General features: G+C 60.2%; 45 protein-coding genes, 1 tRNA gene, 2 rRNA genes and 2 pseudogenes (1 of these 50 running past the window's edge). 14 read left to right on the top strand and 36 right to left on the bottom strand.

All coding sequences use genetic code 11. The features are described from left to right. Both BGLCM_RS03135 and BGLCM_RS03130 read left to right on the top strand, forming a co-directional pair. On the top strand, positions 1-1,404 hold the 3' portion of the coding sequence (locus tag BGLCM_RS03135; RefSeq protein WP_006295861.1) for an acetyl/propionyl/methylcrotonyl-CoA carboxylase subunit alpha. The gene continues 366 nt to the left of window position 1, outside the view; 1,404 of the gene's 1,770 nt are visible here — the last part of the coding sequence; the start codon falls outside the window, past its left edge; the stop codon is at positions 1,402-1,404. An 81-nt stretch (positions 1,405-1,485) separates the two neighbouring features. Then, a complete protein-coding gene (locus BGLCM_RS03130; RefSeq protein WP_148401483.1) occupies positions 1,486-2,508 on the top strand; it encodes a DUF4392 domain-containing protein in 1,023 nt (340 codons plus the stop codon). A 238-nt stretch (positions 2,509-2,746) separates the two neighbouring features. Here BGLCM_RS03130 and BGLCM_RS03125 read toward each other — a convergent pair whose 3' ends face one another. From BGLCM_RS03125 to BGLCM_RS03065, 13 genes are all read right to left on the bottom strand, one after another. Then, positions 2,747-4,057: an ABC transporter substrate-binding protein gene (locus tag BGLCM_RS03125; protein WP_052295148.1), complete on the bottom strand. Its 1,311-nt coding sequence runs from the start codon at positions 4,055-4,057 to the stop codon at positions 2,747-2,749. Between the two features lie 331 nt (positions 4,058-4,388). After that, positions 4,389-6,545 (bottom strand): transcription termination factor Rho, encoded by a 2,157-nt coding sequence (gene rho / locus BGLCM_RS03120; protein ID WP_044084735.1) that lies wholly within the window; start codon positions 6,543-6,545, stop codon positions 4,389-4,391. A 341-nt stretch (positions 6,546-6,886) separates the two neighbouring features. Further along, the gene (locus tag BGLCM_RS03115; RefSeq protein ID WP_006295870.1) at positions 6,887-8,578 is read right to left on the bottom strand and encodes an NAD(P)/FAD-dependent oxidoreductase; all 1,692 of its coding nucleotides are present in this window, start codon (positions 8,576-8,578) and stop codon (positions 6,887-6,889) included. Positions 8,579-8,834: 256 nt separating this feature from the next. Then, entirely contained in the window at positions 8,835-9,146 is a 312-nt protein-coding gene (locus BGLCM_RS03110; protein WP_006295871.1) for a DUF2469 domain-containing protein, read from the bottom strand. 119 nt (positions 9,147-9,265) lie between these two features. Beyond that, entirely contained in the window at positions 9,266-10,237 is a 972-nt protein-coding gene (locus BGLCM_RS03105; RefSeq protein ID WP_044084733.1) for a GNAT family N-acetyltransferase, read from the bottom strand. Positions 10,238-10,446: 209 nt separating this feature from the next. Beyond that, positions 10,447-11,946, bottom strand: coding sequence for an Asp-tRNA(Asn)/Glu-tRNA(Gln) amidotransferase subunit GatB (gene gatB / locus BGLCM_RS03100; RefSeq protein WP_006295873.1), 1,500 nt, complete (start codon positions 11,944-11,946; stop codon positions 10,447-10,449). A gap of 19 nt (positions 11,947-11,965) precedes the next feature. After that, on the bottom strand, positions 11,966-13,498 hold the full coding sequence (gene gatA, locus BGLCM_RS03095; protein ID WP_006295874.1) for an Asp-tRNA(Asn)/Glu-tRNA(Gln) amidotransferase subunit GatA: 1,533 nt from the start codon (positions 13,496-13,498) through the stop codon (positions 11,966-11,968). 1 nt (position 13,499) lies between these two features. Next, positions 13,500-13,796 (bottom strand): Asp-tRNA(Asn)/Glu-tRNA(Gln) amidotransferase subunit GatC, encoded by a 297-nt coding sequence (gatC, locus tag BGLCM_RS03090; protein WP_006295875.1) that lies wholly within the window; start codon positions 13,794-13,796, stop codon positions 13,500-13,502. A gap of 129 nt (positions 13,797-13,925) precedes the next feature. Further along, positions 13,926-14,882, bottom strand: a complete 957-nt coding sequence (locus BGLCM_RS03085; RefSeq protein WP_044084732.1) for an ABC-2 transporter permease — start codon at positions 14,880-14,882, stop codon at positions 13,926-13,928. Then, positions 14,879-15,871 (bottom strand): ABC transporter ATP-binding protein, encoded by a 993-nt coding sequence (locus tag BGLCM_RS03080; protein ID WP_006295877.1) that lies wholly within the window; start codon positions 15,869-15,871, stop codon positions 14,879-14,881. The genes BGLCM_RS03085 and BGLCM_RS03080 overlap by 4 nt, the downstream gene beginning before the upstream one ends. A 244-nt stretch (positions 15,872-16,115) precedes the next feature. Then, entirely contained in the window at positions 16,116-16,937 is an 822-nt protein-coding gene (locus BGLCM_RS03075; RefSeq protein ID WP_006295879.1) for a TrmH family RNA methyltransferase, read from the bottom strand. Positions 16,938-16,944: 7 nt separating this feature from the next. Continuing rightward, on the bottom strand, positions 16,945-17,634 hold the full coding sequence (locus BGLCM_RS03070; RefSeq protein ID WP_044084731.1) for an orotate phosphoribosyltransferase: 690 nt from the start codon (positions 17,632-17,634) through the stop codon (positions 16,945-16,947). A 46-nt stretch (positions 17,635-17,680) separates the two neighbouring features. Beyond that, positions 17,681-19,060 (bottom strand): DNA recombination protein RmuC, encoded by a 1,380-nt coding sequence (locus tag BGLCM_RS03065; protein WP_006295881.1) that lies wholly within the window; start codon positions 19,058-19,060, stop codon positions 17,681-17,683. Positions 19,061-19,194: 134 nt separating this feature from the next. On the opposite strand from BGLCM_RS03065, the gene BGLCM_RS08695 reads away from it, so the two are divergent. Then, positions 19,195-20,256, top strand: coding sequence for a P-type ATPase actuator domain-containing protein (locus BGLCM_RS08695; protein WP_006295882.1), 1,062 nt, complete (start codon positions 19,195-19,197; stop codon positions 20,254-20,256). A 240-nt stretch (positions 20,257-20,496) separates the two neighbouring features. Here the strand turns inward: BGLCM_RS08695 and clpB are convergent, their stop codons facing one another. From clpB to BGLCM_RS03025, 7 genes are all read right to left on the bottom strand, one after another. After that, entirely contained in the window at positions 20,497-23,220 is a 2,724-nt protein-coding gene (clpB, locus tag BGLCM_RS03055; protein WP_006295884.1) for an ATP-dependent chaperone ClpB, read from the bottom strand. 343 nt (positions 23,221-23,563) lie between these two features. After that, positions 23,564-24,385, bottom strand: coding sequence for a fumarylacetoacetate hydrolase family protein (locus BGLCM_RS03050; protein ID WP_006295885.1), 822 nt, complete (start codon positions 24,383-24,385; stop codon positions 23,564-23,566). An 87-nt stretch (positions 24,386-24,472) separates the two neighbouring features. Next, positions 24,473-25,288, bottom strand: coding sequence for a FadR/GntR family transcriptional regulator (locus BGLCM_RS03045; RefSeq protein WP_148401482.1), 816 nt, complete (start codon positions 25,286-25,288; stop codon positions 24,473-24,475). A gap of 116 nt (positions 25,289-25,404) precedes the next feature. Then, positions 25,405-26,241: an alpha/beta hydrolase gene (locus BGLCM_RS03040; protein ID WP_044084730.1), complete on the bottom strand. Its 837-nt coding sequence runs from the start codon at positions 26,239-26,241 to the stop codon at positions 25,405-25,407. A gap of 15 nt (positions 26,242-26,256) precedes the next feature. After that, the gene (locus BGLCM_RS03035; RefSeq protein WP_006295889.1) at positions 26,257-26,934 is read right to left on the bottom strand and encodes an N-acetylmannosamine-6-phosphate 2-epimerase; all 678 of its coding nucleotides are present in this window, start codon (positions 26,932-26,934) and stop codon (positions 26,257-26,259) included. A 20-nt stretch (positions 26,935-26,954) separates the two neighbouring features. Next, a complete protein-coding gene (locus BGLCM_RS03030) occupies positions 26,955-27,926 on the bottom strand; it encodes an ROK family protein (protein WP_044084725.1) in 972 nt (323 codons plus the stop codon). Then, positions 27,926-28,846 carry a DUF4862 family protein gene (locus BGLCM_RS03025; protein ID WP_006295946.1) on the bottom strand — a complete coding sequence of 307 codons (921 nt, stop codon included), beginning with the start codon at positions 28,844-28,846 and terminating at the stop codon, positions 27,926-27,928. The genes BGLCM_RS03030 and BGLCM_RS03025 overlap by 1 nt, the downstream gene beginning before the upstream one ends. 292 nt (positions 28,847-29,138) lie before the next feature. Between BGLCM_RS03025 and BGLCM_RS03020 the strand changes: the two genes are divergently transcribed. From BGLCM_RS03020 to nagA, 7 genes are all read left to right on the top strand, one after another. Beyond that, positions 29,139-30,695, top strand: a complete 1,557-nt coding sequence (locus BGLCM_RS03020; protein WP_044084723.1) for an ABC transporter substrate-binding protein — start codon at positions 29,139-29,141, stop codon at positions 30,693-30,695. A gap of 83 nt (positions 30,696-30,778) precedes the next feature. After that, positions 30,779-31,735, top strand: a complete 957-nt coding sequence (locus BGLCM_RS03015; RefSeq protein ID WP_006295943.1) for an ABC transporter permease — start codon at positions 30,779-30,781, stop codon at positions 31,733-31,735. A 4-nt stretch (positions 31,736-31,739) separates the two neighbouring features. Beyond that, positions 31,740-33,842, top strand: a complete 2,103-nt coding sequence (locus BGLCM_RS03010) for a dipeptide/oligopeptide/nickel ABC transporter permease/ATP-binding protein (RefSeq protein ID WP_044084722.1) — start codon at positions 31,740-31,742, stop codon at positions 33,840-33,842. 25 nt (positions 33,843-33,867) lie between these two features. Then, positions 33,868-34,701: an ABC transporter ATP-binding protein gene (locus BGLCM_RS03005; RefSeq protein ID WP_006295941.1), complete on the top strand. Its 834-nt coding sequence runs from the start codon at positions 33,868-33,870 to the stop codon at positions 34,699-34,701. A 96-nt stretch (positions 34,702-34,797) separates the two neighbouring features. After that, positions 34,798-35,754 carry a dihydrodipicolinate synthase family protein gene (locus tag BGLCM_RS03000; protein WP_006295940.1) on the top strand — a complete coding sequence of 319 codons (957 nt, stop codon included), beginning with the start codon at positions 34,798-34,800 and terminating at the stop codon, positions 35,752-35,754. A 95-nt stretch (positions 35,755-35,849) separates the two neighbouring features. After that, on the top strand, positions 35,850-36,638 hold the full coding sequence (gene nagB, locus BGLCM_RS02995) for a glucosamine-6-phosphate deaminase (RefSeq protein ID WP_006295939.1): 789 nt from the start codon (positions 35,850-35,852) through the stop codon (positions 36,636-36,638). A 118-nt stretch (positions 36,639-36,756) separates the two neighbouring features. Then, complete coding sequence (gene nagA, locus BGLCM_RS02990) at positions 36,757-37,992, top strand: N-acetylglucosamine-6-phosphate deacetylase (protein ID WP_044084720.1); 1,236 nt, start codon at positions 36,757-36,759, stop codon at positions 37,990-37,992. Positions 37,993-38,387: 395 nt separating this feature from the next. On the opposite strand, the gene BGLCM_RS02985 is transcribed toward nagA, so the two are convergent. The 4 genes from BGLCM_RS02985 to BGLCM_RS02970 form a co-directional block, all read right to left on the bottom strand. Then, the gene (locus tag BGLCM_RS02985) at positions 38,388-39,197 is read right to left on the bottom strand and encodes a YggS family pyridoxal phosphate-dependent enzyme (RefSeq protein ID WP_006295728.1); all 810 of its coding nucleotides are present in this window, start codon (positions 39,195-39,197) and stop codon (positions 38,388-38,390) included. 69 nt (positions 39,198-39,266) lie between these two features. Continuing rightward, complete coding sequence (locus BGLCM_RS02980; protein WP_044084719.1) at positions 39,267-40,418, bottom strand: glutamate--tRNA ligase family protein; 1,152 nt, start codon at positions 40,416-40,418, stop codon at positions 39,267-39,269. A 99-nt stretch (positions 40,419-40,517) separates the two neighbouring features. Next, the gene (locus BGLCM_RS02975) at positions 40,518-41,450 is read right to left on the bottom strand and encodes a DUF3152 domain-containing protein (protein WP_044084717.1); all 933 of its coding nucleotides are present in this window, start codon (positions 41,448-41,450) and stop codon (positions 40,518-40,520) included. Positions 41,451-41,642: 192 nt separating this feature from the next. After that, positions 41,643-42,377, bottom strand: coding sequence for an MIP/aquaporin family protein (locus BGLCM_RS02970; RefSeq protein ID WP_044084716.1), 735 nt, complete (start codon positions 42,375-42,377; stop codon positions 41,643-41,645). 192 nt (positions 42,378-42,569) lie between these two features. Here BGLCM_RS02970 and BGLCM_RS07995 point away from each other — a divergent pair. Continuing rightward, positions 42,570-42,890 (top strand): annotated as a pseudogene (locus tag BGLCM_RS07995) (FAD-dependent oxidoreductase); the annotation flags it as partial. 653 nt (positions 42,891-43,543) lie between these two features. On the opposite strand, the gene BGLCM_RS02965 reads toward BGLCM_RS07995, so the two are convergent. The 3 genes and pseudogenes from BGLCM_RS02965 to BGLCM_RS08750 all read right to left on the bottom strand — a co-directional run. After that, positions 43,544-43,620 (bottom strand) — tRNA-Lys (locus BGLCM_RS02965). Between the two features lie 174 nt (positions 43,621-43,794). Beyond that, a complete protein-coding gene (locus tag BGLCM_RS08240) occupies positions 43,795-45,114 on the bottom strand; it encodes a hypothetical protein (protein ID WP_238548635.1) in 1,320 nt (439 codons plus the stop codon). Between the two features lie 204 nt (positions 45,115-45,318). Beyond that, positions 45,319-45,465: pseudogene (locus tag BGLCM_RS08750) on the bottom strand (zinc-ribbon domain-containing protein); the annotation flags it as partial. Between the two features lie 248 nt (positions 45,466-45,713). Between BGLCM_RS08750 and BGLCM_RS02950 the strand changes: the two are divergent. Beyond that, positions 45,714-47,114 carry a hypothetical protein gene (locus BGLCM_RS02950; RefSeq protein ID WP_420796148.1) on the top strand — a complete coding sequence of 467 codons (1,401 nt, stop codon included), beginning with the start codon at positions 45,714-45,716 and terminating at the stop codon, positions 47,112-47,114. Between the two features lie 208 nt (positions 47,115-47,322). Here the strand turns inward: BGLCM_RS02950 and rplI are convergent, their stop codons facing one another. From rplI to rpsF, 4 genes are all read right to left on the bottom strand, one after another. Further along, a complete protein-coding gene (rplI, locus tag BGLCM_RS02945) occupies positions 47,323-47,769 on the bottom strand; it encodes a 50S ribosomal protein L9 (protein WP_006295711.1) in 447 nt (148 codons plus the stop codon). Between the two features lie 15 nt (positions 47,770-47,784). After that, a complete protein-coding gene (rpsR, locus tag BGLCM_RS02940; protein WP_006295709.1) occupies positions 47,785-48,033 on the bottom strand; it encodes a 30S ribosomal protein S18 in 249 nt (82 codons plus the stop codon). 149 nt (positions 48,034-48,182) lie between these two features. Then, a complete protein-coding gene (locus tag BGLCM_RS02935) occupies positions 48,183-48,791 on the bottom strand; it encodes a single-stranded DNA-binding protein (RefSeq protein ID WP_006295708.1) in 609 nt (202 codons plus the stop codon). Between the two features lie 261 nt (positions 48,792-49,052). Beyond that, the gene (gene rpsF, locus BGLCM_RS02930) at positions 49,053-49,340 is read right to left on the bottom strand and encodes a 30S ribosomal protein S6 (RefSeq protein WP_006295706.1); all 288 of its coding nucleotides are present in this window, start codon (positions 49,338-49,340) and stop codon (positions 49,053-49,055) included. 522 nt (positions 49,341-49,862) lie between these two features. On the opposite strand from rpsF, the gene BGLCM_RS02925 reads away from it, so the two are divergent. Further along, on the top strand, positions 49,863-50,876 hold the full coding sequence (locus tag BGLCM_RS02925; protein ID WP_006295705.1) for a ribose-phosphate diphosphokinase: 1,014 nt from the start codon (positions 49,863-49,865) through the stop codon (positions 50,874-50,876). A 193-nt stretch (positions 50,877-51,069) separates the two neighbouring features. On the opposite strand, the gene BGLCM_RS02920 is transcribed toward BGLCM_RS02925, so the two are convergent. From BGLCM_RS02920 to BGLCM_RS02910, 3 genes are all read right to left on the bottom strand, one after another. Next, entirely contained in the window at positions 51,070-52,050 is a 981-nt protein-coding gene (locus BGLCM_RS02920; RefSeq protein WP_044084711.1) for a ribokinase, read from the bottom strand. A 63-nt stretch (positions 52,051-52,113) separates the two neighbouring features. Beyond that, positions 52,114-53,094 (bottom strand): nucleoside hydrolase, encoded by a 981-nt coding sequence (locus BGLCM_RS02915; RefSeq protein ID WP_006295702.1) that lies wholly within the window; start codon positions 53,092-53,094, stop codon positions 52,114-52,116. Between the two features lie 253 nt (positions 53,095-53,347). Then, on the bottom strand, positions 53,348-54,583 hold the full coding sequence (locus BGLCM_RS02910) for a LacI family DNA-binding transcriptional regulator (RefSeq protein WP_006295701.1): 1,236 nt from the start codon (positions 54,581-54,583) through the stop codon (positions 53,348-53,350). Between the two features lie 252 nt (positions 54,584-54,835). Between BGLCM_RS02910 and BGLCM_RS02905 the strand changes: the two genes are divergently transcribed. Then, the gene (locus tag BGLCM_RS02905) at positions 54,836-55,375 is read left to right on the top strand and encodes a hypothetical protein (RefSeq protein ID WP_006295699.1); all 540 of its coding nucleotides are present in this window, start codon (positions 54,836-54,838) and stop codon (positions 55,373-55,375) included. A gap of 994 nt (positions 55,376-56,369) precedes the next feature. Here the strand turns inward: BGLCM_RS02905 and rrf are convergent. Together rrf and BGLCM_RS02895 are read right to left on the bottom strand one after the other, a co-directional pair. After that, positions 56,370-56,486: ribosomal RNA gene (rrf, locus tag BGLCM_RS02900) — 5S ribosomal RNA — on the bottom strand. Positions 56,487-56,669: 183 nt separating this feature from the next. Continuing rightward, positions 56,670-57,671, bottom strand: a 23S ribosomal RNA gene (locus BGLCM_RS02895); the annotation flags it as partial.

Here is a 57,671-nt window from a genome sequence, read left to right as displayed (position 1 = left end):
GCACTAGTCGGCGCACCGATGGCGCCCGGCACGACCGAGCCCGTGCATGACGTGTACGAAGTCGTCGATTTTGCCCAACGCCATGGCATGCCAATCGCGATCAAAGCCGTATATGGTGGTGGCGGACGTGGACTCAAAGTCGTGCACACTATTGACGACATACCCGAAGCGTTCCAACAAGCCACTGATGAAGCGCTAAGCGCCTTCGGCAACGGCGACTGTTTTGTGGAGCGGTTCCTTGCGCGGCCACGCCATGTGGAAGTGCAAATCCTGGCCGACCATGCGGGCGCAGTACGTGCGATTGGCACGCGTGACTGTTCACTGCAACGGCGCAATCAGAAACTCATTGAAGAAGCGCCAGCGCCGTATCTTGATGCGGCAATTGAACAGCAGCTCATGCAAGCGGCTGTCAACATTTGCAAAGCCGCCGACTATACGGGAGTCGGCACCGTCGAGTTCCTCGTGGATCCCGACGGCACGATGAGCTTCATGGAAGTCAATACGCGCATCCAAGTGGAACATCCGGTCACCGAACAAACCACGGGCATCGACCTTGGTATCGCGCAACTTGACCTGGCTGAAGGCGCGGCTGTGGAGCGCGTATGCGCGGTCATGCGCGAAGGCGCCACACGCGGCACAGCGATGGAGTTTCGCATCAACGCCGAAGACCCGTCACGGGGATTCGTGCCGTTCCCAGGCGTCGTGGAATCAATGCGCATTCCGATGGGTCCGGGCATCCGCTTCGACTCGGGTGTGACGGACGGATCAGGCATTAGTGAACAATTCGATTCGATGCTCGCCAAGCTCATTGTCTGGGCGCCCACACGAACCCAATGCATCAACCGTGCACGATTCGCGTTGGAACAACTGCATATTGAAGGCGTGCCCACGGTCAAAGCGTTTGACGAACTCGTGCTGCACTCCCCCGCATTCACGGGAATCGACGATGACGGCAACACTGTGCCATTCAACGTGTACACGCGTTGGATCGAGGAAGAACTGTTGCCGAGCGTGTCCGATCCGAACGACTTGGCTTCCGGTGCGCCGGGTGCGCGCAGCGCAGCCGACACGATGGTCGAAGCGTGGATTGAACTCGATGGCAAACGCATGAAACTTGGCATGCCAGTGCAATTCACAGGATTTGGCGCTACCACCGCCACGTCTGCTACCCCGCCAGAAACGCCAACGGAACCAGCCGGCGCCATCCATGCGCCAATCACAGGCACGCTCGTGCGATGGCTTGTTGCAGACGGCGAAAGCGTGCATGAAGGCGATGCGCTCGCTGTGATGGAAGCCATGAAGATGGAGACGACGGTCACCGCTCCAACCGACGGTATGTTGCATTGCCAGGCACAACCTGGTCAGAGCCTCGCGTTTGATGCAGTCATCGGAACTGTGCAATAAGGCCGTATGCACGGTGGCGGCGTGGGGCATGAATCCTATGGACCAATAGCGGAAATAACAAAAAATAACGAAAGGCAACCCATGGGTACGAACACGTCGAGCCTTGCTTATTTGACGAGCTTTCGATTCCTGCCGCGCGTGAACGCGTTGAGCCGGCTTGCCGCACGCGACGTGGGACGAGGGTCGGAAACACTGATGACGTTCGCGAGCGGTGACCTGTTCCGCGCGGCGCGGCACCTGGCCGTCGGCAAGCCGGCGCGGGCGCTCGTGGTGACAGGATTTTACATTCCCCAAGCCGAACATCCGGCAGCTGAAACGGACGGACCGCTCGGCGCGCTGGAAGTGTGCGCGGCGCTCAACGCGATGGGCGGCGAATCATGGCTCGTGACCGACGAATATTGCGATGCCGTGATCCGGCCAAGCGCGCGCGGCGTGGTGCCCGACGACCATGTGTTGACCGCTCCAATCGGCGACAAATTCGACGGGTGGATGAACCACGTAATCGACCTGGCCAACGCTGAACGGATCGACACGCTGATCTACATCGAACGCGTCGGACCGGCACGCGATGGAGACCCGCGTAACATGCGCGGCATGAACATCGCGCAGTGGACGGCGCCGTTAAGCAAGCTCACAGCCATGCAATTGCATACGATCGGCGTAGGTGACGGCGGCAACGAAATCGGCATGGGCCGCGTGGCCGAATTCGCGATTGCAGGCGTGGTCGACCACGGACCCGACATCGCCTGCACGGTGGCGACGGACGAACTCGTGGTGGCCGGCACGTCGAACTGGGGTGCGCACGCGCTCGTCTGCGCGATGCACGCGATGCGGCATCCCGAACTCGCGCCGCTGCTCGAACGCGGCTGGCATGAACGCGCGTTGCACAGAATCGTGCAGCACGGCGGTCTGGACGGCGTGACGATGCGCAATGAAGCGAGCGTGGACGGGCTGGAGCCGGAAATCTACTATGCGGGGCTTGAACGGATGTCGCGGCTCGTGCGCAAACATCACGGCCACGGCGCGCATGGTCTGCATCGACGCGAAAGCACGATGCAGCAACCGGACGTGTCACAACTGGCCGTGCCGATGCCGGCGCAATGAGCTGAACAATCCCTGCTGAACAATCCCTGCTAACAATCGAGCGTGCAGCAGCAGTGCCGTGAGCGGTACTGCTGCTGTGTTGCTGTGAGGCTGACGGGCAAAGCAACTGAACGACACAACTGAGCCACGCAAGAGCCTGACAATACGAACAAGTCCCCGTTGCAAATAACTGCAACGGGGACTTGGTGTTTGTGCGTCAGGGACGAATGCAATTACCTGGATTACTCAGTGGGCGCGGTTACTCAGTGGGCACAGCGCCTTCCTGAGCGTGATCGAAGCTGGCCTTGTTCGACGAGTCGTACTTGTAAATGCCGATCACAGCAGTGGACGGGTCGTTGTTGTCGTTGAACGCGCCGACGCCGGACTGGCCAACGTACGTGATGTCTTTGCCGTCCTTGAGCAGCGCAACGCAAGCAGCGAACGTCGTGCACTCCTCACCGCCATCAGCGCCAGACACTGACGGCAGGTTCGCGGCCACGGTCTTGCCATCGGCACTGCCACCCTTTTGTGCGGCGAGCGCGGCCAGCATCACGGCGTCATAGGTTTCGGCAGCATACGTGAAATCAACAAGGCTGCTATCGATTTCCTTGAGTTTGGCACGGAACTCGTCACTCGGGTTGGCACCTGGGATGGTGCCTTGCGAGCCTTCAATCAGGCCGGCTTCAAAATCGTCGGAGTGGTCGACCGTGTTGCCGTCGGTCATGTATAGCTTGGTCGTGTCAACGCCGGCTGTCTTCAACGCTTTGACGAGCGGCGTGGTCTGGTCGAATGCGATGACGAGCACAGCGTCGGGATCGCTGGCCTTGATGGCTGTGGCGATTGACGCGAAGTTCGTTTCGGTCGGGTCGAATGCTTCCGTTTCACCGTAGACCACGTTGACACCTGCATCCTTGACCGTATCAACCACAACCTTGCGTAACGACGTGCCATACTCTTCGTTAAACACGGCGATAGCGAGGTTCTTCACGCCATCCTGGGCGATGAGCTGGCCGACGACGGCACCTTGCACAGTATCCGGGGCGATTGTGCGGAAGAACATCGGGTCAAGGCCGCTGAACGCCGTGGACGTGGCACCGTTGGAAATCATTGGTACGCCGGAAGCCACAACGGACTTGTAAGAGTTCTTGACAACGGCGCTTGAAGGAGGACCGACAACTACTGACGGGTTTTGTGCGAGCACCGATTGTGCGGCGGCCGCATTCTGGTCGGCGTGGTCGGAGTCGGACGTATCAGCCGTGACGGTCTTGATATTGTTGCCGAGCACACCGCCGGCAGCGTTGATTTCTTGTTCGGCGAGTTTCATGACGGCCACGTTGGATGGGCCGATATAAGCCATCGAGCCGGTGGATGGGAACATGCCGGCTGCCACAAATTCATTGACCTGCTTGTCGCTGGCGTCCGATCCGGAGATGGCTGAACTCGTGGCGTCGGACGATCCCGATCCCGAGCCGCAGCCCGACAATGCCAGAGTGAGCGCCGCAACAGCTGCCCCCACAGCCATGATGCGGGAATGACGCAATGTTCCAAAGTGTGTGTTGTTCGGTGTCATGGGTGCACCACATCCTCTCTCATGCCATATCAGACATATGGCCAATGGTGATCCGCGTATCGAATCGTGATATCGACCCTATGGGTTGCGTAAATCGAACGCATTGTGTGCAAGTAACACGCGCATGAACCAAGAAAACTCGTGGAAACAAACGTTGCTCAGCATGTGGGCAGCGAGCAATCGGCAGCAACGGCCAAGGATTGTGGGCGCATGCGGGCCTGGGGATGCGGGCAGTTCATGCGCATGATGCTCTGCAAAGGCCCGGCTGCGGCAATATGGTGGTTGCGCAGCCGGGCCTGGCTGTAAGTTGCTAGATGGGTGGGAACGCGGATTAGTTGTTGTTCGCGCTGTTTTGCACCATCGAGGCGTAGAAGTCACGGTTCGTGGCCGTCTTGCGCAAGCGCGGCACGAGCGTCTGGTATGCCTGCTCAGGTTCAAGACCGCCAAGCAGACGGCGCAAACCGTAGTTGAGCGGCAGCTCCTTGGGAGCCGTGATCAGCTCTTCGCGACGCGTGCCCGAAGCGTTGATGTCGATGGCTGGGAACAGACGCTTGTCGGCCAGTTCACGGCTCAGACGCAACTCCATGTTGCCCGTGCCCTTGAACTCTTCGAAGATGACTTCATCCATCTTCGAACCGGTTTCCACGAGCGCCGACGAGATGATCGTCAACGAACCGCCGTTTTCAATGTTGCGTGCCGCACCAAAGAACTTCTTCGGCGGATACAGCGCCTGCGCATCCACACCACCCGACAGGATACGGCCCGAGGCCGGGGCCGCGATGTTGTAGGCGCGTGCCAGACGCGTCATCGAATCGAGCAGCACGACCACATCCTGGCCGAGCTCCACAAGACGCTTGGCGCGTTCAATCGCCAACTCGGCCACAATCGTATGGTCGGACGCCGGACGGTCGAACGTTGACGAAATGACTTCGCCTTGCACGGTGCGTTCCATATCGGTGACTTCTTCAGGGCGTTCGTCCACGAGCACGACCATCAAATGCACTTCAGGATTGTTTTGCGCAATCGAATTGGCGATGTTTTGCAACGTGATCGTCTTGCCGGCCTTGGGTGGCGACACGATTAGGCCACGCTGGCCCTTGCCGATTGGTGCGATGATGTCGATCAGACGACCCGTCAAATGCTTGGCGTCGGTCTCTTGCACGAGGCGCTCATTGGGATACAACGGTGTGAGCTTTGAGAACTCGGGACGGCGGCCCGCTTCCTCCACGCTCATGCCATTGATCGACACAATGGCCTGCAACGGCACGAACTTCTGGCGCGCATTGCGGTGTTCACCCTCATGCGGAGCCTTGATCGTGCCCTGCACGGCATCGCCCTTGCGCAGACCGTACTTTTTGATTTGTCCCATCGACACGTAGACGTCATTGGGGCCAGGCAGATATCCCGACGTGCGGATGAACGCATAGGAGTCAAGCACATCCACAATGCCAGCCACGGGCACCACTTCATCGACGCGCTCGTCACGTTCGGCACGCTCAGGGCGGTTGTTGCGACGGTTGTTGCGGTCGTTGGCGTCATCACGCTGGCCACGACGGTTCATGCGGTCGTTGCGATCAGCGCGATCGTTGCGCTCGTTGCGCTCGTCACGATCACAATCATCATTGCGATTGCGGCCACGACGGCGGTCCTTGCGCTCGTCGCGATCATTGCGATTGTTGCGCTCATTACGGTCGTCGCCACGCCCGCGCTCATCATTGTGGTAGGCGTTGCGGCCACGACGATTCGTGGATTCACTATTGGAGCGTTCGGCTTCGCCCTCGCGTGCAGGCAGCGCCGCCAAAATGTCGTCCAATTCCTCTTCAGTGTTCGATTCCTGATCTTGGGATCGACGTTCGGCACGATCACGGTCACGATCATGGCCACGCTGCACTGCCATCGCGCGGCGACGGCGCTGCACACCCAGACGATTGTCACTGCGGCCTTCAGCATGGGCGTCACGTTCGCCACTCAACGCATCCAGCACACCCAACGCGTCTTGTGCGGCTTCGCTGGCCACTTCCTCAATCATGGCTTCACGCTCGGCGGCGCGGCGCTTGCCGCGTACACGGCGCGACAGCACCGTATGTTCGTTGTGGTCGACCAGACCGGCCAACTCCAACGGCTCACCATTCTCATCAGTGGTCGCTCGGCGAGCGCGGCGCGGCACACGCGGCTCGGCTGGTTCACTCGCCTCAGCGGCTTGAGCGTCCGGCTCGGATGGAGCGGATTGTGCAGTCTGGGCAGCTTGGGTGTTGGCGCCCTCAGTCGTGTTGGTCGTGGCCTCAGTCTTGCGGGAACCAGCTGAAACTGCATGGTTGCCTACGGAAATGGACACACCCTCCGGCACAGCCGCTCCGGAGCGGGCCGCCTGAAGTACTTCAATGAGCTTGTCCTTGCGCAGCGTCGATGTGCCTTTCAGGCCCATTTGCTTAGCGAGCTCCTTGAGCTCAGGCAGTTTCATGTCATTCAGATTTTGGCTGGTTGCCACTGGTGTGCCTTTCTTTGGCCATGCAAGGTTGCCCTTGATTTTGGCTGAAAAAAGATAGTTCTGAGGAAAATCCCCGACTTTGGAAAGTTCTGCTCTACATAACTGCTGTATAGCGAACTTCACACACCATACAACACCTCAACGACCATGCGCGCCAACGTTTCACGCATTGAACGATATCTATGCAATCTGCTGCATACATCACGCATAGCCCAACCGTGCCATCACGTCACAATCAGAAAAACCCGCGCATGCGTCATGAAAATACGCACGCACGGGTTCACACTGGGCAACTCGTCAATTGAGCAACCGGTTCACTGGTCAACCGGCCACTGGCGCACTCACTTGGTTTCGTGGTATGCCTTGTCGGTGTTGACCGACCAGACGTTGTCTTTGCTGTCTTTGTGCTCGCGGATGTTGTCCACGGCTTCAATGGCCGTGGCCATCGAATGGTCCATGTTGTTGTAGCGGTGCTGGCCGTTACGGCCCACACAATACAGGTTGCCGAACGAATCAAGGTATTCGACGAGTTCGGGCATGCAATCATACGTGTCGAAGTAGGCGGGATACGCTTTCTTGACACGTTCACGATGCGCGTCAAGCACATCATCCGGTCCGGAAATCACACCCATGCGCGTCATTTCCTGGATTGCGAACTTGCGTGCCTCATCATCGCTGAGGTTCCAGAACGCGTCGCCTTCGGTGCAGAAATACTCCAAACCGATCCAGACGGTGTCGTCCACATCCTCAACGAGATAGGGGCTCCAGTTGTTGAAAATCTGGATACGACCCACCTTGTAACCCGGATCTTGCACGTAAATCCAGCAATCGGGCACAATTGGTGGATTGCCAAGCGTGGGAATGTCGGTCGTGTTCTTCAAGCCCATTTTCTTGACGAGCAGTCCCACCGTCACAAAGTCACGATAAGGCAAACCTTGCGCGACTTCCTTCATGTCGGCCGGAGCCGGCGCGCTGGTCGTATCCAGCGCTTCCACCAGGTCCTTGACAGGCATTGAAGACACGAACTGGTCGGCCTTCAATTCGGTGCGCGTGCCATCGGAGCTCTCGTAGACGACCGAGCTGATGGCGCCATCCTGTTGGCGCACTTCGACCACTTTGGCGCCCGTAATCACTTTCGCGCCAGCCTCACGCGCGTTGCGTTCCACGGTTTCCCACAGCTGGCCCGGGCCGAGCTTGGGATACCAGAACTCTTCAATCAGCGAGGTTTCCACTTCGTCATTGTCGCGTTGTTTCGGCATCAGTTTCTGTACGGCGTTCTTAAGCACGCCCATGATTGACAGGCCTTTGACGCGCTGGGAGCCCCAGTCGGCGGAAATCACCGACGGATGGCGGCCCCAGAGCTTCTCGGTATAGCCTTCAAAGAACATCGAATAGAGCTTGCGGCCGAAACGGTTGATATAGAAGTTCTCGAGGTTGTCTTCGGGCAGCTTGTGCACAACCGATTTGAGATAGGAGAATCCTGCCGACATCGTGATGCGCGGGCCCATGGCCTTGAGCGTGTCGACACTCAACGAAATCGGATAATCCAGGAAATGCTTGTTCCAGTAAATACGTGACACACGGTGACGTTTGAGCATCACTTCATCGGTGGTTTCCGGATCGGGTCCGCCCGGTTCGAGCTCATGTTCACGTCCAAGCTTCTTGTCGTCGTAAGATGGGGCGCCCTGCAGCGGCAGCGTCTGCTTCCACCAGTCCATAATGCGCTCGTCTTTTGAGAAGAAACGGTGGCCACCAATATCCATGCGGTTGCCGTGATATTTGACCGTGCGGGCGATGCCGCCAAATTCTTCGGTTTCTTCAAGTACAGTCACGTCGTAGCGGTCAGATCCGCCATCCTTGACCAATTCCCAGGCCGCTGTGAGTCCGGCAGGACCACCGCCAATGATGACGACGGTTTCCTTCTGCTTGCCGTCCGCTGGTCGCGCATCCACCTGTGTGGCCGTGTCCGTGGACTGCTTGGCTTTGCTTTGCGACACTTGAGGATCTCCTTCACGCTGACGCATCAACAACATTCTCTTCTTTGGGCATGCATCATGCAGCAGATTCCTTGCGTGATTCATGCATTGTGCTCGGCGATGACTGCCGTAAGGCTCGGCGCCGCTTCATATCCGAAAACAATCCGGTATGGTTCCGTGTAGCCATCCTAGGCCGTACCTTGCACCACAGACGCGCCCGAACCCGTGTCCCCTCAGCGAAACCACGCACAAATACGGCATCTGACGGGTTGTGCGCAATGTTTCGGGGGTGCCGTCTTTTTGCGCGCTCGGCTTACATCGCGTCGGGGATATCGATGTCCGTTTTCTGCATTTCCTCCACATTGACATCTTTGAATGTCACGATGCGCACGTTCTTGACAAAACGGCTCGAACGGTACACGTCCCAGACCCACGCGTCCTGCAGTTGCACGTCGAAATACACGTCCTGGCCTGCCGAACGCACGTTGAAATCGACTTTGTTCGCCAAATAGAACCGGCGTTCCGTTTCGACCACATATTTGAACAGTTTGATGACGTCGCGATACTCCTTGTACAACGCGAGTTCGGCATCGGTTTCGTAGTTATCGAGGTCTTCTGCGCTCATATCACACCCTTCATATCACACTTCATATCACACTGACGGCGCGCATCATCACCAGATGCGCGCCGTGTCAAGTTGCTTTGGTTTGCTTGGACATCTCCAGTCCGTGCGGGTATTGACGTTCAGGAATTGTGTCGCGTATTGCGGCGCCGTTCGTCACGCTGGTTGCCCAGCGAACGCCACCACGCCTTGTGCGACGACTTACGTTCCACAGTATTGTACGGCCACCCTGTCTCATCAGCCACGGCTTCTGCGGCCGCGTCATCCGGCTCTGACGTGGCCTGTTGGCGCGTTTCCTCACTTTGGGCATGGCGTTTCAACGCCTGTTCTATTCCTGGATTACCCAAAATGTAATGCATACCAAACACATCGAGCGATCGCACGGGATCGTATTCGTCTTCGAGCGCGTCCATCACAATCAGGTTCTGGTATTTGCCATTGCGTTCATCCCACAACGCGTCACGCGCTTCACCGGAGCGTTCGAAGCCCAATGACTGGTATACGGAAATAGCCCTTTGATTTTTTTCGGGCACCGAAACCCACACGCGATGCAGTCCCAAGCCTTCCCCACGGCTTGCGAAACCATAGGTCATCACGCGAGGCATGGCGTCACGCGAGTATCCGCGCCCACGGAACTCGCGGCCCAACACGACTTGGATGCGTGCCGAACGTGCCCACGCGTCAATGTCGATCAGAAACACCATGCCAATGACTTCCGTAGCGTTCTGGGGCGTTACGGCGTCATCTTCACGGTCTTCAGGAACCTTGCACAGCGTCCAGGCGATCGTGCGGCGCGCTTCCGGATCCTCATCAGCGGAATCATCCACAGCGCCTTGCACCCAACGCACGGAACGGCGCACCCAGGCATGCACGGCGGCACGCTCAGCCACACGGTCCTTGCCTGTGACGGCGGAAGCATGGTAGTACGCGTCCAAATCATCCATGATCGGCAGGTCAGCGGTCGTTGAGGGCCGCATGATGACCATTTCGCCGCGAATGATTGGAATCGTGATGGAAGGTGGCAGATGTCGCGTGGATTCATGTGAATCGCGGGTCGGTTGTGCAGCGTGTGTGGTCTGTGCCATTGCAGTCATTGCATCGATCCTTTGTGCATGGGCCTGTTGCAAAATCCCCCTGGCCCTATCTGTTCCTTCACTTGTTCAGCATAAGTGGTTTGCGCTGATCAGACACTACTATGCCCATTTTTTTCGTTTATTTTCGGAAAGCCGGGCGGATGGCCAGCCATTGGCCGCCATCCGCCCGGCGTGGCTGGTGTGGTTGGGGCCACACCAGCCTTGGGGCATCAGCCCTTGATCTTGTCCATGACGATCTTCGTCACGGCCTTGGCGTCAGCCTGGCCCTTCGTGGCACGCATGACGGCACCGATGATCGCGCCCATCGGCTTCATGTTGCCGGCCTTGAGCTTGGCCACCACGTCCGGGTCGGCGTCCATGGCGGCCTGCACGGCCGCTTCAAGAGCACCATCATCCGAGACGACCTTGAAACCATGGGCTTCGACCACTTGCGCTGGCGTGCCTTCGCCAGCCAGCACGGCGACCATCGTCTGCTTGGCGAGCTTGTCGTTGAGCTTGCCGTCAGCGATGAGCTGCTCGACTTCGGCCACATCGGCCGGCGTGACCGTAAGCTCCTCAAGGCTCTTGCCAGCCTTGTTGGCTTCACGCGAGATTTCGCCGAGCCACCACTTCTTGGCGCCCGAAGCCGTGGCACCTGCGGCCACGGTCTGCTCGATCAGGTCGAGTGCGTCAGCGTTGATCACATCACGCATTTCCACATCGTTGAAGCCCCACTCGCCCTTCAGGCGATTGCGACGTTCACGCGGCATCTCCGGCATTTGCGCCTTGATGCGCTCAATGTGCTCATCGGTGATGTGCAGCATGACCAGATCGGGATCGGGGAAATAACGGTAATCGTCGGCATCGGACTTGACACGGCCACCAGCCGTGGTTTGCGAAGCCTCATCCCAGTGGCGCGTTTCCTGCAAGACTTCCTTGCCGGCATCCAAGCGAGCCGCCTGGCGGCGGATCTCATACTGGATTGTCTTTTCAATACCGCGGAACGAGTTGACATTCTTTGTTTCCGAACGCGTGCCATACTCGTCGTCGGGGCTCTTGCGCAACGACACGTTCACGTCGGCACGCATGTTGCCCTGCTCCATGCGGGCTTCGGAAATGCCGAGCGCACGCACAATATCGCGGATCGCGCGCATGTAGGCGCCAGCGATTTCCGGAGCGCGCTCGCCCGCGCCTTCAATCGGCTTCGTCACAATCTCAATCAGCGGCACACCGGCACGGTTGTAGTCCACGAGCGAATGGTTCGCACCTTCAATACGGCCGTCAGCGCCACCGACATGCGTGTTCTTGCCGGCGTCATCCTCAATGTGCGCGCGTTCGATCGGCACACGGAACACGGTGCCGTCCTCAAGTTCCACATCGAGATAACCTTCACCATTCGTGGGCTTGTCGTACTGCGAGATCTGGTAGTCACGCGGCATGTCCGGGTAGAAGTAGTTCTTACGTGCGAACTGGCTCCACTCGTTGATTTGGCAATGCAAGGCCAGACCCAGCTTGATCGCGTGATCCACAGCCGTTTCGTTCAGCACGGGCAGCGAGCCTGGAAGACCGAGGCTCACCGGCGTCAGCTGCGTGTTCGGTTCGCCACCGAACTCGATGTGGGCCGGGCAGAACAGCTTCGTGTTCGTGCACAGTTCCACGTGCGTTTCCAAACCGAACACCACATCGTATTGCTTCGTGGCTTCGGCATACTTCATGAGTTTCTCTGCCATGATTGTTCTTTCCGCCCTCTCACTTGTTCATGCCATCGAGCCACGGGGTCTTCAGGCTCTGCCAGATCGGGCCGTTCCATGCTTCTTCAAGCGCCGCTTCAAGAGCTGCGGCCGGCTTGTACATGACCTCATCGCGCTGCTGCGGGGCGATGAACTGGAAGCCCACAGGCAGTCCGTCGTCGCTCAGGCCCGCAGGAATGCTCATGGCCGGCACGCCAGCCAGGTTGGCCGGAATCGTCGCGACGTCGTTGAGATACATGGCCATCGGGTCCTCGGTCTTTTCACCGAACTTGAACGCAGTGGTCGGGCTCGTCGGAGAGACAAGCACATCAGCCTGCTTGAACGCGTTGTTGAAGTCTTCGATGATCAGCGTGCGCACCTTCTGTGCCGAGCCGTACCACGCATCGTAGTAGCCGGCCGACAGCGCGTAGGTGCCGAGGATGATGCGGCGCTTGACTTCGTCACCGAAGCCGGCTTCACGCGTGTAGCTCATCATGTTGGCGGCCGTTTGTGGCACGTCGACAGGCGGCATGACGCGCAAGCCGTAACGCATGCCGTCGTAGCGCGCCAGGTTCGACGAGACTTCGGACGGCATGATGATGTAGTAGGCGCCCAATGCATACTCAAGATGCGGGCACGAGACCTCAACGACTTCAGCGCCCATGGCTTCGAGCAGTTTCACAGCTTCATCGAAACGCGCCTGCACGCCAGGCTGGAATCCTTCGCCTTGCAGCTGTTTGATCAGACCAACCTTGAGACCCTTCAAGTCGCGCTTCATGCCTTCACGGGCGGCTGCGACCATTGGACGCGGCGGCTCAGGAATAGAAGTCGAATCACGGCGGTCGTTGCCACCAATGATTTCTTGCAGCAATGCCGAATCAAGCACCGTGCGCGACACGGGACCGATCTGGTCCAGCGACGAGGCCATGGCGATTGCGCCATAGCGCGAGACGCCACCATACGTGGGCTTGACGCCAACGGTGCCCGTCAATGCGCCAGGCTGACGAATCGAGCCACCCGTGTCGGTGCCCAATGCGAGCGGAGCTTCGAATGCGGCCACCGCGGCGGCCGAACCGCCGCCCGAACCGCCGGGCACGCGTTCCAGATCCCACGGGTTGTTCGTGTTGTGGTAGGCCGAGTGCTCGGTGGAGGAACCCTGGGCGAACTCGTCAAGGTTCGTCTTGCCGAGCAACGGCATATGGGCGGCCTTGAGGCGCTCGATGACCGTCGCGTCATACGGAGGCACCCAACCTTCGAGAATGCGCGAAGCGGCCGTCGTTTCAATGCCTTTGGTCACAATCATGTCTTTGATCGCGATCGGCACGCCAGCCAAAGCGGGCAGCTCGGCCTTTTCCTCATCGCGCAGCGCATCATAGGCGTCAGCCTGCTCACGCGCTTCCTTGGCTGCAACCTTCAGGAAGGCTTGCACGCTGGGTTCAGCGGCTTCAATGACGTCGAGATGGGCGTCAACCAGCTCACGGCTCGAGACTTCCTTATTGCGCACCATGTCACCCATCTGGGCGGCGGTCAGCTTGACGATAGGCTCGCTCATATCACTCCTCCCCCAGGATCTGCGGTGCCACAAACATGCCATGCTCCTTGACGGGAGCGCCAGACAGCGCTTGTTCCTGAGTCAATGGCTTAGCGGCGACGTCGGGACGCAGATAGGCCTCGAGCGGCACAGGATTGGCCGTAGGCTGCACATCTTCGGTGGCAACCTCCTGGACCATGTTGATGGAATCGGCGATGACATTGAGTTCACCGCGCATGCGATCAATCTCACCTTCGGTGAGCGCGATCCGGGCGAGATTGCCCAGATGCATGATTTCTTCACGTGTGAAAGTTGGCATGATGCTCACTATACGTTCGGTTTGTGACGAACCCTATGCATATGAAACGTGTGCGTTTGGGGGTGTGAACGGCACGCGTTGCGGCTACGGAAATCATCAAAAATCTCCATAGCCGCACCGGCCGGGATGTCACTTGATGTCGCTGCGCAACATACGCCACACGCCAAGCGCCGTGAACACGGCAGCCCAAGCGAGCAGGATGACGCCAGCCCAACCCCAGGACGGCGTGAACACGGTCACGTTGGCCAGGAACAGGTCGTTCATTGACGTGGCTACGTTCGTACCACCCGCAGCGAGGAACTGGTCAGAGCACCAGCTCGGCAGCAGATGCATGAGCGTGCCGCCAAACGCGGATGTCTTCGGATAAATCATCAGCAGCTGCACAATCGACGGCAGAATTTCAAACAAGCCGATCACGGCGATAATCGCGCCCACCGTGGCACGGATCAACGCACCCATGCCTTGGCTCAGCACAGCCACGACGGCCAAAATCAGCGCGCCGCCAAGAATCGACACGAGCGGACGCGGGCCCGTGAACACGTTATGGTCAAAACCGTTACGCGCGAGCAATGCGAGCGTGATGCCGGTGGCCAACACGAGACCGGCCAGCGAGCACACGAACATGATGACGAACGTGGCCACAGCTTTGGACGCATAGAACAAGCCACGGCGAGGCACTGCGGTCAGCGACGTCAGGATGCTGCCGGTGGAGAACTCGCTCGAAATCGACATGACGCCGTAAATGGCCGCAACAATAATGCAGTTGCTGACGCCGGCAGCCACGGAAGTCCAGAACGTCTCACTTTCTACCTGCGCGCCGTCGAGTGCAAACGTCATGGCAAACGCCATGAACGCCGCCGCACCCGCAAGAATGACCACGTTGATGATGCACAGCACCCAAGTGGACGTGAGGCTCTTGGCTTTGATGAACTCGGATTTGAGTGCGCCGCCGAACGTGAGGCCCCGCCAGCGGTCGGGATGCGGATGCGCTGTAGCATGCATGGTGCGAGGCGACGCGGCGGATGCGGTGGCTGCGGTGGAAGCGGAAGCGGAAGATGTGGAAGGTGTGGGGTTGACAGTGCTCATCGGGCTGCTCCTTGCACGGGGCTGGACGGGGTGAATGACGGCTGACCGGCGGCTGCATACGGCTGTGCGACATATTCGGCGGACGCATGCGTGAGTTGCATGTACGCGTCTTCGAGCGAACCTCGCTGCTCAGTGAACGTGTACGTCACAAGCTGCGACTGAGCGAACAAGCGGGCTACAGCAACCAAATCGGCACCTGTGATCGTCAATGCCGCGGCATCGGCCGGAGCCGGCGATTGCAGAGCCACACGTTCCACAACGACGTCGGGTGACGTGGCGAACATCGCGAACACGGCGTCCGGAGTCGGCGTAACAACGTACAGACGGTTGTAGGAGTGGCGATTGATGAACTGCGAAACGGTGGACGTTTCGAGGATGCGGCCCTGACCGATGATGACAAGGTCATCCGCCGTTTGCGCGACCTCGCTCATCAGATGCGAACTGAGCAGCACGGCTTTGCCTTGCGCCGCGCACATGCGGCACAAGTCACGCACCCATTTGACGCCTTCGGGATCAAGACCGTTGACGGGTTCGTCAAGAATCAGGTTGCGCGGGTCGCCCAACAATGCGGCCGCGATCGACAGACGTTGGTTCATACCGAGCGAGAACGTACCGGCTTTGCGCTGCGCCACCGATTGCAAGCCTGTCAATTCAATGACTTCATTGACGCGCGCATCGGGAATGCCGTTCGAAGCAGCCATCGCACGCAAATGCGCAATCGCTTTGCGGCCGCGATGCGCCGACTTGGCATCGAGCACGGCGCCCACGCATTCCATCGGATGCGCATGATGGGCATACAGTTCACCATCGATCAATGCTGTGCCCGAATCGGGGCGCAACTGGCCGAGCGCCGTTTTCATCGTCGTTGACTTGCCTGAACCGTTGGGTCCAAGGAATCCGGTGACACGTCCATCGGCAGCCGTGAAGGTGACATCATTGAGCGCCTGCTTCGTGCCGAACCGTTTACTGATGTGGTTGATTTCGATCATGGGTTAAGCCTAGACAGAAGCCCCATGGTGACGTAACGTCATCGTCCACGAGCTGGAATGAATGGGACATAAATCATCCCGCAGGATGATGAGCTTTGTCATGCGCATACGTCGCAGTGATGAATGTCATTGGAGGTCTGCGCAGCGAATGCCAAGGAGATGCCGAAGAGATGTCAGGAGGAGGGCAATGATGACAATATGGCGGTCAGGTCAGAGGGCATGACCGCCATGTGCGGAGTTCAGATCACTGTGCGCACGCGGCGATCTGTGCATGCTGCGCGATCCAGGCATGCATTGACACGGCGGCCGCGGCACCAGCGTTGATGGAACGCACCGAGCCGAATTGCGAGATGTAGACGACGTCATCAGCCAAGTCGAGCGCTTTACTCGACAATCCCGGTCCTTCGGCACCGAACAGCATCAGGCAGCGTTCAGGGAACTCGTAGCGTTCCAGCGGCACGGCACCGGGCACAATGTCCATGGCGATGATGCGCGCCTGTTGTGCAGCTTCGAGGTCGTGCGTGGCTTGCGCCAGGTCTTGTTGCGCCTGCATTGTGGGCACCGTGCCTTGGTCGAGCGCCTGGGTGGCTGCGGCCACACGCTGTGTGGCGTCGCAGGTTTCCTGTTCGATGCGCCGATGCCAGTCATCCACGAGGTCCTGGATGGAGGGATGATGCTCGATGTGCTGGTAGAGCTCGGTCATCAGCGCGCCTTTGCGGTTCCACTTGTGCGGGCCCACAATGTGCACGGTGTTGGCCGTGAACGCATTGGCCGTGCGCACCATTGAGCCGATATTGAAGTCGTGCGTCCAGTTTTCTATCGCGACTTCAAAACCGTGGCGGCCTTGCGCATCGAGGTCGGCCTTAATCGCTTCAACCGTCCAATAACGATAGCGGTCGAGCACATTGCGACGGTCGCCTTCATCAAGCAACACCGGGTCATACGTCGGGTCAGACGGGCGTGGCACACCAGGATGCTGCTGCTCCCACGGGCCGACCCCTACCTCGCGGAACACGGGTTCCCCGGATTGGCGTGCGGCCACATCAATCGGATTGGGTTCATGCATGAGTCAATCAGTCCTCAGTCACGCCATCGCGCAGTTCAGATTCATGGAACACTTCAATGAATGGCAGCTCATGACGTTCGTCGTTGACAGGATTGATGACGGCGATTGTTGGCGAGGTCATGTCCACGCCGCCGACGAGCGCGGCCACGGCGACGACTTGTGCGCCTTGCGCTTCGATGATGCCGAAATCAAGGCTCAGCTCATTGCCGTTACGCAATGTGACAAGCGAGGACGTTTGAATATACGACTTTTCCGACAACCATGCATCGAGCATCAGCACGCGCTTGCCTGCGATGCTTGGGCCTTTGACCGAGGGGAACACGAAGTCCATGATGAATCCGTCAAGATCCTCGCCACGCGACGCCGCAGCTTGCATCATCGCGCATACGAGCGGCATAGCCGCCGGCGTCAACGCACCTACGGCATCAAAGTCGTCGACACCAAAGCCTTGCTCTTCAAGCGTGTCGATCAGCAAATGACCGATTACGGCTGTGGCACGATGGTCGAGCGTGACCGGATACAACTCGGAAAACGCCTTGCCTTGCAACAGTGTCACGAGCAACGTTTTGAGCTGGTCGCGAGGATCCATCATTGCAAAGCCTTCCGGCGTCGGCAATGTTGCGGCAGCGGGAGCGTCGGCGGAAGCGTCGCTGACAGGTTCGACCTGGGTCTTGCGGAATTGCTTGTCTTCAGTCATATGCACCACCCTACCTACGGCGCCCGTCATCAATCGCTGTCATCAATCAGTCACGCGCTTGAGGATCCTCCGAGGTGACCTCAGGTGCCGTGAGCTCGTTGATATGCGATTTGTCGGGGTCGATCATGTCCACCGTGCCAATGACTTTGGACTGGTCGATGCGCTGCAACCGGCGAGCGCTGACGAGCACACGCGATTCAAGCGACGACGCGAACTTGTTATAAGCCGTGACCGTACGCGTGATCGCATTGCCCAATGCTGTGGCGTGATCGCCGAGTACGGCGAAGCGTTCATAGAGTTCGCGCGACAGGTCGAACAGCATTTTGGCGTCATCAGTCAACGTCTGCTGTTGCCAGGCGAACGCCACAGATTTGAGCACGGCCCACAACGTCACGGGAGACGTGAGTGCGACTTTGCGCGCGAACGCATCGTCGAGCAGTGTTGGATCGGCTTGCAATGCCGCTTGCAGCAATGATTCGTTCGGGATGAATGCGATTACAAAATCGGGTGACGATGGCAACGCGTTCCAATATTCCTTGGCGGACAATGCGCGCACATGCTCACGCAGTGCCTTCGCATGGGCTTGCAGCAGACTGTCACGCCGTTGCAGTTCGGCTTCACTCGCCGAATCGGGAATCTGGCAGGCACGCTGGTAATCGGAATATGGCACTTTGGCATCGATTGGAATCGTCTTGCCTCCGGGCAAATGGATGACCATATCGGGACGCAACGTTTGGCCATCGGCGTCTTGCACCACGACCTGCGTGTCAAAATCAACGTGTTCGGTAAGACCGGCCGACTCGACAATGTTGCGCAGCTGCGCTTCACCCCACGCACCACGTGTCTTGTTGTTACGCAATGCGGCGGCAAGCGTGCTCGTTTCATGGTCGAGTCGCGTCTGCTGTTCGCTCAGGCCTTTGAGCTGCTGGCCCAGCGCACCCATCTCTTGGCGGCGTCCTTCTTCCATTTTGGCCACAGTGGTTTGCAAGGCATCGAGGTTCTTCTGCACGGGTGCGAGCGCTTCGAGCACTTTGCTTTGCTGCTCAAGTTGCATGCGCTGCTCGTCTTGGCGTTGTTGCGCTTGCTGCGCCGCACGCGCACGCTCCTGTTCCATGCGCGCCTGGTCTTCCTGCTGGCGCAGTGCGAGCTGGTTCTTCACATACGCCAATTGTTCGCGTAGCCCCTCGGCTTGCGCGCGGTATTCGGCGCACTGGGCTGTGACTTGGGCTGTCTGCATGCGCTCCTGTGCCACTTCACGGCGTAACGCTTCCACATCTTGCGCCGTAATGTCTGCTCCCGGCTCCCCCAACGGAACCTGAGGCGTCGCTGGACGCGCGGTGGCGCGACCAATCAGGTAGCCGACCACGAGCGCCAACGCCGCCACGACGAAGAACACGACCATACCCACACCAGCATTTTCGAACATGTGTTCTATTCAATACGATGTAAATGATTATTGCAACCGCGTGCCAACGCGCGTTGAACCGTGTAGCGTGGGCAGCAAGAACGTGTCTATCACCGCCTACGCCAATGCCGCAAACGCCGATGGGAGAATGATTCATGACGCTGAACCTGTTTGCCTCAGCAGTGCTGATGCTGCTTGCCGTTATCACGTCGATCGGCACTGTGCGTTCCATGGCGTCCCACACTGCCGGCGCCCTTACGGACCAGCATATGGGCACTTCGAGTTCACCTACCGACACACTGATTCGTCGCACAATTGTCGCCGCCGCGTTGACCTTGGTCACGCTCGCCGTCTCGGGATTACATCTGTTCATAACCCATCTGCCAGGTTGGCTGGCCGACGAATGGTTGCGCGCATTGCTGATCACACCCGTGATGTTTTACAGCGCCTACGCGATTCATATCAATGGATGGCAAGCGCTGATCCAGCGCCGCCCGAATCTGCAATCGCTCGTATCGCTGTGCACGATTGCTGCCTACGCTTATAGCCTGATTGTCTGCTGCGTAGGCGACCAACTGCCCGAACCATTGCAATCCACGTATTTTGAATTCGTCGGCGTCACAATCACACTCGTGTTGAGCGCCGTGCTGATGGAGCGCGCATGGCTACCTGCCAAGGGCACGCCCCAACTACAGCGCACAGTAAACCGTATTTCGCGCGTGCTCGTGCCGATTGTGCTGCTCATTGCAATGTGGACGTTCGTGGTCTGGGAAGTGTTCGGCCCACAGCCCGCGTTGGTGCGCGCGCTCGTCACAGCCATCAGCGTGCTCGCCGTATCATGCCCGTGCGCGCTCGCATGGGCGTGCCCGCTGCCCGTCAGCATTGCGCTGGGCATGATGCAACGTCATGGCATGCAGCCTGAGCTTCCCAGCCACCCTGATTCCAGCCAGCCCACTTCCAGCCAGCCCGCTTCTGCCCAGCCCACTTGTGACCTCGAACGCCTGACCCATCGCGTGCGCATCACTGTGCGCGTCAACATCGCGCTCGTGCTCATGTTCAACATTGTGGCGATTCCGATAGCCGCCGGCGTGTTGTATCCGTGGCTTGGCTGGATGTTCAACCCTATGCTGGCCAGCATCGCGATGATCGCCCCGTGCGTGGCCGTTGCGCTGTGCTCGCTGACCGTGCGGCTGTTCCGCTTCACGCCGCAGCAATAGAACGGCAGCAGGTATGCGGGTGTAGTCACCTATGTGCGCGCAACTGCAGCAATAAAAAAGAAATACCAAACAGCAATACCAAACAACACAGAACCAGCAAGCAAGCGCAACAACACAAAAAGCCGGCTCCACGTTCCTGAAAACCAGAACGTGGAGCCGGCTTTGCTATTCAGCTCAACAGCTGTCCAGTCCAACAGCCGCTCAACTCAACGGCCACACGACCACTCAACCGCGCTACGGTCAGATGGCCGGACGGTCCGAATCGCGAAAGTCGTCGTCGTGAGGGCTCGTCGGGTCGTTGTGCGGCCCGTTGTTGATCTCGATCGACGTGTCCTCGGGGTTCGTGTCGCCCGCGAGCGGGTCGGAATCATGCACGCTGAGCTCAAGCTGGTCGCCACCCGTGTGATCGACGAGCACGGTGCTGCCGTCCTTGATCTTGCCAGCCAGCAACATGCGCGCCAGCTGGTCGCCAACCTGCGTCTGCACAAGGCGACGCAGCGGACGCGCGCCGTACGCCGGATCGTAACCAGTCTCGGCCAGCCAATCGCGTGCGGCTTCCGTCACGTCGAGCGTGATGCGACGGTCCGTCAGACGCGAAGCCACCTGCTGCACCTGCAGATCAACGATGCGGCCCAGTTCCTTCTGTGTCAACGGCTGGAAGATGACTTGCTCATCGAGACGGTTCAGGAACTCAGGACGGAACTGCGAGTGCACGGCGGCCATGACGGCCTTGCGCTTGTCTTCCTCGTTCATGTTCGGATCGACAAGGAACTGCGAACCCAGGTTCGACGTCATGATCAGAATCGTGTTCTTGAAGTCGACAGTACGGCCCTGACCGTCCGTCAAACGGCCATCATCGAGCACCTGCAGCAGGATGTCGAAGACTTCCGGATTGGCCTTCTCCACCTCGTCGAACAGCACGACCGAATACGGACGGCGACGCACAGCTTCAGTGAGCTGACCACCCTCCTCATAGCCGACGTAGCCCGGGGCGGCGCCAATCAGACGCGACACGGAAGCCTTCTCCATGTACTCGGACATGTCAAGACGCACCATCGCACGCTCGTCGTCGAACAGGAACTCGGCCAGCGCCTTGGCCAGCTCAGTCTTGCCCACGCCCGTAGGTCCAAGGAACAGGAATGAGCCGGTCGGACGGTTCGGATCGGAAATGCCAGCGCGAGAACGGCGCACAGCGTCCGAAACGGCGCGCACGGCTTCCTGCTGACCAATCACACGGTCACCAAGGAACTCCTCCATGCGCAGCAGCTTCTCGTTCTCGCCTTCCATCAGACGGCCGACCGGAATGCCCGTCCATTCAGCCACAACGCCCGCGATCGAGTCGGCATCCACCTGGTCGGGCACCATCGGCTCGGTCTCGTGCGCATAGACGGCTTCCTGCTCGGCCGTATGCTCAGCGTCAGCCAGTTCCTTCTGGATGGCCGGAATCTCGCCGTAGAGAATGCGGCTGGCCTTGGCCAAATCGCCTTCACGCGTGGCCTTGTCGGCCTCAACGCGCTTCTCGTCGAGCTTGGCGCGCAGGTCGCCGACCTTGTTGTGGCCGGCCTTTTCAGCGTCCCAGCGGGCCTTGAGGCCGGAGAGACGCTCGCGAGTGTCTGCCAAGTCGTTCTGCAGCTTGCCCAAGCGGTCCTTGGACGCGGCGTCCTCGGCCTTCTTGAGCTGCATTTCTTCCATCTCAAGGCGCGTGACCTTGCGCTGCAGCTCGTCGATTTCCTCGGGCTGCGAGTCAAGTTCCATACGCAAGTGGGCAGCGGCCTCGTCCACAAGGTCGATGGCCTTGTCAGGCAGCTGACGGCCGTTGATGTAACGGTTCGACAGCGTTGCCGCGGCCACGAGCGCGTCGTCACCGATCGTGACCTTGTGATGGGCTTCATAACGTTGCTTCAAGCCGCGCAGGATCGCGATCGTGTCTTCCACGCTCGGCTCGCCCACGAACACCTGCTGGAAACGGCGTTCGAGAGCCGGGTCCTTTTCAATGTTCTCGCGGTATTCGTCGAGCGTCGTGGCGCCAATCAGACGAAGCTCACCACGCGCAAGCATCGGCTTGAGCATGTTGCCGGCGTCCATCGAGCCCTCGGCCGCGCCAGCGCCCACAATCGTGTGCAACTCGTCAATGAACGTGATGATCTGGCCGTCGGACTGCTTGATTTCGTCGAGTACGCTCTTCAACCGTTCCTCGAACTCGCCGCGGTACTTCGATCCGGCCACCATCGAGCCCAGATCCAGCGAAATCAGCGTCTTGTTTTGCAGCGTGCTCGGCACATCGCCGGCCACAATGCGCTGCGCGAGACCTTCAACAACGGCCGTCTTACCGACGCCCGGCTCACCAATCAGCACAGGGTTGTTCTTCGTGCGACGGCTCAGGATCTGAATCACGCGGCGGATTTCCTGGTCACGGCCGATCACGGGGTCGAGCTTGCCTTCACGCGCGCGCTCGGTCAGGTTCGTCGAGAACTTCTCGAGCGACTTGTACGAGCCTTCCGCATCGGGGCTCGTCACCTTGGCGCCACCACGCACTTCAGGAATCGCCTTCTTGACAGCCGCTTCAGTCACGCCGTTCGACGTCAAAATATCGGCCGCAGTGTTCGGCGCGGCTTGCAGGATGCCGAGCAGCAGCATTTCGGTCGACACGTATTCGTCGCCGAACTCTTTCATGTCTTTGTCGGCATTGCTGATCGTCATCGACAGCTGGCGCGAAGCCTGCGGTTGCGCCGTGCTCGATCCGCTCGCAGCCGGCAGCGCGACGAGCGCGTTACGTACTTGCGCACCGATTTTCTGCGGATCGGCCCCAACAGCCTGGATCAGGCCGCGCACCACGCCGTTTTCCTGACGCAGCAGCGCGTCAAGCAAGTGCAGCGGGTCAACTTGCGGGTTTCCTGCAGCGGCTGCACTCTGTAGAGCGTCACCCAAGGCTTCTTGGGCCATTCGTGTGAGATTTTGTTCCATGTATTCCTCCCATGTCACCAACTGCCTGACCTTGCGGCAGTTCGGTTCGTTGTTCTACAACAACCAACACGTTCAGCCCCCGCTTTATTCCAAACTTGAGTCACTTACGCTCAACTTTGTTTCGTCAGTACAGCGCGCATACCTACTACGTACACAGCCATTGTGCTCCGCAACAAACAAAAGGCTGCCCACTTTTAGCGGACAGCCTTTTGCATGAAATTCATAGCAAACTCATAGCAAGTTCAGGGATTGCCAACGCCCCCGTCAGCGGTGCTCGGCTTGGGAGTTTTTCATGAGTATTTCCGCACTTGCTCCATTGACAGTTTCACCGTCGCCAACGCTCTCAGGCGCGTACGACGATGTTGCGCAGGTCGCCAATGCCATCAACATGCACGACGCACTCGTCACCCGATTCCAACTTGCCCGAAGCATCCGGAGTACCCGTCAAAATCACATCGCCAGGCAGCAACGTCGTGAAGCTCGAGATAAATGCGATTTGCTCAGGAATCGAATGAATCAGATTGGCCGTCGTACCACTGGCCTTCTCTACTGGTTCACCATTGAGCGTGAACGAGATACGCGCATCCTGCCAATTGAACTCGTCACGCGTCACAATCCACGGACCCAGCGGGCACGACGTGTCAAAACCCTTGGCACGCGTCCACATCGGATCGCCTTGCTGCAAATCACGCAACGTCACATCATTCGTGCACGTAAAGCCCAGCACATAATCCATCGCATCGGCCACCGACACGTTCTTCGCGATGCGACCCATGACCACAGCGACTTCGGGCTCAAAGTTCATGTCGTTCGAGAACGTCGGATAGACAATAGGATCATCAGGGCCAATCACGCTCGTCGACGGCTTCATGAAAATCATCATCTCTTCGGGCGCATGCTTGATCGGTGACTGGCCATGCTCATACATGTAATTGGCATGGGCCTCATAGTTCTTCGCCAAGCCATAGACCTTCGACGGAATGATTGGAGACAGCAAGCGGATGCCATCGCCATCCAACGGGAAGCGCTCGCCGGTCGGGTTCATGGCGCCTCCCGCAAGCGGGAATCCATCGAGCGCAATCAAATAATCCTTGCCATCAGCCGGATCTTCCTGGACGAAAGCGTACTGAGGCATGTCGTTATGCAAAAACCGTGCAATTCTCATAGCTCTAGTCTACGCATGCGCCATTACGGAGCGCTTCTCGCCGGATTCCATGCTTTGCGCACGTTCTTTGAGCCGCGCAGACAGTCCCTACTCCACGGCCTCATGCCCCCTCATATACGTCTCCACGATCCCCTCGATCGGACGATAGTGGTCGATGACGGCTTGTCGGTAGGCCTCCAAATCGCCGGAGACGGCGGTCTCGACCATCACACGGTGGGACTCGGCGCTCTGCACGATGTCCTCGCTCACGGACAGGCCGATCTGCGGCAGGATGGCCATATGCACCAGCCACAGGCTGTCGGCCAGCTGGGAGAGGACCACGTTGCCGGAAGCCCGGTGCACGATGGCATGAAACTCGATGTCCGCCTCGAGGAAGGTCTTGTTCATGGCGGCGTTCACGGCCATCTGCTCAGCCAGCTCCAGCAGGCGCGGCTGCTCGGTGCCGCGCATGGCGTCCACGACCTGTTCGGAGACGCCCAGGTCGAGGATGCGACGCACCTGAATCACGTCGCGCAACTCGCCTATCTCGGCCATGCCCCCGGTCATGGCGCGGAAGCTCAGGGTCTCCACCAAGGGTTCGAGGGAGAGGTCTCCCACGAACATGCCCTTGCCGTGCACCACGGACACGATGTGCAGTGCCTCGAGCTTGCGTACGGCCTCGCGTACCGAGGAGCGCGAGACGCCCAGCTCGTCGCACAGCGTGGCCTCATTGGGCAGGGGGTCGCCGGGGCGCAGCCCCTTGCGGATGATGTAGGACTTGATGGCGTCCATGGCCGCCTCGCAGCGGCTGGGAGTCTGCAGGGCCGTGGGGCGCACCGCCGCACCGGACGATGCGGACGGCGGCACCACGGCGGCAAAGGACGCGATGCGCGTGCGGATGTCGTCGAAGGTACCGGCTTGCATGATTGCTCCTCGTTGAGTGCCCTCCATACATGGCGTATGGAGGGATGCGGAATGGTCTGCAGGTGTCGGCGGCGGTCACCGCCGGGCATCCCCTTGGTCCTATGTTATCAGATATCTTATCTGTGAGCGGAACGGGTGCCCGACAACCGACCCATCCAGTCACGGAACAGGTCGGGCCACACCTGCACGCACTCCTCCACGCCTGTGCCGTCGGCATACATGGATTCACGCGTCCCGAGGGACACACCGTGGCGCCCAGTGGGAAACAGGTGCGCCTCCACGCTCACGCCAACACGCCGCAACGCGTCTACCAGCAGCAGCGAGTTGGCCACCGGCACGGTCGCGTCGGTCATGGTGTGGAAGAGGAAGGTGGGCGGGAAGGCAGCGGTCACCCGCAGCTCGATCGACACGGCGTCGCGCACCGCCTGCTCGCCGGCGCGGTCGCCGAGCAGTCGCTCGAAGCTAGGCCGGTGCGCATACTCGCCAGCACTGATCACCGGGTAGCCGAGCATGAGGCCGTCGGGGCGGATGCACTCGGCGTCGAAGCCGAAGCTGGCGAGCAGCGCGCCGTTCCACTCCGCGCCGAGGTCGGCGGCCAGATGGCCACCGGCGGAGAAGCCGGCCACCATGACGGCATGCGGGTCGACGTGCCAGTCGTCGGCGTGCGCGCGCACCATCGCCACTGCAGCCGCCAGTTCGTGTAGGGCCGTCGGGAAGCGCGAGGGCGCAGTCGAGTAGTGCAGCACACAGGCCTGGAAACCGTAGCCGAGCATACGCACGGCAATCGGCTCCATCTCGCGCGGTGAACACTCCAGGTAGCCGCCGCCGGGCACGACGACGATGCAGGGGCGCCGGCGGTCGGCGTCGATCTCGGGGAAGTTGTCGAGCAGATAGCACTCGAGCTCGGCTTCGGTGCCGTCGAGCGACGTGAGCGGTTCGTGCAGGATGCGCATGGCGGACTCTCCCACTCAGCGCGCGGGGAGCGCGTCGCGGAACCAACTGGTAATCGAGGTGGGGTGCGTGATGGCGGTGCCGACCACGGCGGCCCATGCGCCGGCTTCCATCACCTCGGCCAGCTGGGCAGGCGTGTGGATGCGCCCCTCGCAGATGACGGGCACGCCGGGGAAGGCGTCGACCATCTGCCCCAGCAGCTCGAGGTCAGGGCCGTCGGTCTTCTCGCGTTCGCCGGTGTAGCCGGCGAGGGTGGTGGAGATGATGTCGGTGCCCGCCTCGACGGCCTGTTCGGCGTCGGCGAAGCTGCCGCAGTCGGCCATGACGAGCGTGCCGTCGTCGTGCAGCGCGCGCACGGTCTCTGCGTAGGTCAGTCCGTCGGCGCGCGGACGACGGGTGGCGTCGATGGCGACGATGTCCGCGCCAGCGTTCGCACAGCAACGCGCGTGGCGCAGGGTAGGCGTGATGTAGATACCTTCGTCGCCCTCCTTCCAGATGCCGATGACAGGCACCTTGACCTGGCCCTTGATGGCGGCAATGTCCGCCAGCCCCTGACAGCGGATGCCGACGGCACCCCCGAGCTCAGCGGCCATGGCCATCTGCGCCATGGTCTCGGGATGGCGCATGGGCTCGCCGGGGTAGGCCTGGCAACTGACGACGAGACCGTCCTTGAGACCTTCGATGAGGGGATGCATGGGGACTCCTTACTTATTATTCATATGGATGCGATGGAGGGATGCTGGGGGCATGCGTGCTCCCCGATGACCTGTGCGGCCGCGACCGCCGCCCCGATGAGGGGTGCGGCGCCCCCGAGCTCGCCGGGCAGCAGCGGGATGGCACGGGTGAGGGCCATGGCGGAGTCGGCAAAACCGGCGCGCAGGGCGTCCCACCACAAGGCGCCCGACTCAGCGACGGACCCGGAGACGACGACGACGTCGGGGTCGAGCAGGTTGACGGCGCCGCCGAGTGCCTCGCCGAGCGCGCGGGCGGAGCGGGCGATGACCTCGGCGGCGAAGGCGTCGCCACCGGCCGCCAGCTCGGAGACGTCCTTGCCACCGGCGACGGCCGGCGTAGCGTCGTCCTTCATGAGGTTGTAGAGGGCGGCCAGGCCGGTGCCGCTGGCGACGGGTTCGATGTGTCCGCAGTCGGTGCCGCAGGAGCAGCGCACGCCGCGGCCGAGACCGTGGGCGATGTGGCCGATGTGGCCGGCGACGGCGTGCGCGCCGGTGACGGGATGGCCGTCCTCGATGAGGGCGCCCCCGATACCAGTGCCGACACCGATGGAGAGGATGCATGCATGGCCGCGGCCAGCTCCGTGGTGCGCTTCGCCTAGGCCGTGGGCGACGACGTCGTTGACCATGCCGACGCCCAGCCCGGTGGCCTCGGCGAGCGCGTCGGCGACGCGCTGGCCGGTCCAGCGGGGGATGAGGTCGGTGGCGGCGATGATGGTGCCGTCGGCGACGACGCCGGCGGAGCCGATGCCCACGCCGGCGAGTCCGTCGCGTTCGCGCACGCGGTCGGCGGCAAGGGCGGCGAGGCGGCGCAGGATGTCATCGCCGCCGCGGGCGGCTTCGGTGGGGATGGTGCGCAGGTCCTCGACGACGGGCGTGCCACCGACGTCGTCGAGGGTAACGAAGCCGGTGGCAATCTTGGTGCCGCCGAGGTCGATGGTGAGGTAGGTGGGCATCACACGGCCTCCTTAAGCAGGCCCGCGTCGTGGATGTGGGCGAGGTGGGCGACACGTGTGTCGAGGTCGGCGTCGGGCGGCACGCAGACCTTGGCGCCGAGGTAGGCGAGGGTGGGCACGTCGGCGGCGGCCGTACAGTCGGCGATGCGCGCGGCGTCCATCCAGGAGACGGGTTCGTCGGAGGCCATGGGCAGATGGCCGTCGATCCAGGGGTACCCGTAGCGACTGGCGGCGGGGCCGGCGCCGGAGAACATGAGGCCAGTCAGGACACCGGCATCGGCGGCAGCACGCACGTGGGTCTCGGGCAGGGCGGCGTCGCGGCCTTCGACGCAACTGCGCCCCCAGTTGACGGTGATGCCGATGCCGGCGTCCTGGGCGATGGCGATTTCCTCCTCGATCGGCAGGAAGCCCTTTTCGGGCGTCTGGCCGTCGATGTGGCGGTCGCAGTGTTCAATGACGAGGCGTGTGCCGAGCCAGTCCCAGCCGAGCAGTCCCGCGAGGGAGCGGCGCATAGCGTCGACGTCGGCGAGCGCGGTGGGGGCGGTATGGATCTCGAGGTAGGCGATGTCGTTGGCACCGCGGGCGTCGGCGAGCGCGGCGATGGCGTCGCGCGCATCCTTGGCGAAGCGCACGGCGGCGAGTCGTCCTTCTTCCTGGGGGCTGGCCAGTCCGAAGCCGGGCGTGCGGCCGACGTGCTGCATGGTGCCCGGGATGAGGGTCATGGTGTTGTGGTGCCAATGGGCGGGCAACCGGCGGGCGAGCCAGGCACGGGCGCCGGGGGCGGCAAGGTCGCCGGGGAAGGGCAGTTCGGCGCCGTCGATCCAGGGCTGCGTACCGAGGAGCGCGTAGTACTCCCCTTGGGCGCCGCGGTCGTCGGGAAGCGAGGCGTATGCCCCGACGACGTAGTGAGGGGTGGTCATGGTTCCTCCTTGAACGTGAATGACTGCCTCTACTGTATCAATTCATCAGACAACAGACAACAGAACTCATGCACCTATGCCCATTTTTCACTGTGAGAGAAAATATGCACGCCTGCATTACGGCACCTGAACCGTTTAACATCAATCATTCAGCACATTCCCATGAAGCATCCCGACGAAACGCTGAGCCCGATTTGCAATCAGACATCTGATGTCTTACGATTATCTCAGCTTCGAAACAACGACGTTTCTCCAAGCATTGCCCCATCCCTCCAATGAAGCAAGGAAAGCAATGAAGCGTACACAGATACTGCTCAAGGCAGCGGCCGTCACGCTGATCAGCGTCTTCGGCGCCCTGGCCTTCGGCGCGTGCGGCAGCCAGCAGGCGACCAGCGGCACCTCGGTGACGGATACCATCACCGCCGAAGCCGCCTACGCCAGCCGCGATTTCAACCCCAACTCCACTTCCAGCGCCCTCGCCATGTCCGCCAACTGGTACGTGGTGGAGCCGCTCTACGCCTTCAACTACTCCGACTACTCCATGTACAACGCACTCGCCAAAGACGAGCCAGAGCAGGTCTCCGACACCGAGTACGTGGTCACCCTGCGTGACAACGCTAAGTATTCGGACGGCACCGACGTCACCCCCGAGGACGTCGTCGCCTCCTGGAAGCGCTCCACCACCAAAGGTGGCCTGTACGTGCCGATGCTCGACTTCATCCAATCGGTCGAACCCAAGGGCGACCACCAGGTCACCTTCAGGCTCAAGTACGCCTTCCCCGCCTTCAAGGAGCGCCTCGCCCTGATCAAGGTGGCCCCGGCGACCATGGACAAGGACCAGCTGACTGCGATGCCCATCGGATCCGGCCCCTGGAAGTACGTGGAGATCACCGACCAGAAGGTCACCTTCGTGAGGAACGACCTGTACAACGGCGAGTACCCCGCCCAATGCAAGAACATGGTGTGGAACGTGGCCGTGGATGACACCGCCCGCGTCACCGCCATGCAGACCGGCAAGGTCGACGTCATGGAGCTCGTGCCCACCCTCGCCTTCGACGTGCTCTCCAAACGCGCCGACCTCAAGACCGTCCAGGCCTTCAACGCCCCCTACATCATGTTCAACACTAAGAAAGCCCCCTTCGACAACCCGAAGGTGCGCCAGGCGGTGTTCTACGCAATCGACGCCCAGCAGCTCATCGACAACCAGATGGCCGGCCAGGCGACCCCCACCACCAGCTACCTCATCGAGGAATACCCCGCCTACCACCAGGCCTCCACGGTCTATACCCACGACGTGGAGAAGGCCAAGGAGCTGCTCAAGGAAGCCGGCGTCACCGGCAAGGTCAAGTTCACCCTCTACTCCACCGACCAGTCCTGGATCACCCAGCTGGCCCCGCAGATCAAGAACAACCTCGCCGAGATCGGCATGGAAGCCGACCTGCAGTCCATGGCATCCTCCGCCCTCTACCCCAACATCACCGACAAGGACGACGCGGACTTCTCCATGGCCCTCGTAGCCGGTGACCCCTCCGTCTTCGGCGACGATGCCGACCTGCTCATGAACTGGTTCTACGGCGACAACACCTGGACCCGCCAGCGCACCTTCTGGTACGGCACCGACGGCTACAAGAAGCTCCACGGACTCATGGACAAAGCCTTGGCCGCCAAGAGCGACGCGGAACGCCAAGAGTACTGGAACCAGTGCTACGACGTAATCGCCGAGGAAGTGCCCATCTACCCGCTCTTCCACCGCAAGACCACCACCGCCTTCAAGAAAGGGGTCTTCTCCGAGAGCGAGGCCATCGGCACCACCGGCCTCGACCTCCTGCAAGCCAAGCTGAACCACTGACCGGGCCCCGGCATCCGCCGGCACCCCGAACGGGCTGCAACGATGCAGTCCGCCCAATCCACCATCCACAACAGGAGCATCCAGTGAGTAACCTATTGCGAATCCTGGGCAAGCGCCTCATCGCCCTGCCGTTCATGGCCTTCGGCGTCACGCTGCTCGTCTTCTTCCTCATGTCGTTCTCCAAGTACGACCCGGCCGTCGCCGCACTCGGCGAAAGCGCCACCCCCGAGGCACTCGCCGCCTACCGCCACGAGATGGGCTTCGACCTGCCCTGGTGGAAGCAGTTCTGGAACTACATCGGAGGCATGCTGCAGGGCAACCTCGGCGTCTACGGCGTCAACAAGGACTCCGTTGCCGCCCGCATCGCCACCTCCTTCCCGCTGACCCTCCAGCTGACCTTCATCGGCCTGGCCATCGCCCTCGTCATCGCAGTCGTCTTCGGCGTCCTCGCCGCCCTCTACCGCGACACCTGGGTCGACCAGACGATCCGCGTCATCTCCATCATCGAAATCGCCACCCCCGCCTTCTGGCTAGGCGTCCTGCTCATCTACTTCCTGCAGATCCGCATGGACTGGCTCCCCGGCGCCGGCGACCTCGTCCCCTTCAGCCAGGACCCACTCGAGTACATGCGCCGCATGGCCATGCCCTGCTTCGCGCTGGCCATGCCCGTGGCCGGCTCCATGACCCGCATCATCCGCACCTCCATGGTCGAGGAACTCGACAAGGACTACGTGCGCACCGCCCTGGGTGCCGGCATCCCCAAGTCGATCGTCATCGCCCGCAACGTGCTGCGCAACGCCCTGATTACTCCGGTCACCGTACTCGGCATGAAGATCGGCTACCTCATGGGCGGCGCGATCGTCATCGAGGTCATCTTCGCACTGCCCGGCATGGGCACCGCAATGTTCGACGGCATCAACAACAACCAGCCGATGCTGGTACAGGGCGTGGTGCTGGTGGTCGCACTCGCGTTCATCATCATCAACATCGTCGTCGACCTGCTCTATGTCCTTATCAACCCGCGAATCAGGAATGTGTGACGCCATGCTTTTCTCCAAGACACTGTCAGTCAAGAACATCGACAAGGCCGGCGGCAAGCTCACCTTCAAGCGTTGGAAGGCGATGTCGCTGGGCACCAGGATTTCCGTCGTCTTCATCTCGCTGCTCGTCATCTGCGCCGTCTTCGCGCCGCTGATCGCGCCGCACGACCCGCAGGAAATCACCCTCACCTACCGCTCCCCCTCGATGGGCCACCTCTTCGGCACCGACAACCTCGGCCGCGACGTGCTCTCGCGCGTCCTGTACGGCGCACGGTACTCGCTGGTCATCGGTCTGTCCTCCATCGCCTTCGCCCTCGTCGTCGGCGCCCTCATCGGCGCAGTCGCCGCGGTCAGCCGCACCTGGATCTCCGAGGTGATCATGCGCTGCATCGACATCGTCATGTCGATCCCGGGCATCGCCTTGGCGGCCGTGTTCGTCTCCATCCTCGGCCAGTCGATGATCGGCATCGTCATCTCCATCGGCATCCTCTACGTACCGCAGATCGCCCGCATCGTCCGCGCGAACATCATCAGCGAGTATGGCAAGGACTACGTGAGGGCCGGCATCGTCTCCGGCGCCCGCGCCCCCTGGCTGCTCCTCAAGCACGTCACCCGCAACATCGCCGCCCCCGTCATGGTCTTTACCACGCTCTCCGTGGCCGACGCCATCGTCTTCGAGGCCTCGCTGTCCTTCATCAACGCCGGCATCCCCGAGCCGACCCCGACCTGGGGCAACATCCTCTCCAGCGCCAAGGCCGGCGTGATCTACGGCTTCTGGTGGCAGGCACTGTTCCCGGGCCTGGCGATCATGCTCACCGTGCTGTGCCTCAACATCCTCTCCGAGGGCCTCACCGACGCCATGGTGGCCGCGCCTTCCGCCCCGATCAAGCGCACCGAGGAGGAGAAGGAGCACCTGCGTGAGGAGGACCGTCTCCTGATCGACCCGGTCGCCGCCTACGCCGCCCAGGCCGAGACCCTGGAGGCCTCCCTCATGGCCCTCAGGGACGCGGAATTCCGCCGCACCGACCGCCTCGAGCCGAGCAGCAAGGCCGCACCCGTCATCGAGGTCAAGGATCTGTGCATCAAGTTCCCACGCCACGGCGACGTGGATGTGGTCGACCACCTCAACTTCTCCGTGCGCCCCGGCGAGACCATGGGCCTCGTAGGTGAGTCCGGATGCGGCAAGTCCATCACCTCCCTGGCCATCATGGGCCTGTTGGACCCGAAGGCCGAGATCAGCGGCGAGATCCTCTTCGAGGGCGAGAACCTGGTCGGCATGAGCCAGAAGCGCTACAACTCCATCCGCGGCCACGAGATCGCCATGATCTACCAGGACGCGCTCTCCTCGCTCAATCCGTCCATGCTCATCAAGGCGCAGATGAAGCAGCTCACCTCCCGCGGAGGCACCCGCACCGCGGAGGAACTGCTCGAACTGGTGGGTCTCGACCCCCAGCGTGTGCTGGAATCCTACCCGCACGAGCTCTCCGGCGGCCAGCGCCAGCGCGTGCTCATCGCCATGGCCCTCACCCGCGACCCCAAGCTCGTCATTGCCGACGAGCCCACCACCGCACTCGACGTGACCGTGCAGAAGCAGGTCATCGACCTGCTCAACGAACTGCGCGAAAAGCTCGGCTTCGCGATGATCTTCGTCAGCCACGACCTAGCGCTCGTCGCCAAGGTGGCGCACTCGATCACCGTCATGTACGCCGGCCAGGTGGTCGAACAGGGCGCCGCACGCGAGATCCTCACCGACCCCCGCCACGAGTACACCCGCGGCCTGCTCGGATCCGTCACCTCCATCGAGGCCGGCTCCGGACGGCTGCACCAGGTGCCCGGCTCGGTGCCCAGCCCCGCGGACTTCCCCAAGGGCGACCGCTTCGCACCGCGCTCCTCGCACCCGACGCGCGGCCTGGACGTCAAGCCCGTCATGAAGCGCGTACCCGGCACCTGGCACTTCTACGCGGTGCACCCGGACGACCTGGACAAGTCCGACACCCCTGCCGACAACCCCGACGTGGACCGAGCCATCGAGCGGGCCCTCAGCACCAAGGTCACCGTCCAGCCGCCCGACACTGACCCCGAACCGAAGATTCCCGTGCTGCAATGACGCGGCGAGAACCAGGAGATTCCAGATGAACACGCAAGGCACCACCCCGATCATCGAACTCAAGGACATCGAAGTCGAGTTCAAGACCCGTGCCGGGTCCATCCTGCGACCCAAGAAGATCAAGGCCGTCAACGGCGTGAGCCTCAGGCTCATGCCCGGCAGGACAATCGGCATCGTCGGCGAATCCGGCTGCGGCAAGTCCACCACGGCGAATGTCATGTGCGGCCTGCAGCAGGTCACCTCCGGCCAGGTCATGTTCAAGGGCAAGGACGTCACGCACCGCAACGCCAAGGACCGCATGCGCATCGGCCGCGTGGTCTCCGTGGTCTTCCAGGACCCGGCCACCGCGCTCAACGCCCGCATGAGTGTCCAGGACCAGCTCATGGACCCGCTCATCGTGCACCAGACCGGCAGCCCCGAGGAACGCGCCCGCCGTGCCTACGAGCTCATCGACATGGTTGGCCTGCCCAAGTCGGCACTCAACGCGCTGCCCGGGCAGCTCTCGGGCGGCCAGCGACAGCGCGTGGCCATCGCCCGCGCACTGTCGCTCAAGCCGGACGCCATCATCGCCGACGAACCGACGTCCGCGCTCGACGTGTCAGTACGTGCGCAGATCCTCAACCTGCTCTCCGACCTCAAGAAGGAGCTCGGCCTGTCGATGGTCTTCATCAGCCACGACATCCAGACGGTCCGCTACGTCTCCGACGAGATCATCGTCATGAACCACGGGCAGATCGTGGAGCACGGCGACGCCAGGCAGGTCCTCACCCATCCGCAGGATCCGTACACGCAGCTGCTGCTGGGCGCCGCGCCCTCGCTGCTGCACCCCACCGCCGCGGAATGCGCGCCGGCGGTCTGAACACCCATCCACTGTCCGCCATCGCGGGGCCGCAGCCACGCGGCCCCGCCCAACCCCTCCAACCGACTTCCCGACAGCAAAAGGACACTGATTCCCATGACCAAGCAATTCCGTGGCGTCATCCCGCCGGTCGTCACCCCCCTGACCGCCGACCGTCAACTCGACCGAACCAGCTTCGCGCGGTCCATCAACCGCATGATCGAAGCCGGCGTCGACGGCCTGTTCATCCTCGGCTCCTCCGGCGAGGTCGTCTTCAGCACCGATGAACGCCGCCGCGAGATCATCGAAACCGCCATTGAGACTGTCGACGGCCGCGTACCCGTCCTCGTCGGCTGCATCGACACCGAAACGCGCCGCGTGATCGAACACGCCAAGGTCGCCAAAGAGCTCGGCGCCGACGCCATCGTCGCCACCGCCCCCTTCTACGCGCTGGGCGGCATGCCCGAGGTCGAACGCCACTTCCGCCTCATCCACGATGCCGTCGACCTGCCGCTGTTCGCCTACGACATCCCCGTATGCGTGCACACCAAGCTGCCGGGCGACATGCTCATCCGCCTCGGCCTCGACGGCGTGCTCGCCGGGGTCAAGGACTCCTCCGGCGATGACGTCTCCTTCCGCTTCCTCGTGGACGACAACAGGAAGGCCGGTCATCCGCTCACCCTGCTCACCGGTCAGGAAGTCGTGGTCGACGGCGCCTACATGGCCGGCGCCGACGGCTCCGTCCCCGGCCTGGGCAACGTGGAATGTACCGGCTACGTGCGCATGTGGAAGGCCGCCGAAGCCGGCGACTGGGAGACCGTGCGCAAGGAGCAGGACAGGCTCGCCGCGCTCATGCGCATCGTGACCGTCACCAGCGGCGTCGCCGGCTTCGGCGCCGGCGTCGGCGCCTTCAAGACCGCCCTGGCGCTCCTGGGCGTCTTCGACACCAACCAGATGCCCGATCCCGTCCTGCCCCTGCAGGGCGCCAACGTGGAAGCAGTGGCTGAGGTGCTGCGCGCCTGCGGCCTCGAGCCAGCCCGCACCCCCGAGGAGGTGACCCTGGCCACGCAGTGAGTTTCCTCCCCCCTAGAAATTGTTCATTTTTCTGAACAATTTCTACACCGCCACCACCTACCGCACCTTTCCCACTCCCCCAAGGAACTACCACCATGACCGAACTCATCATCGTAGACAACGAAGCCAAGGCCGGCGAGATCTACGCACGCTGCGTGGCCGACCTCATCGCACGCAAGCCGGACGCCGTCCTCGGCCTGGCCACCGGCTCCAGCCCGCTCGCGGCCTACCAGGCACTCGCGGCCATCGTCAAGGCCGAGCACATCGATGTCAGCCGCGTGCGCGGCTTCGCCCTCGACGAGTACGCAGGACTCGACCCCGCGCACCCCGAGTCCTACCGCAGCACCATCACGCGCACCGTCGTCGAGCCGCTGGGGCTCACGCCGGAACTGGTGCACGTACCCAACGGCAACCTCGACACCATCATGGACGCCGGACGTGAGTACGACGCCGCCATCGAGGCGGCCGGCGGCGTGGACGTGCAGATCCTGGGCATCGGCACCGACGGCCACATCGGGTTCAACGAGCCCGGCTCCTCGCTGGCCAGCGGCACGCGCATCAAGACGCTCACCCGACAGACCCGCGAGGACAACGCGCGCTTCTTCGACGGCGACATCAACCAGGTGCCCACCCACTGCATCACGCAGGGCATCGGCACCATCATGAAGGCACGCCACCTCATCCTGCTCGCCTTCGGCGAGCACAAGGCGGAGGCCATCGCGCAAACCGTCGAGGGCGGCATCAGCGCGCTGTGGCCGGCGTCCGCGCTCCAGCTGCACCCACACGCCACCGTCATCGTCGACGCCGCGGCTGCCTCCAGGCTGCGCGACGCCGACTACTACCGCTGGGCCTACGACAACAAGCCCGCCTGGCAGAGCATCTGACAGGTGTGTGCGCCGCTGCGGCGTCCGGCCCACACACCCGACCGACATCCCGTACCTTCCCGCACCTGCCCGCGCCGCGGCAGTGCGGGAAGTCGTCACCGTCCCAAGGAGCTTCACCATGACCACCGACCATCCCGCCATCACCGCAGCGGTCACGCAGGCGCTGGCCGCACCGCCGCGCGACGCCGCCATCCGCGGCGCGCGCCTTGTGGACGCGCGCGGCGTGCGCGACCATGCCTGGGTCGTGGTGCGCGACGGCACCATCGACGCCGTCGGCACCACCGACGAGGGCTTCGATGCGGCGGCCGTCGGCGTCGAAGACGTCGTCGAAGCCGCCGGCCGCACACTCACCCCCGGCTACGTGGACATCCACGCACATGGCGGCTGGGGCGCCTCCTTCGACGACGGCCCCGAGGGCATCGCCACCGCGCGCGCCTGCCACATGGTGCACGGCACCACCCGGCAGGTGCTCAGCCTGATCACCAATCCACTCGACGTGATGGAACGCAACCTGCGGGTCGTGCGCGAGCAGATGGACATGCGGCCGGACATCCTCGGCGCGCATCTCGAAGGGCCGTTCCTGGCCTTGGCACGCAAGGGCGCACACGACCCGAACTGCCTGGTCGACCCCGTACCCGCCGTGGTGGAGCGGCTGCTGGCGGCCGCCGACGGCGCACTGCGGCAGATCACCATCGCGCCGGAGCTGCCGCACGGCATGGAGGCGATCCGCGCCTTCGCCGCCGCGGGCGTGGCCCCCGCCATCGGCCACTGCGATGCCGACTACGAGACGGCCTGTGAGGCAATCGACGCGGGCGCCACCATCATGACGCACATGTTCAACGCGATGAACGGCATCCACCACCGCGAGCCGGGTCCCATCCCCGCCGTGACGGCCGACCCGCGCGTCACGCCGGAACTCATCAACGACGGCTTCCACGTGCAGAACCCTGTGGTGCAGATGGCTTGGGGCTTCGCACCCCACCGTCTCGCCTTCGTGACCGACGCCATGGCGGCCACCGACTGCCCCGACGGGCACTACCTCCTGGGCGCCCTGGACGTCACCGTGGTGGATGGCCATGCACGCTTGGCCTCCAACGGCGCAATCGCCGGATCCACGCTCCTGCTGGAAGATGCCGTCGCGCGTGCCGTGCTCGAGCTGGGATTCGCCGCCGCCGAAGCCGTGGAGGCCGCTACCCTCACCCCCTCGCGCGCCTTGGGGCTGAATCGGCCCAATGCCATCACCGGTGCACCCCTGGGCCTGATTGCGCCTGGGTATGCCGGCGATATGCTGCTCACGGATCCCGAGACGTGGAAGGTGGAGCGTGTGTGGTGCGCAGGGAGGCCCGTGGCATAGCCGAGGCGTCCCTCTGTGCAAGCATCCCCCTGAGAAGCAACCCCATCCGGACCACAGCTTCCATCCGAAACATAACTGGAGCGCTTCACCCGTTCCAACACCTCTGTTTCTGGCACGACGAAAGAACGCTAGATTGTCAGCGTCCGTTTCCCGCACACAAAGGAGTGCCATGCGCCAGATCGCTCCCCTCGATCCCGCGATCCACCACGAGGGCCGCATCACCATCCAGGGCGGCCATCCGCTCTGGGTCTTCCCCCATCTGTTGGTGAATCCGATGGGTTGGAACACTAGCAGCACAAAACTATCAATTCATCCCCTCGAAAATCCTCAATCTCAGGCATCTTGGCAAATCAGGAACCGTTATTGCACATCAGTTCAGCGCATGCCCAGTGTGGTTACACAAACAATCGTTCGCCAAAAATCGCGCGGCCCAACCGCACTTGTGTTGACCCTTCATCAATAGCCCAGGCGGCGTCGCCGCTCATACCCATCGACAGCTGCAAACATTCATCGGTACCTTGCTCGCCAGACGCAACGAGTTCGTCCCTCAACTCACGCAGATGGGCGAATCCTTGACGCACAATGGCTTCATCGTCCACATGCGCGCCGACTGTCATCAGCCCTACAAGCCGCACGCCGTCAAGAGCGCCGATGGCTCCTGCAATGTCTCGCGCCTGTTCAGGAGCGCATCCCGATTTGCTGGTCTCGCCTGATTCGTTGACTTCGAGCAGCACATCCACAGTCATAGTGTGCGCTACAGCCCGGCGAGCGATTTTCTGCGCGAGGTCCAAGGAGTCCACGGATTCAATCACATTCGTAAACGGCAGGATTTTGCCGATTTTGTTGCTTTGCAGCTGGCCGATCAGATGCAATGGCACATCAGGCGCCGCATCATCGTCCTGACGACCCACCTGCAGTCCATCCGCGGCACACAGTTCACGCAGTCCGTCAATTTTGGCCAGAATCTCTTGCGGGCGGTTTTCGCCAATCAGCCGGATGCCGGCTTGAATGGCCGCATGCACTTCACCAACGTCACGCGTTTTTGTGGCGGCCAGCAATTGCACACAACCTTCGGGACGCCCAGCGTCTGCCACAGCCTGCGCCAGCTGATCCAATGCGCGATGCACGTTATCAGTGATTTCGCGTGCACGCTCGTCACTGATCGCTGTTGCCGCCAGATCCTTGTGTTCCATGTAGGCCACCATCGCTGCCGCCCTCCCTTATGTTCCGCTCTATGCTACACCCTACTCATGGTTGCAACAGCACAGACGCGTTCAGATGGCTTTGAGCCGTTCAGCGAGATTGTGCGGCACGGCTTTGTCGTACCGCGCGTCACGCACCGCTTGCCATGAGAACAGGTCCAACGCTTCATGCGCACTGATTGGTGCAGGACGGAAATCGTCACGCTGCGGATCAATGTGACCTTCGTTGTCATAGGTCACACCTGGCACGTCAAGGCCCAACAACGCCGCACACCAGCCGATCACTTGCTCAGGTCGTACGCCAACGCTGCGCAAATATCCCAAATCAAGCGACCGTGTGCGCTTGGCCAGACGCACACCGGCGGCGTTATCGACGAGCGGCAAATGCGCGAACTGCGGTTGCGTCACAGTCGCATTATCGCCACGTAGTTGTTGCACAAACCCGCGTTCCACCAAATTGGCACGCAAGTTCAGTTGCAATGCCGTGGAACGCAACAAGTCGCGACCGCGCACAATCTGGTTCACGTCTTCGAGCAAATCATCGACGGTGACGGCCAGTTGGTACGCGAACAGGCCATCGGAACGTCGCACCACCGTGTCTCCCAGGTCTCGGCCCAGATCAAAGTGTTGTGCGCCATATACGAGGTCATCGAACTCGATGCGACCTTGCTCGGCAGCCACCTCAGGTACGGCGTAGCGCAGCGCGTGACGCTGTGTTTCACGTGAAGCATCGGATTTGGACAGTGTCGCGGGGGTATTTGTGGCGTTGGAATCGCCATTGAGAGTTGGGCGGAAATCACAATCCGAATCCACAATCGCACGCACCTGCGGATCGTGACGTTCCCACGCGCCGCGACACAAGCCCGGATACACGACGAACCCGTCGCCCTCTTGCGGAGCGCTGGCCGCGCGAATCTCGGCGCGCGAGCAGAAACATGGATAAATGGCCAGCGGCTCCTGGGCCAGCGTACGCAACGCTTGCTCATAAATCGGCGTGCGCTGCGACTGGTAGACAGGATCGCCTTGCCAATCCAAACCAAGCCAATGCAGGTCGTCCATGATCCAACGGTCGGCGTCGGGCACCACACGTGGCGTATCAATATCTTCAATGCGCAGCAGCAGCCCCTCGCCTTGCGAGCGCGAGCCCAACCACGCGGCGAGCATCGCATAGGCGTTGCCGATGTGCATACGCCCTGAAGGGGTGGGCGCGAATCGACCCGTCATACCACGGAGCCTTTCTTTGTTCAAGCGGAGGAGCTGCTGCGAATCCGCTGCGGTTGTGCAGCTAAAGATTTGCAGTGCAGCGAACGGACGGCTCGAATGTTAAGCGTTGGGGCCTACGAATGTCGTCCACTGCTCGTCGTCGAGCGGGTACGGGTTGGGCACGCAACCCTTGAGGAACATCGACTGTTCCTGCATGAGCGGGGCTTTCTTCCCCTCCCCTGCGCACGTTGTTTCATTGTCTCGATGCCCGAGCGCGTGGCCCATCTCATGATTGATGACCATTGTGCGATACATCGCGAGATTGCCACCGGCCTTGAGCCAGTCGTCCACAGCATTGTCCCAGCGTTTCTTGTTGATGATCACGTCAGAACCCACGCGGCAGCTGTATTCAGGCGAGCAATATTCCGAGAACGACGGCACGAGCTCGGGCTGCGACAGCGTGATTGTGACCGTACAGTTCGACTCGTCACCCTGCGTGAACACGACGCCGGAACGCGGCCATCCATGCTCGTTGTTCAGCACGCGGTACACCGTGTCGGCGAACCCGTCAGCTGAACCCACATTCCCTTTAGTGGACACGCAATAGACCATCTGCATGGGCTGCTTGCCTTGATCTTCGGAAGCTTTCTTGGCCGACGCGAGGATTGCGGAACGTTCATCGTCACTTAATGGGGCGGCGAGCGCGTCGAGCTGACGCTGCTCCTCTTGCTTGGCCTGCTGCTCGGCTTGCTGCTTGGGATCGGCGCTCGGTGAGGAGGAGGACGATGCGGATGGCTTGGGTGAGGACGACTTGGGTGAGGATTGCTCAGCTGAAGGGGACGATGCGGATGGAGCTGGCGAGGAAGCAGCGGATGAAGTGGACGAAGCTGCGGATGTCGCGATTGCCGCATGCTGGTTGCGGGCTTGATGCGAGCCGCGCACGCTGATCACGACGAGCGCGACGAACAGCGCAACAATCACGAGGGCCACGATGCGGCGCATCATATATACACGGCGCATGTGTGCAGGTTGTTGTTTCAAATGTCTGGCCATGCGCGTCCCTCCCGGTTACGATCCTTGCACGCCCGTGCTGTTCACGGCATCAAGTGCGCATTCATATTATGGTAGTGCGAGCTGAAACAACATGTGCCGTCCCGTCGAGATGGCGGAACGGCACATGTTATTTCAGATTGCAGCCGGGCGCGAGGTGCGGCCCAGCGAACTGGCGCTGATCAACGCCAGCAATCAGATGGCGAACAGCACGTTGAACAGCCAGCAGCCGAGCATGCCGCCGAAAATCGGGGCGACAACGGGAATCCACGCTTCGTCCCAGCGCGACGAACCCTTGTGCGGAATCGGCAGGATCGAGTGCAGCACACGCGGCATCAAATCGCGGGCCGGGTTCAGGCCAGGGCCAGTCGGGCCGCCGAGCGAGGTGACGAGACCCCACACAATGAAGCCGACGACGATTGAGGCGGCTGCGTAATCCTGGCTGCCCCACTGCAGTTCCAGGCAGCACAGCGCGCCGAGCACGAGCAGCATCGTGCCGACGAACTCGTTGACGAAATAGTTGAGGCGGCTGCCGTAAGCGTCGGTCGTGCAGAACGTGCCGAGAATGGCCTCGGGGTTCTCGGTTTCCTTGTAATGCGGGTAGTAGACGGCGTACACAATGAGCTGGCCAACAGCGGCGCCGAGCAGCTGGGCGATGATGTAGGGGGCTACCAAGCTCCATGGGAACATGCCGTTGACAGCCTGGGCCAACGTCATGGCCGGGTTGATCTGGGCACCCGAGATGCCACCGAACATCAGCACGGGGAACATGACACCGAAGCCGTAGCCCATGGCGATGTTCAACCAGCCTGCATTATGGCCTTTCGTGTTCTTCAGTTCCACATTGGCAACAGCGCCATTGCCGAAAATCATGAGCACGGCCGTGCCCACAAACTCAGCGGCAAGTTTGGTAAACAGTGTGTACTCCACTGGATAATCCTTCAGTCTCTCGAAAAATCTACGCACCGTCCGGCTTATGCACATACGCAACCGGCTTTAAGCATGGGGACGGAGGTGGCGCGAGCTGCGCCACTACGATGGTAGCGCGGGGGCGGGATGGCGGACGGAGTTCTTTCGGCCGAGGTTACGGGCGAGCGCGAGGGTCACGGCGAGCGCGAAACACTCACGCTGACAGGCGATCGAATCTTCATCAATACGGGAGCGCAGGCTATGCTGCCGCCCATTGCCGGCCTTACAGAAACGCCGGGTGTCTACACGAGCACGCGCATCATGGAACTTGAGGAGCTGCCCCAGCGTCTCGTGATCATTGGCGGCGGTTATATCGGGCTCGAGTTCGCGTCGATGTTCGCCGATTTCGGCAGCCAGGTCACCGTGCTGCAGCATTCTTCACGGCTGCTCGAGCGTGAAGACGACGACATTGCACAGGCAGTCCTGGATGATTTGACTGCGCAGGGCGTGCGTGTGCTGTTCAACGCCGACACACATGAAAGCCTTGGCGCGATGCTGCTCGCCGCCGAATCATACGAGGTGATCAACATCGTGGCGCTCGCGATGCGTCTGCATGCCATAAGCCCCTGACGCGCCTTCGCCAATGTCCGCGGACCATACGGGCGAAAATGCATCTTTCCTGACCACGCCGGCCAGGAAAAACTCCAAATTGAGGAGCAAACCGCACCTCCCCTGACCAGCATGGTCAGCAAAACTCCATATCGGGGCAAGAAACCGCATCTCCCCTGACCCGGACGGTCAGGAAAACTACATATCGGGTCACAAAACGGCATCTCTCCTGACCAGCATGGTAAGGAAAACTACCAATTGAGGAGCAAACCGCACCTTTCCTGACCACGCTGGTCAGCAAAACTCCATATCGGGGCGTAAAAAGGTATCTTTCCTGACCACGCTGGTCAGCAAAACTCCATATCGGGGCGAAAAACCGCATCTCCCCTGACCACGCTGGTCAGCAAAACTACAAAACAGGACGCAAAACGGCATCTCCGTTTACCAACCTGGTCAGCAAAGATACAAATAATGCCCGAATCCATAGTCGAGGCGCATCCCCGTAGCCTCGTTACAGCCACAGCGCATTGGGCGGATACGAGAGAAGCCTCAGTCGAAACTCGACTGAGGCTTCTTGGTGGTGCCCCCTCAGGGATTCGAACCCTGGACACGCTGATTAAGAGTCAGCTGCTCTAACCAACTGAGCTAAAGGGGCGTTGGCCGAACCAAGAGATAAATATACACCCACACACAATATCCGCAACTTCGGCGTGTCGCGCTCGACGTGGGTCTTACATTCGCTCCTATGACCTCGTGTTGGAGTACCGAATATCGTTGCCCTTCCAACGATATCCAGCACCCACTATCTACGCATCCTATGCATGGCCCGTCATTGCAGATCCACAGGAATGCAATCAGCAGAACCATACCCATTGCGCGTACACCATGCTTCAGCGGCCTTTATATCAGAGAAACTCTCGCCACACAGAATCACGTAATAGTCGGCATCATGGTTGTGCTTCGTATAGTTGTAATAGTCGGCGGCCCAAATCAGCAACGCCTTGGGATGCTTGATTTGCATCTTGAGGAAATGGCGGTAAATATCGGTGTACGTCCACGACTTACCTTCAATCTCCATGCCGAATCGCTTGCTTGAAAGCTGATCCGTGTATGTGTAATAAAAATCGGACGCATCCGACTTGTCATGAGTCAGCTGCGTGCTCAACGCGGCCTGTGCATATTTCTCGCAATCGTCGTTGCTGATGTTCGCCCCGCCCAACGCGCCGTCCACATCGGCGGCAGCGTTGCCGTCACGCTCCGCATCCGATTGCCACACCACCGACACATCATCGTCGTCAATCTGACCCACAGGACGCCAATACTGGTTGATATCGAACGCAAGCGACACCGTGGCCTCACCGGATGCGAACGTGATCGGCTTATCGGCAAAGTCATAGACTGCGGCCGCAATCACATCACCATCGTCATCTTTTAACGTCACGCGCACATCCGACTCTTCATAGCGCGCATCCTTGCAGGATGGAGCGGCGAGCTCGAGCTTGGCCACCATAGATTCGCCACTCAGTTTGACTGTATCCAATATGGCATCAGGCAGAGCTGTACATGACTTGGCTTCTTCATCGGATTCATCTTTGCCTGCATCATCCGCACCATTGTTGTGTGACTTGCCTGGTGACGCGGCTGTGCTTGTCTCCACTGTGTGACTGGCATTGCTGTTCGCGCGCGAAACGCCAAAAACCACGCCAATCACAATAAGAATTACCGCAACTGCCGCCACAACAATCCAAATGATGGGTGGTCGTTTTGGATTATTGTTCGAACCGTTATTATTCCCTGACCCCAATAGTGAGGGCGGTGTGGAAGGTAGTGGCGTAGTGGGTGGCGGTGTTGCTGCAGATCCCGTTCCAGTCCCAGTTCCCGTGGTTGCAACCATGTGTGAAGCAACCGGTGTCGCAGGAACCGGCTGCGAGGAATCCTTGGACGCATCAAGCGCTGCATTGGGGAACATCGACGCTTGGCCATACCCTACCGCGCCCTGCGGCATCGCATACATCGATGCCATGTCTTCAGGAAGCACGGTTTGAGCAAAGTCTATGCCTTCCACCGGCAACACAGTTTCAGCAAAACCAGGATCCGCAGCGGGTGCTGCAGGAGCAGGCGCCGCATAATCCGAAGGCGCAGGTGCCATGCTTGGTGACGGCGGCGTCACGCTTGGCGAAGGCGGCGCCACGCCAGGTGCTATTCCCGGATAAGGAGTCGGGGCCAGAGAGGGAGCAGGCACAGCTCCCGCGTCTGGTGGCGGAGCACCCCAAGCCGCTCCAGAGGTATCCGCAGCCGAATCACCGCCCCGCGCTAGATGCGTGGCATCTGAATCCACAACAGGCTGCAATGACGCTCCACAGCTGGCACAAAAATGCATCGACGCATCTACTGGGTTGCCGCATTGCGGGCACATCGCCACTGACACAGCCGTGCCACAGCTTGCACAAAATGCCGCTCCCGGTGATAACTGAGCACCACAATGTGTGCAATTACCCATGATCCGCTCCCTTTCTCACAACTTCTCAAACGCATGCCATTCACAATCACACTCGAACGGCAATACCCCCGTACTGTTGACATTCTATCCAATATCCATATTGTGCAACCAACAATGTTGAAAGTAGTCATAGCAAAAATAGATGGATATCATGTTACTATTCCTCGCCGCTACAACAGCAGCAATGAATATGAGGAGAGAAAAGGCAGAAGGGGGCAATCATGATTTGTTCGCATTGTGGAGCGCCGATTCCGGATTCGGCACGATTTTGTAGACAGTGCGGCACTGCCGTTGCCAATGCGACCCAAGACCCGGCATCCGCAGTACCGGCTCCCACCACTGCAACTACTGGTCAACCAACACATCCATTCCCAACGCCAGCAGCACCAGGCACAGCACCAGGCACAGCACCCGCACCAATCTCTGCGCCAGCCCCTAACCCCATGGCTCCCCCTCTTACCGGAGCTGCAATGCCGCCCGTGGACGCCGCTCCTGAGCCGAGTCCCATCAGTCCCATGGCCGATCCGGCTCCAAGACCAAATACGCCATACACCGCCAGCACTGCCCCATCAGCGCCTTACGGGTCCAGCACGCTGACAGTCGCCACCAGACCAATGTCTGCAACCACAAAGCGCAATCTGCTGCTTGGTGCCATTGCAGCCGGTTTTCTGATCATCTGCGGCATTGTGCTAGGCATCGTCAACGCCACGGTGTTTAGCGAGAAGGCGGTGGCAAACGAATATTTGACGGCTATTGCTAGTGGCGACTACGCCAAGGCCAACACATTGGCCAACCCGCAGTTGGATGCCGAGCAATCCGTGTTGCTGACGAATGCGGCAGCGGGCGATGCCAACAGCCATATCAGCAATGTGCAAATCACCAAGTCGCAGAACAACGGCGCCGCCAAAGTGTTGACCGTCACCTACACGCTTGGTGGCAAACAGTGGGAAACCGAACTGAAAATGAGCAAACAGGGCCGCAAAGCCTTGCTGTTCATGAACTGGGTGGTTGCCGAACCATTGATTGCAAAAATCCAAGTGTCGTATCCGAATTCATTGGACAGCATCACGATCAATGGCGTCAAGGTCAGCGACAAGAACAGCCTTGACCCGGCAGATAGCGATTATTCAGCCAGAACATTTGCCGTTTACCCCGGCAAATACACGGCCAGCGCAGGCAAGTCAAAGTATCTGGACTCCAAAAATGCGAGCATCGTGGCCAGCATCACAGGCAGTAACCCGGATTCGTCTCAGAACACTGTCACAGGCCGCATTGCAATCTCACCTACCGATGACTTAGTGGAAGCAATCCAAAACGAAGTGAATGCAACGATTGACACATGCGCAAAATCCAAAGACAATGAGCCAGCAGGCTGCCCGTTCGGCACCTACATGTCGTCATACGACAAATACCGCAATTTCTCATGGACGGTCAGCGACTACCCGACTGTGACCGAGAGCAATATCTCGATGGAAGAGGGATCATTTGCCGTCAACAACGGCCGCATGAAATACACGTATGAGAGCAAAAGCTCGTCAGGCTGGACGCCGGAACAGAGCTCCACATCCATTGGCTACATGTCCGGATCGTTCGCAATCAATGGTGACAGCGTGGACGTCACGGTAGATGAGGATGACGATTATTATTAAAATCCACCCTCGGCACCATCCATAGCGATGCAGCGTAGGACGCCTTCATAGTTTCGGATAGGGTTTGATGGTGCAATGCCTAGCGGGCAATAACAGAAATAATAATAGAAAAAACAAGGGAGGGTTGCGCACCATGCAGGTACGCAACCCTCCCTTATTGCTTAAGCCCAGGCAATCAATGCCTTAATGAAAGACGGACAAACCGTGCTTACTCGGCGACGACCTTGACGGTGAACGTTGCGGAGATCTCCGGGTGCAGAGCGACGGTTGCCGGGAATTCGCCCGTGGTCTTGATCGGGGCCACAGTGATGGCCTTCGGATCCACAGCGGCCTTGGAAGCCAGAGCAGCAGCGATCTTGTCGGTCGAGATGCCGCCGAACAGCTTGCCGGACTCGGAAACCTTGGCCGGAATCTCCACGACGGCGCCTTCGATCTGACCCTTGGCAGCCACGGCATCCTCACGGGACGCCACAGCGCGAGCCAGGCGGGCCTTCTTCATGGCCTCGGCCTGAGCGGCGGCCTTCTTCGTCCACTCAAATGCCATGCCCTGAGGAATCAGGTAGTTGCGAGCGTAACCAGCCTTGACGGTTACAATGTCGCCCTCGTTGCCGAGGTTCGGGACGGACTTGGTAAGAATAAGCTTGGTTTCAGCCATTGTTCACTCCTCAACTCAGCGACCGTTGGTGGCGTACGGAAGCAGCGCCATTTCACGGGCATTCTTGATGGCCGTGGCGATCTTGCGCTGTTCCTGCACAGTCACGCCGGTAATACGACGGGAACGGATCTTGCCGCGGTCCGAGATGAACTTGCGCAGCAGTGCAACGTCCTTGTAATCAATCTCGGTGACCTTGGCGGCCTTGAGCGGATTCGGCTTCTTCTTGAACGGCTTGACCGGTGGTTGCGGCCTCTTGCGTGACATCTTATGTTCTCCTTGAACGAGTTGAAATTATCGATATTCAGTCAACAAATACAGGCATTACATGCAGCTACATGCTGTTTCATGCGATGTTTGCGGTCACTGGGTGATCATCCATCGCGAACGCGCGACGACGTTTCCCAAGCGTGCAATCAGAACTCAGGTTCCTGCGATGCGCCACCGAACTCGCTTGCACCGAAGCTCGTGTAGGGATCATCGGCCGGAGCCGGCGAACTCCACGGATCGGTTGCGAGCTGCTGGGGCTGGGCTCCAAAGTTGGAACCGCCACCTTGGTATCCGGCGCCGCCTTGATAGTTGGCACCACCCTGATAGCCGCCATTGCCGCCATTGTTCTGGTTGAATCCGCCACCATTGTTGGCATTGAATCCGCCAGAGGACGACTGGCGCTGCACCTGGGCTGTGGCATAGCGCAGCGATGGACCGATTTCGTCCACCTGCAGCTCCACCACGGTACGCTGGGAACCATCCTGGGCCTGATAGCTGCGCTGCTGCAAACGGCCTTGGGCAATGACACGCGTACCCTTGCTCAACGACTTCGCGCAGTGCTCGCCAAGGTCACGCCAAGCCGAACAACGCATGAACAACGCGTTGCCGTCTTCAAACTGACCGGAGTTGCGGTTGTACGTGCGCGGCGTGGAAGCAATAGTGAAGCTCGCTACCACTGCGCCACTGTTCAACGTACGCAGCTCGGGGTCACCGGTGAGATTGCCCACAATGGTGATAACTGTTTCACCTGCCATGGCATTCCTTCTTTCTTTCGGCGCGGTTGGCGTTTGGCGTTGGTGTACATCGACGAACGCTCACGGGTGGTGGGATGACCAGGTGGCACAGTGGCAGACAGCTCACCAATCGGCATTGCCGTCATTGCCGCCATTTGCCGCCATGCATGGCTCCATAGCACCCAAGGCTTTCATGGCCTTCGTGGCTGTGATGCACCCATTCGCATCGAATGTGTGTTGACCTATGACCTGTTGACTTATAAAGGGCAGATAGCCTAACGACTACTTGCGAAGAATCTTCGTACGGACGACGGATTCGTTGAGGTTCAGCAGACGATCGAGCTCATCGCTGACAGCCGGCTCAGCCGTGTACAGCACCACGACGTAGTTGCCTTCGGTCTTGCCGTCGATCTCGTAAGCGAGCTTGCGGCGTCCCCAAATATCGATGTTCTCGACGGAACCGCCTTCCTTGGTGACAATTTCCATGTACTGGTTCGTCAGCTTCTTCAGGCCGTTCTCATCCAGTTGCGGATCAGCGATGAACATGAGTTCATAGTTGTGTGCAGACATCACCCACCTCCTTCGGACTTAATGGCCGCGGTCCTTCCGCGACAGGAGTGTGTTTGCAAAGACACCGTACGAAACGTACAAGTACGCACGCACGGCAACTTCACTAGACTAACCCATCGTCCGGACTCTACCAAGCCGCTTCACGCCGCCCCAAAGCCGACCGATTCCAACCCACGCGCAGGTCACTCACATCACCCGAACGTCACCGGAACGTCACCGGCACCAGTTCCCCGCACGAACTCCCGTCGCCCACTGTTCAGTCAACCATCACGCTCATGCCCCGTTCAACTCGTCAACACGGCATGTCGTTCACCTTCCGGGCGTGTCGCCTCGCTGTCTCGTCCTCGTCCAGACCCACATCCCATCCCCGTCTCAACCACCATCTCATCCACATCTCACCCCCGTCTCACCCCCGTCTCACCCGCGAGAAATCCGGCCCGAAACATACAGACGCATTGCTATATTGGCCAAAGGCGCAAGTCACCTCTGTATCAATCCCAACCACTTAAGGAGAGGCGTATCATGTCTGCAATCCTCGAAGGACATCCCGATAAGCGACTGGCCCTCGTCACCGGCCGCGCCTATCCGGAACAGGCCGAGGAGACCGCACATTTTCTAGGCACCGAGGTGCTGGAAACCACCGCCTACGACTTCGCCAACGGTGAGATGTACGTGCGCTTCACCGAGCCGATCCGCGGCTCCGACATTTTCATCATGCAGGCCCACGCGCAAGACATCAACAAGTGGATCATGGAACAGCTCATCATGATTGACGCCGCCAAACGCGCCTCGGCCCGCTCGATCACCGTAGTCGCGCCGTTCCTCGGCTACTCCCGCCAAGACAAGAAACATCAGGGACGCGAGCCCATCACGGCCCGTCTGATGTTTAACCTGTTCCGCACGGCCGGCGCCGACCGCGTGATCACTGTCGACCTGCACGCCGCTCAGGAGCAAGGCTTCTTCAACGGCCCCGTCGACCATCTGACCGCCATGCCGATTCTGATTGATTACGTGCGCAACCAGGCCCCGCTTGACAACACGACAATCGTCTCCCCCGACGCGGGCCGCATCAAAGTTTCCGAACAGTGGGCCGCTAAATTAGGTGGACTGCCGCTCGCTTTTATTCACAAGTCACGCGACACTACGCGCCCGAACCACGCCGAAGCCCACGGCATCATCGGCGAGGTTGAGGGCCGCGACTGCATCGTCATCGACGACATGATCGACACTGCAGGCACAATCTGCGAAGCCGTGCGCACGCTCAACAACGCTGGCGCCAAATCCGTCACGCTCGTCGCCACGCACGGCTTGCTGTCCGGTCCGGCCGTCGAGCGTCTGCAGAGCTGCGATGTCAAGGAAATCGTGCTCACCGACACGGTTCCGATTCCGGAAGAGAAGCGTCTGCCAAACATGACCGTGCTCTCGATCGCCCCGCTGCTCGCCGCCGGCATCCGCTCGGTATTCGAGGCCAGTTCCGTCTCAAACTTGCTCAACGGGCTGCCTGAAGACATGAAGCCACGCAATATTTACGCCTGATTTTTACATTTATTTCTGTTGTTCGCGCCGGATCCGCCGCTCCGTTGGCCGATCCGGCGCGTTTCATATTGGGCCGCATGCGTGAGATGCCATTGCAAGCAAAAACCGCAATGGTTGGCAATGCATCATGGCGCACCACCAGCCATTGCGGCGTTGATTCAAACACATCGAGGCGTGGCCTCGAAGAAGTTGCTTACTTGGTAGAGAAGGCCTCGCGAATCTGCGACGCATTGCCATACGAGGCCTGCGCACCATAGCTCATGGCCGCGTAAGCGCTGACGTATGAAGCAAGCTGCGCCGATTCGCTCAACGTCAAGTCAGACGCCAAACCCGCCAGCACAGTACCCATGAACGAGTCGCCGCAACCTGTGGTATCCACGGCTTTGACGCGCACAGGGTGAATGCGCTGGATAGGCTCCTCAGCCGTGGAATCCAACACTACAGACCCATCGCCTCCAAGTGTGACAATGGCTTGGTCAAAGCCGAAATCACGCATACGGTCAAGCGCGAAGTTCCAGTCGAACGTGTCCCAGTCACCGTCTTCAGGCTCTTCGATGTTGAGCAGCTGCGCCATCTCATGCTCGTTGACGAGCAGCACATCAGAAGCTGCGACCAGCTCTTCCGGCAACGTAGGGCGGAATGGCGAATTGTTCAGCAACACCTTCACACCGGCTTCATGGCACATTTGCGCCGCGGCCGTAACCGTTTCAATCGGGCTTTCCAAGCACAGGCCCAATACGCTGGAATTCGTCAGCGCCGTACGTTCGGATTCCACATATTCGGGGCTCACACGCGCATTCGATCCCGGAGAATACACAATCGCGTTCTCTCCAGCCGCGTCCACAGTAATGACTGTGGTGCCGCTAGGGCCAAGCACACGGCGCACATGCGTCGTGTTGACGCCCGCATCATTGAGCTTGCCCAACAGGAACGTGGCATTGGAATCGGACCCGACCGCGCCAAACATATGCACTTGGGCACCGATGCGCGCAGCGGCTGCCGCCTGGTTGCCCGACTTTCCGCCAGGCAGCACTTGCAGCGGACCGCCGTTTACGGTCTCACCAGGTTTTGGCAGACGCTCGGTCGTCACCGTGTAGTCGGCGTTCATCGATCCGACAACGGCGACTTTCCCATGGATTTTGTCGAGCGCACACAACGGGTTATCGAATGTCATGGCGATTCCTTTCATCACTCCGGTCACAGCGCCGGCACAGGGGTATTGCGGTTTCCAATCAGTTCACTTGGCTTGGGCAACAAGCTTGGTGATGCGCTCCATGAACATGTCGAGGAAGCGCTGCACATCCACGCCCACAGCCACTTTCATCGTCTTATGCGGATCGTTCAACCGATCGGGATCGCCAATCGTACGGCCATACGTCGGGCCGTCCACATCGACCATCATGTTGATGTCGAGCAGATCCACAAGCGTGGGATCAATGGCCACACCCACAGCAAGCGGATCATGCAGGCCGCAGCCTCCCAAATGCGGAGCCGTCGTCTCGTACGCCTTGATGTAATAATCCGTGATGTCAGCGAGCTTCTGGCCGGCGAACGTGCCCGTATCGCGCCACTTCTGCGTGTCCTTGTAGGTCAACAGTGTCTGCAGCGTCACATCAAGACCCACCATCGTGGCCGGCATGCCCGAACGGAACACATAATCAGCGGCGGCCGGATCCTGATGGATGTTCGCTTCCGAGCATGGGCTCACATTGCCCGGCTGCGTCAGCGCGCCGCCCATCAGCACTTCGGCACCAATCATGTCGACAATCTCCGGCTTCTTCTCGATAGCGGCCGCAATGTTCGTTTGCGGGCCGGTCGGCACGAGAATCAGATCCTTGCCATACTTCTCGGCAGCTTCAATGATGAAGTCCACGGCGTTCTGCTCTTCGACCTGACGCGTCGGTTCAGGCACTTCGATTTCACCAATGCCGTTCTTGCCATGGGTGAACGCGGAAATCTCTTCCACTTCAAAGCCGTCACGCTTGAGCGCATGCGGCAAGCCTGCATACACCTTGACTTCCGGGTGGCCAAACATTTCGGTCAATGCCAACGCATTGCGCACGCCCTGTTCCAGCAGCACATTGCCATAGGTGCCCGTAATGCCAATGAGCTCCACCTCGGGGCTGCCCAACGCCAACGCGATGGCCAGCGTATCGTCAACGCCCGTATCCAAATCAAGAATCATTTTCTTTGTGGTCATGGTGATGCCTTTCTCCATTGCAGGGCCGTACGGTCATCGTTGACGGTCACCATCTGTACTTCTCATCGCTGTTGATGCAATCGATAAACTGTTTGATAAAACGTTTTATCAAACAAAATTGTAAACCCGTATCACTGAGTTGTCAAAGCGACCACAGTGGCCCAAGCGTTTCGGGGGCACCCCTTCATAGCTCTGAAGCCAATACCGACAACGTCATGCAACAGTTTGTCCATATGCCGCCGACAACGCCTTCTGTGAGCTGAATCAGCAATCACGACCGTGGTGGTGCCACAGTCTCACGCATGGCCAATGTGGGTTCAAGCAACAACGTGCGCGCATGTGTGAGCCAAGACTTGCCGGCACCCAAAGCATGCATATGGTTAGTCCCCACCGCGGGCTCGGCAGCTTGCCTACCTCCCAGAGCCGTCTGCGATGCCTCAGTTTGCGAAGACTTCCCTGCGCCCGAGGTCGAGTCCGCAAGCCCATGCTGCGCATCCCTCGCGGCAGCGCTTCGCGTTTCAGTCTTGCCTGCACGCTCATGCGCAATGCGACGGTCAATGGCATTGATTTGCTTATGCAGTCTCATCCAACCCTGTTTGGCCAGTTCTTCCACATCCTGCATCACCGTCGTCAAATCATGACGCATGCCATAGCGCTGCAGCACATCGTCATACCCCATCACGGAAACGTCCTCAGGCACGCGCACACCGTCGCGCACACACTGCTGGATAAAGCCAGACGCCATAATGTCGTTGCAGCAGAACACGGCGGTCGCATCAGTGCGCAGCAACTGTTGAGCCGCACGCTGGCCGCCTTCAAACCGATAGCCGCCATCCACAATATATTCGGGAGCCACAGGCTGGCCCAACGCTTCCAAAGCGCCCAAGAATCCCCATACGCGGGCGTCCGCGTTGCGTGAGTCGGAGCCACCCGTCACACATGCGATACGTGTATGCCCCGCATTGGCCAAACATTGCGCGGCAAGCGCTCCGCCACGCAAATTATCCACACCTACGCCGTCACACCAATCACCATCAAACAAACGGTCCAGCAAAATCACGGGGCAATCGATGTTCTCGACCTGCCTGCGGAACTCGTCAGCATCCTCATATGACTCACGCGACGCGATGATCATGATGCCATCCACTCCACGCGACGTCAGCTTGTCAATCAGAGCACGTTCTGTCGCCCGTGAATCATCCGAGTTGGCCATGATCAACGAATACCCGCTTGCCGCACACTGGTCTTCCAGGCATTTGCATAGCGATGCAAAGAACAGGTTTTCAATATCGGGCACAATCAATGCAATCAGCATCGACCGTTTTGTCACAAGGCTGCGTGCATTCTGGTTTGGCACGTAATTCAAATCGGCAGCCGCTTGCAGAATGCGTTCACGCGTCGCATCCGCCACCCTCGCCTGCCTGCCGTTGAGCACCAGCGAAGCCGTTGCCACAGCCACACCCGCCATGGCCGCCACATCTTTGAGCGTCACCCTGCGCACCGGCATCTCCCTTATCTAGTTACCGCACGACCACTGTGCAGTATTACCGTTTCCGCGCAATCACAGAAATCAATATCGAATATCCCAGCGCACGTGCATCAAAACCGCACAGCTGAATCCGACAGTGCCATTGTAAAACAGAAGAACGCAAAATAAAACGATTTACCATTACGCGTCTCAGCTGAGAGATGAGCGAGAATGAGACAATCCCCGATATAATGTGCTAGGAGATTTTGAGAAGAATAAGGGGATTCAATCATGATTGATGAAAAGCAACTGGCTGACTCCCGCGACGAAAATCCAGTTGAGGACGAAGCGGGATTTCTGCCACCTCGTCAAAAGCACACCTGGAGAACGGTGGTGGCTGTTGTTGCAGTGATCCTGACTATTGTTGCTGCGAGCTTCGGCGTGGTGTCGTGGAAAACTGCCCAGAATTACAAGCGTGATATCTACGATACGGCGTACAACACGTGCGTCGCCCAATCCAACAAAGCGCCGATGCACGAGCAAGAGTTGCAGACGGCACTGCAGTCGGCCCAACAAGCAGCGGACCGTTTAGGTGCGTCTGATGTTGCGGATCCCAATACTCTCAACGATTTGCAGGATGCGATCAACGATGCCCAAGCGATCAAGAGCACGCCGGATTGCGAGGCGTCGATGAGCTCCGATGCGTTGTTCCAGACGGCCAAACTGATTGATCTGTCTATCGAGAATTCGCATAACGCGACCAAAGCGCTGGAATACTCAACGAAAGCTGCCATAGCCTCACAAAAGGAGCTGCAAGCGTTACAGCGCTAAGTTTGCACAGTTATTTGACTTGATATGAAGGTTGATGAAGGGAAAAGGCCCGCACGAATGAACCGCACCTCCAATCATTGAATCTGAATTACACCGGTCCAACAATCGGGTGCGGTTCAAAAACTGTGTGGGCCTTTTCTGTATTGCTCGTGAGTATTTCCGTACCGGCCCGATACCACCCAACTCTGCGTCCAATCCCAAACCACGTCTCCCCTGACCAGGCTGGTACGGAAAAGTGCGGTTTCTGTGCTCAAAGTGCATCCCCGCTGACCAGGCGGGTCAGGGAAGGTGCGGTTACCGGCGTCAAGGTGCGTCCCTCCTGACCGGCATGGTCAGGAAAGCTACGGTTACGGGGTGCAAAGCGCATCTCCCCTGGCCAGGCTGGTCAGGAAAATGGCAGTTCTAACGCACAAAACGCATCCCCGCTGACCGGCCGGGTCAGCAAAGCTACAGTTTCAGCACACAAAGCGTATCCCCGCTGACCAGGCTGGTCGGGAAATATGCGGTTACATGGTGCAAAGCGTGTCCCCGCTGGCCAGGCTGGCCAGGAAAGATGCACTTCCAAGACTCAAAGCGTATCCCTCCTGACCATGCTGGTCAGGAAATATGCAGTTCAAAGGCTTAAAGTGCATCCCCGCTGGCCAGGCTGGTCAGGGAAGATGCGGTTTCAGCGTGCGAAACGCGTCCCCGCTGACCAGGCTGGTCAGTAAAGACGCGGTTCCGGGGTGCAAAGTGTATCCCCGCTGACCATGCCGGTCAGGAAAGCTACGGTTACAGGGTGCAAAGCGCATCCCCGCTGACCGGCCTGGTCAGGAAATATGCGGTTCCTTGGTGCAAAGCGTATCCCTCCTGGCCATGCTGGTCAGGAAAGCTACGGTTACAGGGTGCAAAGCGTGTGCCTCCTGGCCTGTCTGGTCGGGTGGGAGGCGGTTGTGTGGGGGTTGGTTTCGGGTATGAAAAAAGGCACCCTGTGGGGGTGCCTTTGAAGTGTGGGTTGCGGCGGTGTGCTACTCTCCCGCGTCCTCTCGGACGCAGTACCATCGCCGTGCCAGGTCTTAGCTTCCGGGTTCGGAATGGGTCCGGGCGTTTCCCCTGGGCCATGGCCGCCGCAAAATCTTCTATTATACCCTTCCCCGTGCGGGGGGATTGGTGTTGGCGGTTTGGGGACCGGCGGGTGGACGCGGATGGTATCGTGATGTGCTCGGGGATTGTTTGTGTCGTCCCGCGTGCGCGGGGGATTGTCCTGGTGTCTTGCGCAGGGATTCTTGCGTGTTCCCAACCGTGAAGGGTTGGGGGTGTGTGTGCGTTCGGCCGTTAGTGCCGGTCAGCTCCACCCCTCGCGGGGCTTCCACGTCCGGTCTATCCACCACATGGTCTCATATGGGGCCTTCAACACGTGAATGTGTACGGAATCCTTATCTTGGAGCGGGCTTCCCGCTTAGATGCTTTCAGCGGTTATCCCTTCCGAACGTGGCCAACCAGCCATGCCGCTGGCGCGACAACTGGCATACCAGAGGTTCGTCCACCCAGGTCCTCTCGTACTATGGGCAGGTCTCCTCAAGATTCCAACGAGCGCAGAGGATAGAGACCAAACTGTCTCACGACGTTCTGAACCCAGCTCGCGTGCCGCTTTAATCGGCGAACAGCCGAACCCTTGGGACCTGCTCCAGCCCCAGGATGCGACGAGCCGACATCGAGGTGCCAAACCATCCCGTCGATATGGACTCTTGGGAATGATCAGCCTGTTATCCCCGGGGTACCTTTTATCCGTTGAGCGATGCCGCGTCCGTACGCCGGCACCGGATCACTATCTCCGACTTTCGTCCCTGCTCGAACCGTCGTTCTCACAGTCAAGCCCGCTTGTGCGATTACACTCGACACCCGATTGCCAACCGGGCTGAGCGGACCTTTGAGCGCCTCCGTTACTCTTTGGGAGGCAACCGCCCCAGTTAAACTACCCGCCAGGCACTGTCCCTGGCATGGATGACATGCGAGGTGAGGCACCAGATGGGGACAGAGCGGTATTTCACTTGCCGGCTCCACACGGGCTGGCGCCCGTGCTTCACAGCCTCCCGCCTATGCTACACAATCCGCACCTGGTACCAATACCAAGGTATAGTAAAGGTCCCGGGGTCTTTTCGTCCTTCTGCGCTTAACGAGCATCTTTACTCGTACTGCAATTTCGCCGAGTTCCTGGTCGAGACAGCGGGGAAGTCGTTACGCCATTCGTGCAGGTCGGAACTTACCCGACAAGGAATTTCGCTACCTTAGGATGGTTATAGTTACCACCGCCGTT

This window comes from Bifidobacterium gallicum DSM 20093 = LMG 11596 (assembly GCF_000741205.1).
Lineage (GTDB): Bacteria > Actinomycetota > Actinomycetes > Actinomycetales > Bifidobacteriaceae > Bifidobacterium > Bifidobacterium gallicum.
The sequence above is the reverse complement of the archived record's forward strand: the minus strand, read 5'-3'. Positions and strand labels throughout refer to the sequence as shown.

What these genes read in the sequence shown, in the direction of transcription:
- BGLCM_RS03130 (WP_148401483.1), top strand. Translation starts at nt 1,486, where the DNA reads ATGGGTACGAACACGTCGAGCCTTGCTTATTTGACGAGCTTTCGATTC.
- BGLCM_RS03125 (WP_052295148.1), bottom strand. Translation starts at nt 4,057, where the DNA reads ATGACACCGAACAACACACACTTTGGAACATTGCGTCATTCCCGCATC.
- BGLCM_RS03115 (WP_006295870.1), bottom strand. Translation starts at nt 8,578, where the DNA reads ATGTTGTTGATGCGTCAGCGTGAAGGAGATCCTCAAGTGTCGCAAAGC.
- BGLCM_RS03110 (WP_006295871.1), bottom strand. Translation starts at nt 9,146, where the DNA reads ATGAGCGCAGAAGACCTCGATAACTACGAAACCGATGCCGAACTCGCG.
- BGLCM_RS03105 (WP_044084733.1), bottom strand. Translation starts at nt 10,237, where the DNA reads ATGACTGCAATGGCACAGACCACACACGCTGCACAACCGACCCGCGAT.
- gatB (WP_006295873.1), bottom strand. Translation starts at nt 11,946, where the DNA reads ATGGCAGAGAAACTCATGAAGTATGCCGAAGCCACGAAGCAATACGAT.
- gatA (WP_006295874.1), bottom strand. Translation starts at nt 13,498, where the DNA reads ATGAGCGAGCCTATCGTCAAGCTGACCGCCGCCCAGATGGGTGACATG.
- gatC (WP_006295875.1), bottom strand. Translation starts at nt 13,796, where the DNA reads ATGCCAACTTTCACACGTGAAGAAATCATGCATCTGGGCAATCTCGCC.
- BGLCM_RS03085 (WP_044084732.1), bottom strand. Translation starts at nt 14,882, where the DNA reads ATGAGCACTGTCAACCCCACACCTTCCACATCTTCCGCTTCCGCTTCC.
- BGLCM_RS03080 (WP_006295877.1), bottom strand. Translation starts at nt 15,871, where the DNA reads ATGATCGAAATCAACCACATCAGTAAACGGTTCGGCACGAAGCAGGCG.
- BGLCM_RS03075 (WP_006295879.1), bottom strand. Translation starts at nt 16,937, where the DNA reads ATGCATGAACCCAATCCGATTGATGTGGCCGCACGCCAATCCGGGGAA.
- BGLCM_RS03070 (WP_044084731.1), bottom strand. Translation starts at nt 17,634, where the DNA reads ATGACTGAAGACAAGCAATTCCGCAAGACCCAGGTCGAACCTGTCAGC.
- BGLCM_RS03065 (WP_006295881.1), bottom strand. Translation starts at nt 19,060, where the DNA reads ATGTTCGAAAATGCTGGTGTGGGTATGGTCGTGTTCTTCGTCGTGGCG.
- BGLCM_RS08695 (WP_006295882.1), top strand. Translation starts at nt 19,195, where the DNA reads ATGACGCTGAACCTGTTTGCCTCAGCAGTGCTGATGCTGCTTGCCGTT.
- clpB (WP_006295884.1), bottom strand. Translation starts at nt 23,220, where the DNA reads ATGGAACAAAATCTCACACGAATGGCCCAAGAAGCCTTGGGTGACGCT.
- BGLCM_RS03050 (WP_006295885.1), bottom strand. Translation starts at nt 24,385, where the DNA reads ATGAGAATTGCACGGTTTTTGCATAACGACATGCCTCAGTACGCTTTC.
- BGLCM_RS03045 (WP_148401482.1), bottom strand. Translation starts at nt 25,288, where the DNA reads ATGCAAGCCGGTACCTTCGACGACATCCGCACGCGCATCGCGTCCTTT.
- BGLCM_RS03040 (WP_044084730.1), bottom strand. Translation starts at nt 26,241, where the DNA reads ATGCGCATCCTGCACGAACCGCTCACGTCGCTCGACGGCACCGAAGCC.
- BGLCM_RS03035 (WP_006295889.1), bottom strand. Translation starts at nt 26,934, where the DNA reads ATGCATCCCCTCATCGAAGGTCTCAAGGACGGTCTCGTCGTCAGTTGC.
- BGLCM_RS03030 (WP_044084725.1), bottom strand. Translation starts at nt 27,926, where the DNA reads ATGCCCACCTACCTCACCATCGACCTCGGCGGCACCAAGATTGCCACC.
- BGLCM_RS03025 (WP_006295946.1), bottom strand. Translation starts at nt 28,846, where the DNA reads ATGACCACCCCTCACTACGTCGTCGGGGCATACGCCTCGCTTCCCGAC.
- BGLCM_RS03020 (WP_044084723.1), top strand. Translation starts at nt 29,139, where the DNA reads ATGAAGCGTACACAGATACTGCTCAAGGCAGCGGCCGTCACGCTGATC.
- BGLCM_RS03010 (WP_044084722.1), top strand. Translation starts at nt 31,740, where the DNA reads ATGCTTTTCTCCAAGACACTGTCAGTCAAGAACATCGACAAGGCCGGC.
- BGLCM_RS03005 (WP_006295941.1), top strand. Translation starts at nt 33,868, where the DNA reads ATGAACACGCAAGGCACCACCCCGATCATCGAACTCAAGGACATCGAA.
- BGLCM_RS03000 (WP_006295940.1), top strand. Translation starts at nt 34,798, where the DNA reads ATGACCAAGCAATTCCGTGGCGTCATCCCGCCGGTCGTCACCCCCCTG.
- nagB (WP_006295939.1), top strand. Translation starts at nt 35,850, where the DNA reads ATGACCGAACTCATCATCGTAGACAACGAAGCCAAGGCCGGCGAGATC.
- nagA (WP_044084720.1), top strand. Translation starts at nt 36,757, where the DNA reads ATGACCACCGACCATCCCGCCATCACCGCAGCGGTCACGCAGGCGCTG.
- BGLCM_RS02985 (WP_006295728.1), bottom strand. Translation starts at nt 39,197, where the DNA reads ATGGTGGCCTACATGGAACACAAGGATCTGGCGGCAACAGCGATCAGT.
- BGLCM_RS02980 (WP_044084719.1), bottom strand. Translation starts at nt 40,418, where the DNA reads ATGACGGGTCGATTCGCGCCCACCCCTTCAGGGCGTATGCACATCGGC.
- BGLCM_RS02975 (WP_044084717.1), bottom strand. Translation starts at nt 41,450, where the DNA reads ATGGCCAGACATTTGAAACAACAACCTGCACACATGCGCCGTGTATAT.
- BGLCM_RS08240 (WP_238548635.1), bottom strand. Translation starts at nt 45,114, where the DNA reads ATGGCACCTGCGCCTTCGGATTATGCGGCGCCTGCTCCTGCAGCACCC.
- rplI (WP_006295711.1), bottom strand. Translation starts at nt 47,769, where the DNA reads ATGGCTGAAACCAAGCTTATTCTTACCAAGTCCGTCCCGAACCTCGGC.
- rpsR (WP_006295709.1), bottom strand. Translation starts at nt 48,033, where the DNA reads ATGTCACGCAAGAGGCCGCAACCACCGGTCAAGCCGTTCAAGAAGAAG.
- BGLCM_RS02935 (WP_006295708.1), bottom strand. Translation starts at nt 48,791, where the DNA reads ATGGCAGGTGAAACAGTTATCACCATTGTGGGCAATCTCACCGGTGAC.
- rpsF (WP_006295706.1), bottom strand. Translation starts at nt 49,340, where the DNA reads ATGTCTGCACACAACTATGAACTCATGTTCATCGCTGATCCGCAACTG.
- BGLCM_RS02925 (WP_006295705.1), top strand. Translation starts at nt 49,863, where the DNA reads ATGTCTGCAATCCTCGAAGGACATCCCGATAAGCGACTGGCCCTCGTC.
- BGLCM_RS02920 (WP_044084711.1), bottom strand. Translation starts at nt 52,050, where the DNA reads ATGACATTCGATAACCCGTTGTGTGCGCTCGACAAAATCCATGGGAAA.
- BGLCM_RS02915 (WP_006295702.1), bottom strand. Translation starts at nt 53,094, where the DNA reads ATGGAGAAAGGCATCACCATGACCACAAAGAAAATGATTCTTGATTTG.
- BGLCM_RS02910 (WP_006295701.1), bottom strand. Translation starts at nt 54,583, where the DNA reads ATGCCGGTGCGCAGGGTGACGCTCAAAGATGTGGCGGCCATGGCGGGT.
- BGLCM_RS02905 (WP_006295699.1), top strand. Translation starts at nt 54,836, where the DNA reads ATGATTGATGAAAAGCAACTGGCTGACTCCCGCGACGAAAATCCAGTT.